Source organism: Salegentibacter sp. T436 (assembly GCF_001932675.1).
Lineage (GTDB): Bacteria > Bacteroidota > Bacteroidia > Flavobacteriales > Flavobacteriaceae > Salegentibacter > Salegentibacter agarivorans.
Genome location: NZ_CP012872.1, coordinates 57672 through 115342, shown reverse-complemented (window position 1 = coordinate 115342; position 57671 = coordinate 57672). Strand labels below are relative to the sequence as shown.

Sequence of the window (57671 nt, the reverse complement as noted above, 5' to 3'; positions counted from 1 at the left end):
AAAATCGTTAGCGTTTTTAAATAGTTCACCATATATTTTTTCTGCTCTTTCTAAATCAGTTTGATCAATTCCCTGTACTAATTCGCTGCCTTGGGGAACAAACTCAACGTAGGGTAACTCTTTTCTGATAGCTGAAAGAAAATTTTCATGGGTTAGGTTTTTATAAGCACTAAGAAATTTTGTTTTTGTTTTCCAGTCTTCAAAAGCTACTTTATTAAAGTGGGGCTGATTAAAATATAAATAAACTAATTGTAACGCAGTTTCCAGGTTTTCTATTGAAACTGACCCTTTTATACCTGACTGGTTAGATTCAATATAAGGACTTACATATCCTTTAAATTTGTTTTTTTCTAAATAGTTTCTTAGTTCAAATTTATCCAATGTTCCTATTCCTGTATTTTCAAGTATTGCTGTTGCATTAAATGCAGAAAAAAGATCTTTTTTTGGATAACAATTTATACCTCTTAAAGTGTAACCATGAAATCTAACGGTACTGGAAATATATTTTGAATTTTCTGATTTTTTCAAAGGTTTTAAGATTATGGAAAGTCCATTTTTCAACTGATATTTTTTTGCTCCCGGTATTTTAATATCCAGTTCTTTAACAGCAGATTTATTTAAACTTGCAATTTCAGCAGAATCTATCAAAACTTTACTTTTCTTATATACTGCGAAAGGTTTTGCATGAGAAGTATCTGCGTGGGAAAGCCATCTTCGGATAGTTTTTTCGGAATGTTTAAGGAAGAGATCTCCAGAATATGCGGCTATGCTAATGTCTTCAGGTTGTCTTTTAATGATATCTTGAATCTTGGAATGAAATCTTGCCCGGGTAAGCTTTTTTAAAAATTCGATTTGCCTTGAAATTTTACTTGACGGTAGTGCATTTCCATAAACAAAATGTTTGACAATTTCATTCTTCCAGTAGTGAACTTGTAATGTGTCGGTGTTTTTTAATGATAAAAGCAAATCATTTTTACGCTCTTCGAATTCCTCTGGTGAAAAACCATACTTTTCAATGTTATTTAGTTCAGTAATAGGTTGTTGTAAAATTTCCTTATTTAAACCATTTTCCGTTACTATATCTAATTTGAGTGCGAAGGGTGGATTTAAAAAACTGGACCGAATAGTATGGAAGGTATTATAATCGCTTAACTTTTGCTGAAACCTTCTATTTAATAGTTCTACAAATAAATTCTTTATTATCTCATCTTTTAGCTGTCGTTGATCCGTTAATCCTCTTTGGTGTTGTTGTCGGAAGTATAAGCTTGTTCTAACGGTATTGCTCTGTGTCTCGTTAGCGTTTCTTTTAATTGATTTCCGAATGAATTGTGGGTCCCTTTGAAGATAAATTGATTTGTTAGATTCAGGATCAATGGACAAGTCTGAATTGGATTTTTTCGAAAATTGCTTCTGTATCTTAAGTTCCAGTTTTGCTGCATTTGGTATATCACCAACTACAACAAGAGCCATCAATTCAGGATGGTACCATTTTTTATAAAAATCGATGATAGCCTCAGGTTTAAAGGTTTTTATATGGGTTATAAAATCGCTTGGGACAGGTTGCCCCCATCCGGTTACCTCTCTTTGTAAATAATGTGATAATTGACCAAGATTGTAATCATTACCATTTGCTTCATCCAGGATGGTTAAACGTTCTAAACCAATATTTTTTTCGGTTATTTCCAGGTTCCATATTATATCCTTATAAAAACTCAGGGTCAAGTCTATTGCTTTACTATTTTTACTCGAGGTATTAACATAATAATCTGTATTATCCAATTTAGTGATACCATTAAACTGTTCCAGTAGGATACCTGCCTCATCCAATAGTTTTCCGCTTTTTTTGAAGGAAATATTCTTACCGGCAACAAATCCTAAATGCTCTAAAAGATGAGCAAACTGATATTCACCGGAAACTTCCTGCCTAAGCCCTGCTTTTACAATCAGTCTCAAGTGGATTTCCGAAGAACCATTCTCAATAGGTTTTATATAATAAGATAGACCATTCTCCAGTTTTCCGTAGGTAATAGAAGTATCTACTAGGGTATCGGAACTTAATATTTGGGCATTGGAAGTACTTAAAAGTAAGCAATAGATAATGCCAATAAAAACTTTATGACAAAAGGAATATTCCATATTTTTTTTATTTAGTAACCTGAATTTTGATCAATATTTGGGTTTTTTATCATTTCCTCTTCCGGGATGGGATATAACACATCGGTATTTTCCCATAGGGGTTTAATTGGGGAGAGGATTTCATTGGCTTGGTTGATACGTTTTAAATCGAACCATCGATGTCCCCATTCGGCAAATAATTCATGCCTTCTTTCTTCAATAATTAAATTCAGAAGTTGGTCTTGAGTAATTTCCGGGAAATTGGTTTCAACTGGATTCAGGTTTGCTCGTTGTCTTAATTTATTAAGATCTTCAATTGCTTCTTCTAATTTATTTTGGTGGGCTCTAGCTTCTGATCTAATAAGGTATTGTTCGGCCAATCGTAAAACCATAGAATACTCCAAAGCCTCACCCGCTGCATTTTTAATCTTATATTTAAATGGGAAATCATAATGATTAGTTTCTGTATCAAAACCTCCAGTCCAGTTATTTTTTCTATAGTCATTCTCACTAAATGAAGCCATTAAATCTTCTGTGAGAGCAACTGTTTCTAGGTTGTCGACCAAAATAAAAAAATCACCTTCTCGAGTATTGGCTCGTACAGATCCACCTTCTAAGGGGGAGATTTGCCAAATGGCTTCTTTGCTATTAGCCAGAAAAACTTCATTGAGATCCACAAGGTTATAAGTGTCACTTGCAGCTATAACTTCAGAGCTCAATTCCTCTGCCAATTCCCAATTTTCTAAATATAGGTGTACCCTAGCCAACAAAGCAATAACAGTAAATTTATTAGCTCGAAAACGCTCTCCATTTTCGTATGTACTATCCAAGCGATCTGTCGATTGCTCTAGATCTTCAACGATTTGAGCATATACATCTTCTATGCTACTTCGATATATTTTTGCGTTTATTTGGTAATCTGTAGTTAGAACTAAAGGAACTTCTCCAAATAAGTTAACAAGATAGAAGTAGGTGAAAGCACGAATAAACTGGGTTTCGCCAATTAATTGAGTTCTAACATCAGGGGAGATTCGTTCATTGTTTTCTAAACCTTGCAATACTGCATTGGTCATGTAAATAATATTATATGCGCTGGACCAAAGGCGTAAATTATGATTGTTATTAATAAAAATCTCATTTTCTTCAAATTCCAGAAGAGTAGCGGTGGATACTGTAGCTCGAAGATTGTCTGCTGACAATTCGGAAAGTACTGTTACTGAGTTTTGTGAGCCACCTGAGAAATCTGCACTGTATAACTGGTTGTAAATACCTTTGACTGCACTAATAGCTGTTTCATCTTTGGCAAAGACAGTTTGGCTAGTTATTCGGTCATTTGGTACATCTACTTCAACAAAGTCATCACAAGAAAGTTGTACCCCAAGTAGTATTAATATTAAAAAGCTTTTATATTTCATAATTCAAATTTTAAAGGTTTACCCGGAGACCGGCTGTAATCGTTCTTAATGGCGGAACAGCTTGACCACCCTGTGGATCTAAGCCGATATAATCAGTAATAGTAAAAAGGTTCTGTCCCTGAAGAAAAAGGTTAAAACTTTGAAAGGCTAAACTGTTTGTAATAGCAGATGGCAAATTATAACTAATAGAAAGAGTTTTTAACCTTAAAAAAGATGCATCACCGATCACCAGATCACTTTCAACCGCATCCAGATAGGAAAAAAGAGAAGGTATACCCTGTGATAATTTTTGAACATGGGGATCATCTCCTTCTTGTCGCCAGGAGTCAAGGATTTCTATTGAATTATTGCCATACCGACCTGGTGCATTGGTCATTTGCGATAAGTATGTGTGGCTGCTTTGATTTATATATTCCAATAGGAAATCGATCTCGAAATTCTTTAATTTCAGATTATTTTGAAGGCCTCCATAAAATTTCCGACCAATACGTTTGATAACTGTTTTATCATTAAAATTTAAACGTCCATCATTATTGATATCAGCAATTTGATAGCGCCCAGTTTCTGGATTAATACCATCAAATTGATAGAGTATGGCTATATCCAATGGTTCTCCAATTTTATAGGTTTGTCGGTAAGGTGTTAGTTCTAAATCATTAAACTTTACCAATTTGTTTTTGGGCACGGTAAAATTCACTGAAGAATTCCAGGTGAAATCCGACTGTTGAAAATTAATGGTATTCAAAGCTATTTCCCAACCGGTATTTTGAATAGTAGCCGGTAGATTTGCCTGGACAGAGCTAAATCCAGTTGTATAAGGAAGTGGATACCCCGTTAATTGGTTAGTGGATCGGTTCCGATACCAATTAACCTCTAAATTTAACCGGTCTTCCAAAAATCCTAATTGTAAAGCAAGTTCTAGTTTTTTATTAATTTCCCAGGAAAAATCTGGATTTAAAAGTTGTGTAGGGTACAACCCTCCAGGTCCCGAAGTAGTTTCATAGGTATCCATATATCCGTAATCAGGAATTTGATCACTTCCTGTAGTGCCGTAACTTCCTCTAAATTTTCCAAAACTTAAAAAAGATAAATTTTTCTGAATGAAAGCTTCATCTGAAAAGATCCAAGCAGTACCTATTGCTCCGAAATTTGCAAACCGATTATTTGTACCAAATCTTGAAGATCCGTCCCTTCTTCCTGTAAAATTGAGATAATACTTTTTATTCCAATTCAATGCAAGTCGTCCAAATAATGCACTGTAGCGGTAATCAATATGTTCATTAGAATTTACACGAATTTCATCTGCAGTACTTAAATTTCCAACTAAATGATCATCCCCATATCCATTTCCTTCCAAAAAAATATAGCTACTTTGGTCTTGTTGCAGTGTTCCTCCGACAAGAATATTTAAATCTAATTTGCCTAAACGCTTATTATATTGAAGTTGGGGTTCGATAATCCAGGAACTCCTTTTTGTATTGGAATGATATGAGCTAAGGCTAATCCGATCCCAGCTATCTGGGTTGTAAGAATTAAGTAAATTTCTTGTTGTTTCTTCATTTTTTAATGTAGAATATCCCAGGTTAGTTTTTAATTTAAGGCCTTCGAATAATTTGTAACTTAAACTTAAACTTGAAAGCAGGTTTTCGGTTTTGATCTGCTGTGGTCGATATAAGCTTGCCAGTGGATTTGTCCAGCTTCCATCCGCCCAGTTCAAACTTCCGTTTTCATTATATAATGCCGGTGCATTTGGAGGTAAGGTAATGGCTAAACGAACAAAATTGGTCCCATAGAACAGTTCATTGTGGTCCACACCGTAATTTGCCGAGAAATCTATAGAAAGTCTTTGGTCTTTCGAGTTATGATGTAAATTAAAGTTGGAAGTTACCTTGTCATATCCAAAATTACCCGGAAATACATCATCCTTATTTTGATAGGATCCCCCCAATAGAAATGATGTGTTTTCGCTCCCCCCGGAAAGGGACATATTTACATTGCTGATAGCTGCTGTTTCGCCCATTAATACTTCCTGCCAGTCTGTAGAACGATCCTGATCCCATAATGTTAAATCGGGAGCATTTATTTCGCTGGGTGTTACCCCGTCATTTTCAAAAGCTTCCCTTCTAACAGATAAATATTGATCAGTATTCATAACCTCCATACGGTTAGAGACATTTGAAACCCCGGAATAAAAGCTAGCTTCAAAAGAAGTATGTTCTTTATTCAGATTCCTAGTTTTTGTAGTAATCAAAACTACCCCGTTGGCACCGCGTGATCCATAAATAGCAGTGGCATCAGCGTCCTTTAAAACCTCAATACTTTCAATATTTGCTAAATTCAATGTATTAAGAGGATCAATACCTGAACCACTGCTAAAAGGACCAGTACTGTTTATTGGACTGGAGTTAACAGGAACTCCATCGATAATAAATAGGGGATAATCTCCTTCCAGCCTCAAACTGTTCCTGCCCCTAATGCGAATTGAAGTAGCTAATCCAGCAATACCACTGGGTTGTTCTATTTCTACCCCGGGAATTCTCCCCTGGAGTGCAGCTAAAGGACTTTCTACGGGTTGCATTTCTATATCTTCGCCAGATACCCTCGAGATACTACCCGTTCTTTCTCTGTCTGTAGTGTTATAATACCCAGCATTAATTTGTACTTCCCCCAGTGCGGCAATGTCTTCTTCTAATTGAATATTTAATTCTTCGTTGTTATCTACTGGGATTTCTACAGTTTTATAACCAATAAAAGAAAAAACCAGAGTACCATTTGCAGGAGCTGTAATATTATATTCCCCGTCTAGGTTGGTTACGGTACCTCGGTTGGTATTTTTTATTGTAATTGTTACTCCTGGAATAGGAAGCCCATTTTGATCTTCCACTTTACCTGTCACCTCTTGCTGTAGCAAGGGTAGAGGAGTAGGGGTTGCTGCAGTTGCAACCATTGACAGGAACATTAGTATCCCACCAAGAATAATTAGCGCCACCCATTTAAGGCGCGAGTAATTATTTTTCATAATTTTACGTGTGTTTTGAATGAAACATTGTTTTATTTAAGCCTAAACCTTCCCCTACCGACGGCAATCTTCGGGGGAAGGATTTTTGGCTTAACACCTTTAAATAAGGCTAATTCACTTTTTCTTTACATTGTGCAATTTTTTTTAGTTTTCTGCCGAAACCTTCGCCTTGAACGGAAGGACGAGTGCATCTAGTTTTTTCAAGAATAGTTAAAGGCTTATTAATTTGCTAAGTTCTTCAGAGGTTGGTATTTTGGTGCTTCAGATTTGTTGGAAACCATGAACAAAATAACTTAGATAGGATTTCTTGGTTTAACTGAAAATAGCCGTTCGGCGGCCGATGGACCGTTGAATAGGGAATCGCCACAATGGGTGGCGGAAATGAGTATTGTGTAAAATAAGAAACCCGTTTTCATATTGATTAGTTGAAAACGAGTCTCGCCAGTATATATAGAACCAAATACTATAGCGGGCCCTATCAACCGTACCGCAAGGTTCCGACGCCTATCAGAAACGGGATTACGATAGAGCCCTTAGTGCTATAGCGGTACGAAGGTACACAAAATATCACCTCGGGCATTAACCTACCGTCTCGTTCTGATTACAAATTGTCGGAATTTGCGGTCGAGACTCTTTGTTAACACCTGTCTTACCGAATTTATTTATGATATAATCTGTTATATATCACAGATAAACTTGATGTTATTACACAATATTAGTTATAAAGTTTCAATAAACCAAATAAATATCACATAAATTCTAATAATTATCATAACTTATGTGATATTTCATTGAGTATCAATATCCTGGTGCCATCTTAGACTGAATTTAAGAAATCATACTACATGGCCAAAAAAGCAGATAAATCAGACAAAAAAAACTCAGCGAAGTCTGAAAAAAGAGTAAACCCGCATACTATGCGCGAAGCTTTAAGAAACCTTAAGTCACGTTTTACTACGGGAGATGTACGTTCAATGAAAGAAATTTCAAGTGCATACTCTACTGGAATGCCATTTGCATTAGGTATGAGTTACGAAACAATGGTGGATCGCTTTAATGATCCAAGGAAGTTAACCCTGGAAAATATTCTTAATACTGCTGACATTACCAGTACGGATTATGAGATAGTACTCAAAGTGGCCATACGTGAAGCTAAACATAAACATACCAAAAGGGATATTTCCAAACTTCTGCCCAAGGAAGGGGAAACTGCTGAATAGCAGAGGGATCCCAGCTAGATCGCGGTCGTATCGCGTTCTAGCTCCTCTAGCTAGTTCCGCAATCGTAACACTAAATTTAGTAGCTTTGTCCTGTATGCAGAAACTATAAGTTCATCAATCCGTTTTTTAGGAAGCCTAATATGAATGTTCCGCATTACAGGATTGAACTAACCGGTTCTGTACTGGTTAGATATGTATAAGAATTAGGTTATTTTTGGAAGGTTAAATTTAGGGAGTAGAATTTTAAAGGATCTTTAGCTGGCTTTTAACTTTATTTATTGAAGGGAATACTTTTTCTGGCAATCTACAGATCAATCCACTTGTCTCTTCAATTAAATGACCTACACTTGCTAAACTTAATTATCATGAGAATTCAACTGAACTTTAAATGTATTAACGCAGACTATTCCCAGGAATTTGCCAATCAATTTCATCTTGGAAAAGAAAGTGAGAACAACAGAAAATACCATTGGGAACACTCCTTTGAGGTTCCTGACGTTATTGAAGTCTCCAAACCTGAAGAGCCTTTTAAGTTAAGAGCAGAATTGGAAGATGGAACACAGCTTCAAAAGGAAATTGATGATGTGTATATTGTAAGACTAAAATTTAAGGATGGCCAGAGCAAAGATTGTGCTGTTTCTAAGACTATTCTTAAAAAGACACATGAAGTCTCCTTGGAAATAGATGGAATAAAACGCTTTTACTTTAACCTAAATGAAGAACCTAAAGCCCTGGAGGTTTTAGATGGGGTTTATCTTACTGAAGAAGATGCCTATGGGGAAGATTTTGTAGTCGTGTAAGAAAAGAAAAAATCTAGCTTACGAATGGATTTTTTAATGATTATTTGAATCTGGATTGAGTATTAAAGCTCCAGGTTAAGAAAACAAGAAATATCTTGCTTAAAGACTTATGGAACCCCCACCAGGGGAGTTCTAACACTAAAGGAAAAAATTAAGAGGCCCTATTAAAAAAATCCAGTATTTCAATACTTTATTCCTTTCAGGGTAAGAAACCAGCTTTTAAATTTACTACCTAAAGATTTCACTAATCCGTTTGGCATTTTTAAACAAATGGGGCAAAATCAAGCGGTTCTATTAAGTTAATTGTAAATTTCTTGATGAAAAATTAGCTAATAATTATGCTTAGAATGTTTAGGTACATTAAAAATAAATTTAAGCAGACTTCATCTTTTCTTCATTTTCATTAACAAAAAGGGGGTTAAACTTAATTATTAATGAAAGTTAAATTTAGTTAATAATTTTAACATTTATAACTTGGTAAGGCCTTAAGATGTACTCTATCTTCGCGGCTTTAACGGAAAACAAATTCTATTTACGCTTTTCCATAATTTTTTTGAATTGTTGGCGTTATTAAGTCCAACAACTATTAAAATTAGTTAATAATATTAGCTGTAGTGAGTGTTCAAAATGGGACTCACTGTGGCGAAGCCGTTTTCAGTTGGCATTGGTGAGTTGCAGTTTCCGGGTTTTTTAACCCACAACTCATAACAGATAACTGAAAAATTCAAATCTATCGTCTACGACTAAAAAACCTACTTTGCAGCTCCCTACAACTGCAGGAAACTTAAAAATTTTTATGGTGTAACTCTCACCCGCACTCCGGCGGAAAAAAATCTAAATTTTTTAGGAATAAAATTAAAACATTTGTGAAGATGTTTAAAGCTACGCTTTTGTTTTAAAGTTACAGATTGATCATAATTATAGAGTAAAATGAACGAGAATATTAAAATTGCAGTTATAGGCCTTGGATGCGTAGGGCTGCCTTTGGCGAGGCTTTTCGCTACTAAATTTCCCGTAGTAGGATTTGATATCAATAAAGCCAGGGTAGCCGAGTTTCAAAAAGGTCACGACAGCACATTAGAGGTGGAAGATGAAGCGCTGCAAAATGTTTTGCTTAAATCAAATCCCGTTTCTGTAAAACAATTAAATAGTAAGGTTCTTGAAACCGCAACAGATTCTAGCATTCGTCATCCTGAACTTGTTTCAGAGCCTGCCCCGAAATTTGCTCGGGGATCTCACATGATTGAAACTGAAACCATTGAAAAAACAGAACGTCATCCTGAACTTGTTTCAGGATCTAACATGAATGAACCTGAAAATGGTTTATATGTTACTTCTGATCTGCAAGACATCACCAACTGCAACCACTATATCATTACCGTTCCAACCCCAATAGATAAAAACAACCGCCCCGATCTTACCCCGCTATACAAAAGCAGCGAAAGCGTTGGGAAAGTTTTGAAGAAAGGAGATATTGTGATCTATGAATCTACGGTATATCCCGGAGTAACCGAAGAGGAATGTGTGCCGGTGCTGGAAAAGAGTAGCGGACTCAAATTCAACGAAGATTTCTTTGTAGGTTATTCTCCGGAACGTATTAACCCGGGTGATAAGGAACATACGGTAGAAAAAATATTAAAAGTAACCGCGGGCTCTACCCCAGCGATTGGGCAACAAGTAGATGCTTTATATAAAGAAGTGATCACTGCCGGAACGCATTTAGCACCGACCATTAAAGTCGCCGAAGCTGCTAAGGTTATTGAAAACTCGCAACGGGATATCAATATTGCCTTTGTAAATGAGCTCGCGAAGATCTTTAATAAGATGGAGATCGATACCAACGATGTTTTGGAAGCAGCCGGTACCAAATGGAACTTTTTACCCTTTAGACCGGGACTGGTTGGCGGGCATTGTATAGGCGTAGATCCTTATTACCTGGCGTAAAAAGCACAGGAGCTGGGATACCATCCCGAGATCATTCTTGCGGGAAGACGTATGAACGATTCTATGGGGAAATATGTGGCCAGTGAAGTGATTAAACTGATGCTACAAAACGAACTTAAAGTAAAAGGTGCCAACATTTTGGTATTGGGAATCACTTTTAAAGAGAATTGCCCAGATGTGCGGAATACCAAAGTGATAGATGTGGTTAAAGAACTACAATCTTATGGCACCAACCTTACAATTTACGATCCCTTGGCAAATCCTGCGGAGGTGGAACATGAATATGGGTTGAAAAGTACCAGTAAATTACCTGAACAAAAGTTTGACGCTGTGGTGTTGACTGTTGCTCATAAGGAGTTTTTGGAAATGGAACTTGACAGTCTTAAAAATGAAAATGCAGTGGTTTATGATGTAAAGGGGGTTCTTATAAAAGCTGATAATATATTATAATTATGTCAAAAGAATATTTTGCACATCCAACAGCGGTAATAGATGATGGTTGTGAAATTGATGAAGGAGTAAAGATCTGGCATTTTTCTCATATCATGCCCAACTGTATAATTGGGGAACGCTGTAATATAGGCCAGAATGTGGTTATCTCTCCAGAGGTTGTTTTAGGCACTAACGTTAAAGTGCAGAACAATGTTTCCATTTATACCGGAGTAATTTGCGAAGACGATGTTTTCCTGGGGCCATCTATGGTTTTTACCAATGTAATTAACCCAAGAAGTGCAGTTAATAGAAAAGCAGAATATGCCAAAACCACGGTTAAAAAAGGAGCTTCTATTGGTGCTAATGCAACAATTGTGTGCGGTAATGACATTGGGAAGTATGCATTCATAGGGGCCGGCGCTGTTGTTACCAAATCTATCCCCGATTATGCTCTGGTTGTAGGTAATCCTGCCAAACAAATAGGTTGGGTAAGTGAATACGGTCATAAACTTCAATTTAATGAGGAAGGACAGGCCATTTGTCCAGAAACAAAACAGGTTTATAAAATAACAAATAACAAGGTCACAAAGATTGATGAATAAAACTACTACTATCGATTTTGCTAATCTTTCATTGGCATACCAGGAACATAAGGCTGATTTTGATGCAGCCATAGGAAAAGTCCTCTCTAATTCCAACTATATTATGGGAGAGCCCATTAGTGTTCTTGAGAGAAAATTAGAAGATTTTACCGGTGCTAAATATGCTATCTCTTGTTCATCGGGAACGGATGCTCTTTTACTTGCGTTAATGGCAATGAATATCCAACCCGGGGATGAAGTTATCACTACTCCTTTCACCTTCATTGCAACCGCAGAAACCATTGCATTTTTAAAGGCAAAATCGGTGTTTGTTGATATTGAAGAAACTTCTTATAACATCAATCCTGCAAAGATTGAAGAAAAAATAACTTCGCGTACTAAAGCTATTATGCCAGTTTCCATCTTTGGCCAAACGGCTGATATGGATACTGTAAATGCAATTGCAGAAAAACATAACCTGATTGTTATTGAAGATGCGGCTCAGAGTTTTGGTGCAACCTACAAAGGAAAAAGAAGTTGTAATCTTAGCACTTTTGCCTGTACGAGTTTTTTTCCGGCAAAACCATTAGGATGTTTTGGAGACGGAGGAGCCATTTTTACCAGTGATGAGAAATTTGCAGAAAAGATAAAGAGTCTTCGCCTTCACGGTCAAACGGAACGCTACCACCACAAGTATATTGGGATGGGGGGCAGGATGGATACCATTCAGGCTGCTGTTCTAAATGTAAAAATGAAGCATTACGAGAAAGATATAGAAAATCGCCAACGGGTAGCAGAAGAATACTCTAAACAGCTTTCAGATTCTGTTATAACTCCAATGCTTCTGGAAACAAATACATCTGTTTGGGCACAGTATTCTATTAGAGTGGGGAATAGAGAAGCCATAGCAAAAAGATTAAAAGAAGCAGGTATTCCTACAGCAATTCATTATCCCAAACCTTTGCATTTGCAGGAATGCTTTGAATATCTGGAATATGCTGAAGGAGATTTTCCGATTGCAGAGCAAGTCTCGAATGAAATCCTGAGTTTACCTATGAATCCTTATTTAAAGGATGAGGAAATAGAATATATATCTAATCAACTAAAAACCGCTTTATAATGAAAAATTTCGCACTTATTGGTGCTTCTGGATATATCGCGCCCAGACACCTAAAAGCTATTAAAGATACGAATAACAATTTGCTTGCCGCGCTAGATCGCTTTGATAGTGTGGGGATTATGGATAGTTATTTTCCGGATGCCGACTTTTTCGTGGAAACAGAAAGATTTGACAGACACATTGAAAAGCTAAGACACGAACAAAATATAACTCCGGATTATTTTAGTATTTGCACTCCAAATTATCTTCATGATTCACATATAAGAATGGCTTTAAGAAGAGGAGCTGATGCTATATGTGAGAAACCACTCGTTTTAAACCCCTGGAACTTAGATGCCCTTCAATACATGGAACAGGAAACCGGGCAAAGGGTATGGAATATTTTGCAATTACGTCTTCACGAAAGCATTATTGAATTGAAGAAAAAAGTAGCGGCTGCTTCAAAGGATAAAATTTTTGATGTAGATCTTACTTATTTAACCTCAAGAGGAAATTGGTATTATACATCCTGGAAAGGAGATAAGGATAAATCTGGTGGAATTGCTACAAATATTGGAGTGCATTTTTATGATATGTTATCCTGGGTTTTTGGTGAGCTAAAAAGAAATGACGTTCATGTGCAAACTCATGATAGAGCTGCGGGTTATTTAGAATTTGAAAGAGCCAGAGTACGATGGTTTTTATCAATTAATTATGATGTTCTTCCAGAAGAAATTAAGTTAAAAGGCCAGAGAACCTATAGATCTATTGCAATAGAGGGAGAAGAGCTTGAGTTTAGCGGAGGATTTACTGATTTACATACCAGAGTATATCAAGGAGTCCTAAATGATGAAGGCTACGGTTTAGAAGATGCAAGAACTGCGATTGAAATAGTACATGATATTAGAAATGCTAAACCTATTGGATTGAAAGGAGATTATCATCCCTTTGCAAAAAAAGAATTAGTAGAACATCCCTTTGAAAAGTTATCGTCATTAAAAAATTAAAGAAAATATTACCGAAGAATTTATTCTTCAGGAATATTATTACTTTGATGATGGGAACAGGATTAGCACAAGCTGTTCCCATTGCAGTGAGTCCAATTTTGACAAGAATCTATTCACCTTCCGATATGGGGCTATTTGCTGTTTATACAACTATGGCAACAATAATCGGTGCAATTGCAAATGGACGATATGAACTTGCAGTAATGCTCCCTAAAAAAAGGACAGAATCTCTCGCTTTAATTAAATTAGGATTCATTATTTCACTAATTATAAGTTTTTTACTTTTACTTGTAACAGTAATTTTTGGGAAAGAGATAGCTAGATTATTGGGTAATGAAGATATTTATTTATGGTTATTTCTACTTCCAATAAGCACACTCTTATTAAGTCTTTATCAAAATCTTTCGTACTGGAATATAAAAAGTAGAGAATTCAAACACATTGCTGGGAGCAGGATTTTTCAAAGTACCGGAACAGGTCTTGGTCAATTGGGGTTAGGTTTAGTAGTTCCTGGAGGTGTAGGCTTAGTGCTAGGAACTTTTATCGGAAACCTTGGTGCAAATCTCTCTCTACTGAAACTTTTCAATACTAAAGATTGGTTCATATTGAAAGGGATAAATAAAAAAAGAATTAAACAAATAGGAAAGAGATTTAGGAAATTTCCAGAAATAGATGTTCCTGCAACTGCTTTAAATTTAGGAGCTACTCATGTTCCAAATATTTTATTTGCCAGTCTTTTTTCTTCAATTTATTCAGGTTTTTACTATCTGACTTTGCGTGTACTACAAGCACCCATTACTTTAATTTCCTCCTCTGTACTAGATGTTTTTAAAGAAGAAGCTGCCAAAGATTATAGGGAAAAAGGGAATGCGAAGAATATATATTTAAAAACATTAAAAATACTTTTCCTAATAGCAATTGTGCCTTCAGTTCTGTTATATTTTTTTATTGAAGATATATTCGGTTTTGTATTCGGAAAAGATTGGATAATTGCTGGAGAATATGCAAAAATTTTGATACCCGCCCTTTTTCTAAGGTTTATGTCTAATCCTTTAAGTTTTATGATCTATATCGCTGAAAAACAATTGTGTAATCTGATTGTAATGATAATTTTGTTTGTCGCAGTTGTTATTACCTTTTTTATATCTTCTAATCATTATGAAGTAGTGTATAAAATTAGTATAATACAATCTGGATATTATATTTTTCATCTTATTCTTTCCGCCAAATTAGCCAAAGTTTTTTAAATCCATTAGTTTATGTTTAAGAGGCTTCTTTATAGAATTATAGTTGGAAAAAATTATCTTTTTTTAAAAGATATTAATTTCTCTTTATTGTTTATTAATAGGATGTTCAAATTAGTAGGTTTGAACAGAGGTTTTAATTTGCCGGTCCATTTTACTTCTTTTATAGGAAATTTTGATAAAATAAAGTATCATATAGATAAAAACACATTAACGTCGTTTTGTGCAAGTAGTAATTGTTACATACAAGCTATTAATGGAATCGAATTTGGTCAAAATATTTTATTTGCATCCGGTTTAAAAATTATCAGTGCTAACCACAATATTAATAATAATGATGTATGGGATATTACAAAGCCTATCCAAATAGGAGATAATGTTTGGTTGGGAATTAATACCATTATTCTGCCAGGAGTTCAAATAGCAGATTCTTGTATAGTTGGAGCTGGTTCTGTTTTAACAAAATCCTTTCTAAATCCAGGAGATATAATAGCAGGTAACCCCGCGAAAGTTATTTCTAATAAATATTTAAAGAGTAATGCAGAAATCTAGATATTTAAAATCTCAACGGAGATTAAGATTCTGTTATTAATATTCAAAATTTAATTTATGAAAATTCTAACTGTAATTGGTGCAAGACCCCAATTTATTAAAGCTTCGGCTGTAAGTTTTACATTTAAAAAATATAAGGTGATTGAGGAAGTTATCATTCACACAGGGCAACATTATGATAAGGATATGTCACATATTTTTTTTCAAGAACTCAAAATTCCTGAGCCAAAGTATAATCTCAATCTCGGAGGGTTGTCTCACGGAGCAATGACAGGTAGGATGATTGAAAAAATTGAGAAAATAATTTTGATAGAGAAGCCTGATATTCTCCTTGTCTATGGAGATACTAATTCAACATTAGCAGGCGCCCTAGCAGCAAAAAAAATACATGTAAGAGTAGCTCATGTGGAAGCCGGTTTGAGAAGTTATAATCAAGAAATGCCTGAAGAAATAAACAGAATTTTAACAGATAAGTTAAGTGATTTTTTGTTTTGTCCAACTCAGACTTCAGTAAAGAATTTAGAAAATGAAGGGTTTCTAAATTCAAATTGTAAAATAGTGAATAGTGGTGATGTAATGTTTGATGCTGTATGTCTATTTGAAAAAAAACATAAAAAGCCGTTAGTAGATTTAGAGGATAATTATATTCTTTCAACCATCCATCGTGCCGAGAATACTGATAATATTGAAAGACTAAGACAAATCATTGAAGCTTTAAATGAAATTTCGGAAACTAGGCAGGTAATTTTACCAATTCACCCTAGAACAAGGCAAAAAATTAATGAAAATCAATTAAAAGTTTCTTCTAAAATTAAAATTACTAGTCCAGTAAGTTATTTTGAAATGTTATTCTTAATTAAGAATTCCGTTTTAGTTATGACCGACTCAGGAGGATTGCAGAAGGAGGCATTTTTCTTAAAAAAGCCATGTTTAACCCTTAGAGATCAAACAGAGTGGATGGAGCTTGTTGACAATGGATATAATATTCTAGTAGGATCCTCTAAAGAAAAAATAATTCATTCCTATTCAAAAATGATAAATAAAGATTTAGATTTTGAAAAGGGATATTACGGTAATGGATATGCGGCAGATTTAATTGCGCAAAACCTAATAAATTTTTAAATGAGAATTGCATATTTTATTAATTTGGACATTGTACAACATACAGGAATAATTAAAAAGGTCTTATCTCAAATTGAAATTTGGAAGCAAAACGGTTTTGAGGTTTGCCTATTTTGTGTTACTTCTAATCACAATAATAAAAAAGATACTTTATTAAGTAATGAAGAAAGTGTAAAATTATATTTTGAAAAGAAAGGAAATCTACCTTTTGAAAAAATAAAAGATTTATTCAATTTAAATTCCGTTTTTCGGGATGTGGAAAATGATATTATACAGTATCAACCTGATGTTATTTATTTTCGAAATGATTTCAATTTTCCTTTTTTTTTAAAACGACTTTCGAAACGTATAAAATTAATTGCTGAAATTAATACCAACCAGGTTGAAGAAGCTCAGTTAAGAGCGAAGGAAAATTTAAAAGGATTTTTAATTTATCTATATTTTAGAGTAATTGATCCAATCTTTCGAAAACATACTACTGGTATGGTAGCTGTTACTAATGAGATTTCAAAATACTTTTTAATGAAAGGACATCAAGTTGCTGTCATTCCCAATTCTATTAATTATAAGAGATTTTCGCAAAATACTTTTCAAACTCCCCCTGAGAATAAACCTCGATTAGTATTTATAGGATCACCGGGAATGCCTTGGCATGGATTAGATATATTAGAAGAATTAAGTGAATCATTACCTAATATACATTTTGATATAATCGGAACTAAAAAAGAAGATAAAGATAATGTCACCTATCATGGTTTCCTTTCATTCGATAAGTATAATTCTATAATAAATAATTCTAGTGCTGGTTGCGGATCTCTAGCCTTGTTCCGAAATCAAATGGATGAGGCTTGCCCCTTAAAAGTAAGGGAATATTTAGCATTTAATAAGCCAATTATTATTGCATATAAAGATACCGCTTTTGAAAAATATGGATATCCTGATTGGGTTTTACAATTACCTAATTCCAAAGAGAGAATTTTAAATAGCGCGTTGGAAATAGAAAACTTCATTAAAAACAGCAGAAGATTTAAACTAACTCATGCCGACACTAATCGCTATGCAGATGCAAATGTTATAGAGTTAGAAAGAATTGGTTTTTTTAAAGATGTAGCTAAAAGTTAATGATCTATTTTTTAAACTCTTTATTACTAAGTATTGTATCATTTACTGATTTGGATAAAAATCATAGGAAAAATGGAAAACTCCTACTATTTTTTCTTTGTGGATTTTTAGTTCTTTTTGCTTCCCTTAGAGATAATGTTGGACTGGATGATATTGGTTATAAAGAATATTTCGAGGCTACGAATTCTTTAGATGAAGTTATCTTTGAGGGAGAAAATTTATCCTCTGATAAAACTAATCTTGTAGAGCCTTTATTTTTATTAATGGCTTCCGTGGGTAAAATAATAACAGAAGAGGTCTTTATTTTATTCTTTATTTGTGCAACCATTGCCCTATTCATTCGATATAAGATATTTTGGAAATATTCTCCATACCCTATTTTAAGCTTATTAATTTATGCCAGTCATGAATTTTATGTTAAAGATTGGACTCAAATTAGAGCAGGCTTAGCAAGCGTAATTATTCTATATGGAATAAAATTTCTTTTCTCTGGCAAGGACAAAAAATTTATTATAACTGTTATAATTGCTGCGGGATTTCATTATATAGCAGTCATAGCTATACCCTTACTCTTTTTAAGAAATTTAAAAAATCCTAAAAAGTTTTATTCTCGAGCTTTGCTATTGGCTGCAGGAATATCTTTACTTATACCTTTTAAGGCTACTTTAATTCAGCTATCTGAATATGGTCTAATACCCTACAGAATCTCTCAATATTTTTATTATCAAAAATATGCTTTTGAGATGGCGATTACTGATATTATTATTATTAAGGGAGTTATCCTTTCCTTGATTAGCATTTATTATTATAACAGATTAGCTTCTAAATATTCTTTTTATTCCATTATCCTATCTTATCAAGTTTTAGCAACTATATACTTATTAGTTTTTCGGGATTTCTCTATTATGGCCGTCCGTGCAAATGGCTTACTATATGTTGTAGAGCCCATTTTGATTATTTTGTTATTAAACCAGATTAAACAAAAGGGTTTTGTTTTTATGGGCGCATTTCTATACAGTTTTTTATGGATTTTTTATGATCAATTTCTTAACCCATTTGGTTTGCCAGTTTATAAAACAATTTTAGAATGAAAATCGCAGTTATTTTACCCAGTTTGGCAAATAGAGGCCCAATTCTCATTGCAAAGTATCTAGTTGATAATTGGATAAAGGAAGGAAAAATTGTTGAAGTTTATTATTTCGATGATTTAACTGAATTAAACTTCGGTTCTTCTATTAAAAAGATAAAATTTAATGAATCTATTGACTTTGGTCGTTATGATATAATCCATTCTCATATGTTAAGACCAGATCTTTATCTGCTTTTTCATAAATTTAGAATACCCTCAGAGACCAAAATTGTAACGACTATTCATCAGGAAACCTATAAGGCCTTAAAACTGCAATACAATTTTCTTGTTGCATTTTTGGCAGAAAAATTTTGGAGCCATTCACTCCGAATCTTTGATAAGGTTATTGTTTTAAATAAAACAATTGCAGAACAAATCAAAAACAAAAATCTTCATATAATCGGGAATGGAATACCAAAACCGAGAATAATGTCGATTGCTCATGCTGATCTCTTAAAAGTCAAATTATTTAAAGATAGGTTTGATACAATTATTGGTTCTTCAACTTTATTGATAAAAAGAAAGGGAATAGATCAGGTTATAAAAGTTTTGCCAGAAAATCCTAATGTGGGGTATATAATTCTGGGTGATGGAGAGGAAAAAGAAGATTTAAAAGAATTGGCTGCTAAATTAGGCGTGACAAATCAATGTTTATTTATGGGACAAAAAATTAATGGTTATCGGTTCTTCCAATTTTTTGACATTTATATGTTGCCATCCCATTCAGAAGGTTTTCCCATTTGTGGTATTGAAGCCGCTATGTTTGGCTTACCAATAGTTTGTTCTAATATCAAAGTCTTAGAGGAAATATTTAAACCTTCAGAAGTCAGTTTTTTCCAATTAGAAGATATTGATTCCTTAAACCAATCTTTGCAAAATGCAATTGACAATAAAGAGCAACTAAAAGAAGCTATAAATGAAAAATATTACTTAGAACTTTCAGACAAAGTAATGGTATCGAAATACAATAATTTATTTAAAGATTTAATTAATGTTCAAAAATAAAACCCTTTTAATTACAGGAGGGACCGGTTCATTTGGGAACGCGGTCTTAGATCGTTTTCTTGATTCAAATCTAAAGGAAATTCGCATCTTTTCCCGAGACGAAAAGAAGCAGGACGATATGCGAAACTTTTATAAAAATGATAAGATCAAGTTTTATATAGGCGATGTAAGAAATTATAGCAGTGTAGATCGCGCTATGCGAGGTGTAGATTATGTTTTTCACGCTGCCGCCTTAAAACAAGTGCCTTCCTGCGAGTTTTTCCCCATGGAAGCTACTAAAACCAACGTAATTGGTTCTTCTAATGTCGTGGAAGCTGCTATAGCAAATAAAGTGAAAAAAGTTATTTGTTTAAGTACCGATAAAGCTGCCTATCCTATTAACGCCATGGGAATGTCTAAAGCGTTAATGGAAAAGACGGTGGTAGCAGCCTCCAGAAATATCCCGGAAGAAGACACTACTATTTGCCTTACCCGTTACGGGAATGTGATGGCATCCAGGGGTTCGGTTATTCCTCTGTTTGCAAACTTGTTAAAGGAAGGAAAACCATTAACGGTAACCGATCCTAATATGACCCGTTTTCTAATGTCTTTGGAAGAAGCGGTGGAGTTGGTGATTTATGCTTTTAAAAATGGGAGACAGGGCGATTTGTTTGTACATAAAGCACCAGCCAGTACCATAGGTGATTTAGCGCAGGGAATGAAAGAATTGTTTGATTCAGAAAGCGATATAAAAATAATTGGTACTCGCCATGGCGAAAAGTTATATGAAACCTTATGCACCAGGGAAGAAATGTTAAAAGCGGAAGATCTTCCAGGGCATTACCGTATTCCTGCTGATAATCGCGACTTAAATTATGCGAAATATTTTGAAGAAGGAGAAGGTTCTATTTCCAGTTTCGAAGATTATAATTCCCATAACACGCAAAGATTAGATTTAAAAGAAGTAAAAGAGGCTTTATTAAGTCTTGAATTTATAAAGAATGAACTGGCAGTAGAAGCATGATAAAAGTAATGACCATTGTGGGTACCAGGCCCGAAATTATAAAGCTAAGCGAAGTTATAAAAGAACTGGATAAATACACCAACCATATTTTGGTGCATTCCGGGCAAAATTATGATTACGAGCTCAATGAAGTTTTCTTCAAAGATCTTGGTCTTAGAAAACCCGATTTCTTTTTGGAAGCTGCTGGTAAGAATGCAGCAGAAACCATTGGGAATGTAATTACCAAGTCTGATAATTTATTCGAACAAGAGAAACCAGATGCAGTATTGCTATATGGAGATACTAATAGTTGTCTTTCGGTGATCTCGGCTAAAAGAAAAAAGATTCCAATTTTTCATATGGAAGCTGGAAACCGTTGTTTTGATCAACGTGTACCGGAAGAGATTAACCGCAAAATTGTAGATCATTTAAGCGATATAAATATGCCCCTTTCTGAACATGCAAGGAAATATTTAGTAGCAGAAGGTTTACCCCCAGAAACGGTTATAAAAACCGGGTCACCTATGCGGGAGGTTCTTAATAAGCAGATGAGTGCGATAGAAGCTTCTAAGATTTTACAAAAGGAAAATCTTGCAAAGCAGGGATATTTTATCGTAAGCATTCACAGGGAAGAAAATGTAGATTCAGAAGAAAATTTTCAGAATCTTATGGAATCCCTGGATTCGATAAGTACCGAATTTGATAAAAAGGTAATTATTTCAACTCACCCTAGAACCCGTAAAAAGCTGGAGGAAATTGGTTTTGTTTCGCAAAACCCCAAATTGGTATTCTCCAAACCTTTTGGGTTTCACGATTATATTCAACTTCAAAAGAATGCTTTTTGTGTAATTTCTGATAGTGGTACCATAACAGAAGAAGCCTCGATAATGAACCTTCCGGCTATTACAATAAGGCAGGCACATGAACGCCCAGAAGGAATGGATGAGGGTACTTTAATTATGAGTGGCTTAAAAAAGGACAGGGCGATTGAAAGTATAAAAGTTGTTACTGAACAATTTCAGGAAAACAATTTAGCAATCAGAATGGTTAAGGACTATGAAATAGATAATGTTTCAAAAAAGGTGCTAAGGATTATTCTTTCTTATACCGATTATATTAACCGTACAGTCTGGAAAAAATAATTTTATGAGAAAAAAAGTAATGATTTTAGGCTCTACAGGAATGTTAGGGCATCAAGTTTATTATAAGCTACAAGAAGATGGGAAATTTGATATTACTGATGTAAGTTTCAGAAATAAATTAACTCCTCAAAGTGTAATTTTAGATCTCCATAACCAGAAAGAACTGGAAACCCTTATTAAAAAAGTTCAACCTGACTTCATAATAAATTGTGTTGGAGTGCTTATAAAGGGTGCCAATGATAATCCAGCGAACGCAATTTATCTGAACTCCTATTTACCTCATTTTCTTGCAAAAGAATGTGATGAAATAGGTGCTAAGCTTATACATATTTCAACCGATTGTGTTTTTTCCGGAGAGAAAGGTGCTTATACTGAAAATGACGAAAAAGACGGAAGGGATATTTATGCAAAAACCAAAGCTCTCGGTGAGGTTGAGAATTCGAATCATTTAACCTTAAGGACCTCTATTATTGGACCTGAGTTAAAGCAGAATGGGGAAGGTTTGTTTCATTGGTTTATGAATCAGGAAAGAGAAACAAATGGGTTTACGAAAGCAATTTGGAGTGGAGTTACGACTACAGAATTGGCAAAAGTAATTGCAATCGCCCTCGAACAAAACCTTGAAGGCTTATATCACGTGACTAATGGTAATCCTATTAATAAATATGATTTACTAAAAATATTTAAAGAAGTAACGGGTAAACAAATTAGCATAAATGCGGTGGAAGGTAAAAGTGTAGACAAATCATTCTTAGATAGCCGAAAAGAATTAAAAAGAGATATACCGTCTTATACCATGATGGTAAAAGATATGGTAACTTTTATGAAGTCGCACCCCGAGCTTTATAAAAATTATAGTGTAGCGCTGGTATGAAAATCTTGTTACTGGTAGATGATTATTTACCGCACAGTACAAAAATAGGAGCAAAGATGATGCATGAATTGGCTATTGCTTTGTTTGAAAATGGCCATCAGGTTGCCGTTGCCACTCCAGATTATAGAGTTAAATCTAAATATGAGCTAGATAAAATTGATGAGATAGATGTTTATAGGTTTCGCTCACCAAATGTAAAAGACGAATCTAAAATCAAACGAGCGATCAATGAAACAGCTTTATCTTTTAATGCTTATAAAAATTTAAAATCTGTTTTTAAGGAGAATCAATTTCAACTTATTGTTTGCTATTCTCCTTCTATATTTTTTGGTCCATTAATTAAAAAGTTGAAAAAGAAATGGAATGCTAAGAGTTATTTAATTCTAAGAGATCTTTTTCCGCAGTGGGTTATAGATCACGGTTTAATTAAAGAAAAGTCGGCTATTGCTTCCTACTTTAGAAAATTTGAGAAAATCAATTATAAAGCAGCTGATAAGATTGGACTGCAATCTCCCAAGAACCTGGAATGGTTTAATGAAAAATATGGATTGATCAATAAATCAGAAGTCCTGTATAACTGGAGTAGTGAAACCCCGATTATTACTGAAGATAAGAAATATAGAAATAAATTGAACCTGGGAGATAAGGTAGTTTTGTTCTATGGCGGCAATATGGGCGAAGCCCAGGATATGATGAACCTGGTGAGATTGGCAGAAAACCTCAAGGAAGAAAACAAAGCACATTTTGTATTTGCTGGATCTGGAAATGAGTTTAATCTCGTGAAGAAGGCCATTGCGGAGAAAGATTTAGAAAATGTATCCTTATTAGAACCTGTAGATCAGGAAGAATATAGGTTAATGTTAAGTGAATTTGATATTGGTCTCTTTACCCTTCATAAACACCATTCTACTCACAATTTTCCCGGTAAACTCTTAGGCTATATGGCTCAAGGCTTACCCATTTTGGGAAGTGTAAATCGCGGTAATGATGTAATTGAGGTAATTAACGATGCGGGAGCCGGTTATGTTTCAGTCAATGGTGAGGATAACAAATTTTCAGAAAATGCCTGGGGTTTAATTGAAAAGAAAATCAAAAGAAAACAAATGGGTGAAAACTCATACTATCTTTTAAAGAATACCTTTTCTGTCGAAGCAGCAATAAGGAAAATTTTGAATTAATTTTAAGATTGTAATTAACTGACTCTGGTTCTCGCCCTTATGCGCCACACGTAACGTATGGCACTTAACTGTATACAATGAACTATATACAACGTGTTATTGTCGGATTCTAAAAATTTTAACTATTAGCCCTCTCCCTACAGATCGGAATTAACGAATAAAAACTACTTATTATGAATATTTTAGACCAGGAGGTCCTATTGGACCTGTTTCATAGGTATTATCTGTTTTTCGCCGGATTTGTGTTTCTATTGGCATTTGTGCTTACCTGGTATTTTACTCCTAAGGTGCTTTGGGTAAGCCGGGAAAAAGACCTGATGAAGGAGGTGAATGCGAGGAGCTCTCATAAAATGGCAATTCCTCCTTTTGGCGGGGTGGCCTTTTTCCTGGTGTTGGTTTTAATAATAAGTCTGCTACAGGCTTTGCGTACATCTCCTACCGGGAATCACCTTATTATAGGACTAACCTTTTTGTTTATGGCTGGATTAAAAGATGACCTGGTGATTTCTTCTGCGCGGTTAAAGTTTATTAGTCAGTTATTCGCTGCGGGTTTTATTATTTTTTCACCAGAATTACAACTAACCAGTCTACACGGCTTTTTGGGTGTTTTTGAGATTCCTATACTTTTAGGTTATGCTTTTAAAGTTTTAATAGTAGTAGCTTTAATTAACGCTTATAACCTTATTGATGGAATTGACGGCCTGGCGGGGATTGTAGGGATAGTGATTTCTCTTACTTATGCCCTGGTTTTTTATAGTACCGGGCATCCTTATTTTGTTTTATTAAGTCTTTGTACAGCAGGAATTTTAAGTGCTTTTCTAAGGTTTAATTTTTCTCGCGGAAGAAAAAAGATATTTATGGGAGACGGGGGAAGCCTGGTGATGGGCTTTATGATTGCTTTTCTAAGTTTAAAACTACTGGTAATGAAACCTTATCAACCCCTGGTTCGTGAGGGTTATACGCCGGAAAATACCCTGCTCTTTGCCTTAGCCGTTTTATTTCTGCCCATTTTTGATACTTTAAGGGTAATTCTTATTCGATTAAAAAATGGGAAAACCCCTTTTGAAGCCGATAGGAACCATATGCACCACGTGCTGCTGGACAATGGTCTAAGTCATAAAAAAGCAAGTTTTGTTTTGGGCGGATTAAACCTGGCGGTAATCGTTTTATTTATTATGTTGAGTCGGGATCTAAAAAGTGGAGGAATGAGCCTGGCGATGTTAGGTGTTTTTGTGATAGTAGCAATTGCTTTTGAAGCCTTAAGAAAGAAGGCGCTGAGAAGAAGTCTTAGAGAAAACCCGAAAGAAGCGAAGCAAAGTAGAAAAGATAAAGTTGCTATGGCAGGGGAGTAGAATTTTAGTGGCCAGTCTCAGTGTGCAGTTGGCAGTACTATTGTCATTGCGAGCAATGCAGGAGCGCGGCAATCTTTTACTTCGGACGAAAACGATATAAATCTCCTTCTCTTATTAAGGAAAATTTAACATAAACTTTTATATTCGCACAAATTTAAAATTAGGGAGCAAGCATAGTGCAGGCCTGCAAAATTAAACGTCATTCTTTCCCGAAGTTTCGGGATGTTTCAGAGCTTGCTCCGCATTTTAATCGGAGATCTAATATAATAAAACTAAGTTCTTAGAATTCCGAAGCAAATTCGGGATGGACATAAAAACTTTTAATTCAAAATTTAAGATTAAATAGAGATAAATGAAATATCCTCATTTTTTAAGATTACCGGCCTTGGGCCTATTTTTTATTTTTTTAGCTACTTCCTGTGTTTCGCGCCAGGAGATTGTTTATTTCCAGGGTTTGGAAAAAGCCGAAGCTAAAATGCAAGAACAAGCTAACAAGAGTTTAAAAATTAAACCAAATGACCTGCTTACCATTAGTGTTGCAGCCGAACAGCAAGATGCTGCTATCCCATTTAATCTTCCCGTCATTGGTGTTCCCGCTGGTGGAGATCAAATTGGGTTAACGGTAAATGGCAGGCAGCAACTGCAAACCTACCTGGTAGGCAAGGATGGCAATATAGATTTTCCTTTCCTGGGAGAAATAAAAGCAGAAGGATATAGCCAGGAAGAATTGGCTAAAAACTTAAAAGGCCAGATAAAAAGATATGTTCAGGATCCTATTGTAAATGTAAGGGTGGTGAATTTCCAGGTAAGTGTATTGGGAGAGGTAACCCGCCCGGGAACATTTGATGTACAGGACGATTATTTTACTTTACCCCAGGCACTGGGAATGGCCGGGGATATGACGATTTACGGGAAACGGGATAATGTACTGGTAATGCGGGAAGAAAATGGTAGAACTACGCACGCCTATCTCAACCTTGGTGATGCCGATGTTATTAATTCACCTTATTATCATTTACAACAAAATGATGTTATTTACGTAGAACCCAACGCCCCACAAAGACAAAGTGCCAGTTATAACCGGAATGCCGGGGTTTATATTTCTATAGCCTCAGTCTTAGTTTCAGTTGCCGTGCTTTTAACCAGATAATTTATTATGTCTCAAAACACACCTACTTCCATTCGCCCGCAAGAAGAAGAAATCGATTTAAGGGAAGAACTTGAAAAATATTTGCGCTATTGGCCCTGGTTTATTCTGGGGGTAATTCTTTGCGTGGTAATTGGCATTTTGTATATAAAATATAGTACCCCGCAATACAATACTACCGCGAGTATTATTATTAAAGATGAAGAAAGTAAAGGTCCTTCTTCAGAAATGGCTGCTTTTGCCGATCTAGGCTTGTTAGGAGGGATGGGAGCCAGCAGTATAGAAAACGAGATGGGGATCCTGCGCTCCAAAACTCTTATGAGCCAGACGATTAAAGCCTTAAATCTTAATATCACTTATTTTGAAGAAGGAGCTGTAAAATCTAAAGAGCTTTATAATAGTAGTCCTTTTAAAGTGGTTGCGCTGCAATTAGATGAAAAGGCACTTGAGAATTCAATTAAGGAAGAAAGAGGAAATGCGTTTTATATAATCCCCAAAACAAATGAAAATTTCCATCTTATAAATACTGAAACTGAGGAGGTTTTTGAAGGAAAATTTGGTAATCCGGTAGCTATAAACTTTGCCACGATTACGGTGGAAGAAACCGGTTTATCTCTAGAAGATGAAGAGAGAGAAATTTCAGTGCGCTTTAGTCCCTTAGAATCTGTGGTGGGCAAATACAGGGAAGCCGTAAATATTAATTTAACCGATAAAAATTCAAGTTTGTTGGAATTGAGCCTGGTAGACCCGGTAAGGGAGAAAGCCCAGGATATTTTAGACCAGTTAATTCTGGAATATAACCAACAGGCCATTGAAGATAAAAACCTGGTAGCCACCAATACGGCAGAATTTATTGATGAAAGGCTTGCTATCATCAACCAGGAACTGGATTCAGTAGAAGTGGGAAAAGAAGAATTTAAAGAGGCAAACCAGCTGACTAATATTGAAGCTGAGTCTGAAATGTTTATTGAGAATGCCAGTGATTATAAAAAACGGCAGCAGGAGATAGGAACCCAACTGGAACTTGCCAATGCGATGATTGCTTACCTGGAGACGGGTAGTAATTCTGATTTATTGCCCGCTAACCTGGGCATTGAAGAATCAGGTGTAAATGATCTTATAGGGGAATATAACACGCTTGTGCTTGAGCGCAACAGGATTTTAAGTGGTTCAACCGAAGAAAACCCGGTAGTATTAAGGCTAAATTCTCAAATTGAACAAATGCGTGCCAATGTTTTACAGAGCTTAGAGCGTATGCGAAACAATTTCCTGATCGCACAAAAGGATTTAGACCGACAGGCGGCGCTTATAGGTTCGCAAATTTCAGCAGTGCCAGCAAAGGAAAGACAATACCGGGGCATTGAAAGACAACAAAATATTAAAGAAGCACTTTATTTATTTTTACTGGAAAAACGGGAAGAAAATTCATTATCCCTGGCGGTTACCGCACCCAAAGCAAAGATCGTAGATAGTGCTTATAGCAATAATACCGCTGTTTCTCCAAAATCGAAGATTATATTACTTGCAGCCCTAATTCTTGGGTTGTTAATTCCTTTTCTTATTATTTATATAAAAACTTTATTAAGTAATAAGGTGAAAAGTAGGGAAGACCTGGAAAAACATGCCAATATTATTCCGGTAGTGGGAGAAATTCCTAGAGTAGAGAAAAAGCAAAATGAAATGATTGTGAAAAACGATAGGAGCATCCTCGCTGAAGCTTTTAGGATTTTACACACCAACTTGCAATACTTAATTGTAAATACCGCCGAAAAGGAAACAGGAAATACCATTTTTGTGACTTCAACCGTAAAAGGAGAAGGGAAAACGCTGGTGTCTTTTAACCTGGCAGTTACTCTTGCAAATACCAATAAAAAAGTTATTATCGTAGGTGCCGATTTAAGGAATCCGCAGCTACAGCGTTTTGAGAAAAAGGCCCGGGAGCATATAGGGGTTAGTGACTACCTGGCTAATGACGATTTAAAACTTAAAGATCTGATAAGAGAGTCTAATACAGACAACCCTAACTTACAGCTTCTACCTTCAGGTACCATTCCGCCAAATCCATCGGAATTATGGAGGAGACAAAAAACCGGCGAAATGTTTAAGGAGTTGGAGCAAATGTATGATTATGTAATTGTAGATACCGCTCCTTCCCTGTTAGTTACAGATACCTTCCTTATCAATAAATGGGCAGATGTTACTTTATACGTAGTAAGAGCCGGGCATACTGAAAAGAAACTTTTACAGTTCGCCGTAGATTCAAAAAGAGATGGTAAATTCCACGATCTAAGCTTTGTACTTAATGATGTGAAATGGTCAAATTTTGGGTACGGTAATAAGTATGGTTATGCCTATGGGGAAGAGAAGAAATCTTTTTTGAAACGACTTTTAAATAAAGCAGCGGTTTATTAGTTAGTTCTCGGTTCTCTGTTTTCGATTCTATAGTTTCTTTCGTCTCGTTTAGTCATTGCTCGTATTTTGTTGTCATTGCGAGCGACGCAGGAGCGCGGCAATCTTTAGTTTGGAATTTTTATTCTGAATTCATAATAAACATGCGTAGTTTTAGAAACAACAGATTGCTCCAATCTTCCGATCTCCCGGGATCCTTCGCAAAGGCGGTAGTTTAACTGCCAACTGAAACTGCTTACCGGAAACTGAACCGTAACGTCATTGCAAGCGACGCAGGAGCGCGCCAATCTTTTGATAGGAGTTTTCCTGTCACCTGAAACTGCTTACAGCCACCTGAAAATAGCCATTATTTTAATTTTAATCTCGTTTCTCTCAAAACCAGACTTAATCAATCAATGAAAAAATTATTTTTTTTAAGCCTTTTTTGTTTTATATCCTTCAGCAGTCATGCGCAATGGGATTTTGAAGGTTCTGTAAATTTAAACGCTTATCTTCACGATGGCGAATTACAGCGATTACCTTTTTGGATGTATAGTAACCAAAGAGGTCGAATTTCAGAAGACACTCATCTTTCCGGGTGGATTTCGGGAAGAACGTTTAATGAATTCCGTAATGGAAATTCTTTAGAGATTGGCGCCGGGATCTTATACCAGGATGGAATAAGTGATGAAATTTTCCTGGATGAGATCTATGCTGCCTATAACAACGATTGGCTTGAAGCCGTAATTGGTCGTAGGCAGGAAAAAGAGTTGTATGAAGGTTTAAGTGCTACTAATGAAAATATGTTATGGTCCTTAAACGCCAGGCCAATGCCGGGAGTATCTTTATCAACAAATCGTACGATTTTCTTTACTCCGGAGTCAGCCTATGGTTTTGAAGCCAGCTGGAGTGAATATTTAATGGGCGATGATCGTTTTGTAAAAGGAGCGAGATTGCATCATAAAAGCATCAATTTTGTATACCAACCTAATCCCGATTTTCAGCTTAAATTAGGCGTGCGGCATTTTGCACAGTGGGCAGGGGATTCCCCCAAGTCAGGACCACAACCCGACGGGTTTTTAGATTATATAAAAGTGATTTCCGGAAGGGAAGGTGGGGAGAATGCTGTGGGAGGTGACCAGGCGAATGTATTGGGCAATCATTTAGGTACCTATGAATTGGAAATTAGCAAAAAGATTAATCGGGAACTTGAATTAAGTTTTATCTACAATCATATGTTTGAGGATGGCTCGGGTAGCCGGTTTGCGAATTTTCCCGATGGGAGATATGGATTTTTTCTGGATTTTGAAGATAACCAAAGACTGGTTAATGGTATTTTATATGAATTTTTCTATACCCGAAACCAAAGTATCAATGCCGGATCTCCTCATGGGGCCGATAATTACCTCAATAATTTCTTAACCTATCATTCCGGTTTTACTTATGAACGTAGAATTATAGGACTTCCCTTTTTTACCTACGATGAAGAATTAGACCAGGTAGTAAATAGTAAGTTTGGTGTACATCACCTGGGAATTTCCGGAAATTTCTCCAATTACTTTGTGAGTTATCCTTGGAAGTTGCTACTGAGTTTTTCTCATAACGAAGGTAGGTACGGTAGGTATTATACCCCTAACCGGGATATTTTGGCGGGATTATTTGATATTAAAGTTTTACAATCTTTTGTGCAGTTGAATGTTCAGCTTGGAGTTGAACTAAGCAATATGGATGAACCTCTTTACGGAGCAGGAATTAATTTGAGAAAAGAATTTTAAGCTGTTGAAATAACTTTTAGAAAGAATAATTTAATAAGAATCCGTGCTAAAAACGATGTGATTTTAAATTATACTTATTACGCGCAATACACTTAAAACCCCTTGAGCAATCAAGGGGTTTTTTTTTTTAGGCTGAAAAGGAAGGTAAGTCATTCAACAATACCTATCTTAAAAAAACAATATGATTCGACTCATAAATTTTGAGTAGATAATTGGGCAAATTTGAACTCTTATAAATTCAATATTTTTCACTGGATTTATAGGAAATATAAAAATAGAAACTATGAAGAAGCCAATTAAGCGACATGAAGCTCTTAAACCTCTTAGCAGGGAACATCATCACGGCTTATTGTTGTGCTGGAAAATAAGACAGGGCGTAAAAAAAGAGGTGGAGGTTGCACGAATAAAAGCTTATACCGAATGGTTTAAAATTCATTATCTCGATCCGCATTTTGAAGCCGAAGAAGAACATATATTTCCTGTATTGGGCAATGAGCATGAACTTGTTAAACGAGCTTTGAAGGAACATCGCCGGTTAAAACGATTGTTTTCGCAGGACACTGAAGTTGAGATTGCTCTAAATAATATTGAAGAAGAACTGGATAGCCATATTAGGTTTGAAGAACGTGTTCTTTTTAATGAAATTCAAGAAGTTGCTTCAGCTGAACAACTGGCATATATTGAAAAGCATCATAATGGAATCCAATTCTCTGATGACGACTGGCAGGATCACTTTTGGGAAAATTAATTCAATTTTAATTATCAAGTTTCAGATTATAACAAGAATCGATTTCCGCAGAAGTGGGCAAAAAAAATATAATGGGTACAAGGCTTAATTCTTCAGCAAAAAAATCTTCAAAGTTAAATCTGGTATTAGAAGAACATCATCATGCATTGCAGGTATGTTCCAGAATTCGGGAAGGTTTGAAGAACGATGTTGAATTGGAACGAATAAGAGCGTATACCAACTGGTTTCAAACACATTACCTGGAGCCCCATTTTGAAATTGAAGAAAAATATATTTTCCCCAGGCTTGGTTATAACTTAAGAGTAAAAAGAGCGCTTGCGAATCACCGGCGCATTAGAAAGTTGTTAAGTTGTGGCTGTGCCGATGAAAAAGTACTCAATTTACTGGAAGAGGAACTGGCTGCACACATACGTTTTGAAGAACGTATTCTGTTCAAAGAGATTAGCGATAAAAAAGAGCTGGCAGAACTCGAAAAGCAGCATCAGAGCTTATCTTTTTCAGAAGAAAACTGGAAAGATCCGTTTTGGGCTTAAGGATTTCCTTTTAAATAAAATATAGTCCGGGGTGGCCGGCAATTAAGGGGTGTAATCCGGTACATAAGCTTTATATTTTTTATTTAACTGCATTCTCTTTATCTCCCTGCGATGAGATAAAAGGAATTCTTGGCGCCAGAAAATATCCCGTTAAACTGGCAAAAAGAATGGGGATAAAATATCCAAATCCGGTTAAAGTTGCGAGTAAAATAGTGGTACTCATTGGGGTTCTGGTTACACAGGCATTTATAGCAGCCATACTGGTAACAACTGCTAAAGAAAGGTTAGTAGATGGGAAAAGCTGGTGAATAATTAATCCCAGGCTTGCACCTACAAAGAATAGGGGGATAATAAATCCGCCTCGCCAACCCGAAGTAACCGTAATCGCAATGGCAAGGATCTTAACCAGAAGTATAGCTACAAGAAACTCTAAATCAAAGTCGGTTAGTAAAAGATTATTTATTTCGTGATGTCCAAAATATCGGGTTATCGGGAAATAAAATGCTATAATTCCGAGAATGATTCCGCCGATTAAAGTTTTATAATATATTGGAAAATTCAGCTTATAAAAAACCGATTTTAGAAACTTTGTACAGAAAATAAAAACCCAACCAAAAAACGTTGCCACTACTGCAAAGAGCACCGCATAAGCAAAATCGAATTTATCTTCCATAATATAGGATGGTAGATCCCAGATTGGTCCTATCCCAAGATGGATAATAAGCGCAAAGATGATATAGCTAAAGCAACTGGCCACAAAAGCGGGCATAATTGCTTTATAATATGCTGCAGCATGTTTGTGATGCAAAATTTCTAATGAAAAAAGACTGCCACCCAGGGGAGCGCCAAAAAGCGCGGTAAAACCAGAAGCCATTCCCGCAATACTTAGAGATCGTAATTCTTCTCCTTTTAGTCTTAACATTTTTCCCAGCCAGCTTCCGGTAGATCCGGTTACCTGTACCAGGGGTGCCTCAGGGCCTAAGCTTCCTCCAGCTCCCACACACAGCAAAGAAGACAGGACCATGGAAAGATTGTTTTTTGGATCCAGTTTTCCTTTATTAAACCTAATATTATTTACAATTAGCTGAATTTCTCCCGGGTCTCCAATAAGATGTATAATTAAACCGGCCAGTAAACCTGCCAAAGCCATAGTTGGTATTACCTGCCAACCTTCGAAAAAAGCCAGTCCGTGCATCACCATTTCCAGGGCAATCCAGTATACGCCAGAAATTAAACCACCCACAACCCCAAGCAGTGCCCATAAGAAGAAATTTCGGCTAAAAACAAATGGATTAAACCTTAAGGGTTTGTCCAGCACATCTAGCGACCTGATTAATTTTCTTTTAGTCTTTATTTTCACTTTTTAATCCGGTTTAAATAGTTTGTCTATCTTTTAATAGGCCTTTTTCAGAATTTTCGGCTAAACTATAATAGTTTTATAAGTATCCTTTTACAAATCTCTGTTTTTTCTAAGCTATTTAAAATTTTTATCTTGGTAGGGAAGAAAGAATTTGGAAAAATTAATTCTTAGAATTTATACTTCTAAAAATGTGAAGAGGCCTGGTGTTGATGATTTTATGTTTTGGAAAGTTTTCAAATTAATGACTATGATCATTTTTTACAGGATGCCAAATTTTGAAGTTTGCACCCAGTAAATTAAAAAATAAAGAATATTCTCTTTTTAAGATTATATAATTGATAAAATAATAATAGGTCTAATAAATATGGGTAAACCTTCTTCTACTTCACATAGAATGCTCTTTTTAAATACCCTGGCATTCACCATTTGTTTCGCAGTTTGGATGTTTAACGGGGTTACCGTAACCTTTCTCGTAGATAATGGCGCTTATGACTGGAGTTCGGTTCAAATTGGATGGCTTCTGGGGATACCGGTACTTACTGGTTCGCTCTTTAGATTGCCCTTAGGAATAATGACCGATAAATTTGGCGGAAAATGGGTTTTTGGTGGCTTATTACTGGTTAGTGCAATTCCTATGTTTTTACTACAATATGTAGATTCTTTCCTAGGATTTGCCTTGTGTAGTTTTGGTTATGGTCTTACAGGGGCTGGTTTTGCCGTTGGTATTGCATATACTTCAGTTTGGTACGAAAAAGACTGGCAGGGCAGAGCGCTTGGTATTTTTGGTGCCGGAAATGCAGGAGCAGCATTAACCACATTATTTGCACCCACAATTCTTCAGAATTTAACCAACAACGGGGCAGATATGGAGCAATGGAGAATTCTTCCCGTGATCTATGCTGCCATTCTGGTTGTTATGGCAATTATTTTTGTGGTCTTTGCCAAAAATAAAAAACCGGAAACTCAGCGAACAATAAAAAAACTTATGCAGCCTCTTAAAAGTATTCGGGTTTGGCGTTTTGGCTTGTATTACTTCCTGGTTTTTGGGTGTTTTGTAGCATTTTCGCAATGGCTGGTGCCTTATTATGTAAACGTCTATTATCTCCCTTTAGTGACAGCCGGGATACTGGCAGCAGCCTTTAGTTTTCCTTCAGGAATTATTAGAGCGCTAGGCGGTTGGATGTCAGATAAATGGGGCGCCCGTAAAGTGATGTACTGGGTTTTAGGAACTTCTCTTGCAATTAGCTTTTTGCTGATTTTTCCCAAAATGGAAATTTACTCACCCGGAAACGGAATAATGGCCAAACAGGCCGGGGAGGTTACTGAAGTTTCGGAATCAAAAATTACCGTGGCCGGAATTAAGTATGATGTAATTCCTAAAAATGAGACAGATTTTGAAGAAGCCGAAGGTGCTTTTGTATTTCCGAAGAAAGAAACCTGGCAGGAGCCGGTGGTAGAAGAAGGGCAACAGGTAAAGAAAAAGGAATTACTGGCCAGCGGAGAAACCAAGATATTCTTTGAAGCCAATGTTTGGGTATTTACTTTCCTTGTTATCATTTTAGGAAGTATCTGGGGTGTAGGAAAAGCAGCAGTTTATAAACATATCCCTGAATATTTTCCAGATGAAGTAGGGGTCGTAGGAGGAATGGTTGGAGTACTGGGTGGTTTAGGTGGATTTGTGTGCCCTATTATCTTCGGATATTTATTAGACGGCTCGGGACTATGGACGAGCGCCTGGATGTTTACCCTTGTACTCTCGGTAATTTGTCTTTGGTGGATGCATAGAACTATTCAAAAAATGATGCATAAAGAACAGCCAAAACTGATGCGCCAAATTGAAGCTAAAAATGATAAAAAATAGACTAAACCCTGAATACTATGAATACTAACCTTGATGAGTGGAATGTTGAAGATCCCGATTTTTGGGAGAAAAAAGGTAAAAAAGTAGCCTATAGAAACCTGTGGCTTTCTATTCCGGCATTATTACTCTCGTTCGCGGTGTGGATGATGTGGAGTATTATTACTACCAAAATGAAAGAATTTAATTTTCATTTTGGAATGATTACTCCAGAAATGTCTGAAGCAATGGTAAAAGAACAACTGGCCGTAATCAATAATCTTTATTACACCTTACCGGCAATAGCCGGTCTCGCCGGCGCAACCCTTAGAATTCCTAATTCTTTTCTTATTGCACTGGGAGGAGGTCGTAACGTGGTGTTTACTACAACAACGCTTTTGTTGATACCTGCTTTTGGAGTGGGATATGCGCTTTCAGATCAAAGTACACCATACCTAACCTTTGCTATACTTGCTCTTTTATCGGGCTTTGGAGGAGGAAATTTTGCCTCTTCTATGAGTAATATTAGTTATTTCTTCCCGAAAAGAATCCAGGGAACTTCTCTTGGACTAAATGCAGGAATAGGAAATCTCGGCGTTGGGATTATGCAAAAAATGATTCCCTTTGTTATAGGAATCTTTCTTTTTTCTGCAGTTGGAAGTGGAGGGGAAGTTGTAGAAGACCAACCTCTTGCCGGTCTCCAAAATGCCGGGTGGATATGGATTCCTATTGTGATTGCTGCCGTAGCCGCATACTTTGGAATGAACAATGTTATTACCGGTACTCCTAAACTTCCCACTACTTTTCAGGGAATTGCAAAAACGCTTTTTATGGTGGGCATTGGCCTGGTGGCTGCCGCGGTAGGTTCTTATTTACTGGTAGGGCTTGAGATTAATATGTGGCTTGTGTTACCTGTGGTGGTAATACTTACACTGCTGCTCATGAAATATCTGAGTCCCGGCGATATTAAGCAGAGCCTTAACAAACAGTTTTCTATTCTTAACGATAAGCATAACTGGATCATGACTATTATATATACCATGACTTTTGGTTCTTTTATAGGATTTTCAGCTGCGTTTCCTAAACTTTGTCAGGATATCTTTGTGTATACAGATCCTGCCAATCCGCAGTATGTAAATCCAAATGCGCCCGATTTCCTTACCTGGGTTTTTATTGGTCCAATGCTGGGAGCAATTGTAAGACCTGTTGGCGGTTGGTTGTCTGATAAAATTAATAGTGGTTCCAGGGTAACAACCTATAGTACTTTGGTAACGGTTATCGCCACTTTGGCTGTAGCATATTTTGTAATTCAGGCCAGGGACAGTGCAACCCCAGAAGCTTACTGGTGGCCTTTTTTTACTTCTTTTATGGTATTATTTGTAACCACGGGAATAGGTAACGGCTCTACTTTTAGAAGTATACCTTACATTTTTAGTAAAGAAAAAGCCGGCCCGGTACTTGGTTGGACTTCAGCCATTGCAGCGTATGGTGCTTTTATAATTCCACAGGTATTTGGAGAACAAATTCAAATGGGAACACCAGAATTTGCTCTTTACGGATTTGGCGTGTATTATGTTATTTGCCTGGTACTTAACTGGTGGTATTATGACAGGGCTGGATCTGGAATTGAATGCTAATCATTTCAAAATTTCCTTAAGATATAAAACCTCTTCGGCCCACAGGTCGGGGAGGTTTTTTCAAATCCTTCAGTTTCAGTTATATCTTTATATGGGCTGGCTCTAAATAAGAAGTTAAAACAAAAACCTGATATATATCATATTTTGCTCTCCCAGTATTCCTCAATTTCGTCTTCCGAAAATCAAATAATTTCTAAAAATTTCACACTTTATTCTTAATAACTGAAAATCAAAATTGTAGAACCTGTAATAATTTAGACTGAGTTTAAATTATTTGGAATTAACGAAATATGCTTGAATAAAGCTTCTCAAAATCTATATATTTATAACACCCTCAATTTTAAGAATTGTTAAAGCCTACATACCTATGTTCAGACTTTTTAAAACCTTAAACCGGCTGGCCTTAATAAAAGCAACTATCGCAGCGGTACTTACCATTGCTTTGGTGCTAATTGGTTCAAGAAATCTTCAAAACTTTGACCCTGCATTAATTGCATATTTAATAGGTACTGTGTTTGCAATTTTTGGAATTGCTTACAGGTATTCAGTTTGGATTCAAAGGCCACCAACAAAACTTTACTGGCGCCGAAGTATGCAGTTTTTGTTTAGCAAATACTTTTTTCCATACTTATGGCGTTCAACAAAATTATTCTTTAGAAATATTCTTTTTCAAAGATTCATCGCCTACAGAAGCAGAACTCGATGGTTTGGGCATTTTATGTTGGCAACGGGTTGCTTATTAGCTTTTGCCATCACAGTTCCTTTAACTTTTGGCTGGATCCATTTTGTACTTAAACCCGGTGATGAAACTACCTATTACGCCTTATTATTCGGATTTGAAGCCGGTTCATTTAGTCTTGGCTCTCCGCTTGCATTTATTGCTTTTCACGGCCTGGTTTGGTGTTCGGTTTTGGTTACCATTGGTGCAATTATGATGATGAAGAGAAGATTTACCGATGGAGGATTAATCGCCACCCAAAGTTTTGAAAATGACTGGTTGCCCTTAATTCTTTTAATCGCTATTTCGGTTACCGGTTTGGGTATTTCTTACGATTATACCTTTTTAGAAGGGAAAACCTATCAATTTATGGCGGTAACCCACGCGATTACCGTTGTACTATTCCTGGTATGGTTGCCTTTCGGTAAATTTTTTCATATCTACCAGCGTTTGGCGCAACTAGGAGCAAATCTTTATAAAACCGAAGGTAAACGGAGAGGTATGGCCACCTGCCCTCATACCGGAAAAGAGTTTGCCACCCAAACTCATATAGACGATCTTAAAAATGTATCTAAAGAGCTTGGTTTTAATTATGACAAGGAAGGTGGAAGAAATCATATGGACCTTAGTCCGGAAGGTAAACGTTCAGCTTTAGCTACAGCGCATTTAAAAGCGAGAAAGGAAGGCGGAAAATTATTCGGTTAAAAAACAGAAAAAGAAAAAGAAAATGGCAAAACTTCCCGTTTCAGTAGATAAAATTATAGAAAAGCACGGCCCGCATAAGGCCTACGCTCCCAAAACAGGATTCCAGGGGAATAAGGAACCAGATAAGTTAGTGAAAACTCATTGCTGTTATTGCGGTATGCAATGCGGAATAAAATTAAAAGTAAAGGACAATAAAATTGCCGGTTTTGAGCCCTGGGAAGAATTTCCTTTTAATGAGGGGCGCTTATGCCCAAAAGGGGTTATGCGTTATATGCAGAACAACCATCCAGACAGGCTTATGGATCCTGTAGAAAGGGTGGAAGGAAAAGGGTTTAAACCTGTAGACTGGGAGCATGCCATGGGCAGAACCGTTAATGAAATAAAAAGAATACAGGAGAAATACGGCAAAGATGCTTTTGCGATGCTCTCTGGGGTGTCGCTTACCAATGAAAAAAGTTATATGATTGGCAAGTTTGCCAGGGTAGCTTTAAAAACAGCCAATCTTGATTATAACGGCCGCCTCTGTATGGTAAGCGCCGGGGGCGGAAACAAGAAAGCTTTTGGACTTGACAGGACTTCCAATAGTTGGGCAGATCTTAAACATGCCGAAGTAATTCTTATTGCCGGGGCAAACGTAAGTGAAACTTTCCCAACCTTAACGCATTATATATGGCAGGCCAGGGATAATGGCGCCAAACTTATTGTGGTAGATCCAAGAATGATTCCGCTTGCAAGAACTGCAGACCTTCATTTACCGGTAAGGCCGGGAGGTGATTCAGCACTTTTTGGAGCTATTTTAAAAATTATGGTAGATAACGACTGGTTAGACCATGACTTTATCGATAACCATACCACCGGTTTCCAGGATACGATTGATGCTGTAAAAGATTATGACCTGGACTGGGCTGAAGAGCACACCGGAATTTCTAAAGATTTAATTTACCAGGCCGCTGAAATGTGGGGAAAAGCAAATACCAGCTTCCTTTTACACGCCCGTGGTATTGAGCACCATACCAAGGGAGTAGAGAATGTTTTAAGCTGTATCAATATAGTATTGGCTTCTGGAAGAATTGGAAGACCATACTGCGGTTACGGAACCATCACCGGCCAGGGTAACGGGCAGGGTGGTAGAGAACACGGGCATAAATGTGATCAATTGCCCGGTAACCGGGACATTACAAATCCCGAACACCGTAAATATATTTCAGAAGTTTGGGGTATAGATGAAAAAGATATGCCGGGTAAAGGTTTATCTGCTTACGAACAAATTGAAGCAATTCATCGTGGAGAAATTAAGGGGATGATCTCTATTTGTTTTAATCCTTTAGTTTCACTTCCAAATAACAATTTTGTACGCGAAGCCCTGGAAAAACTCGAATTCTATGTTTGTATAGATACTTTTCTGAGTGAAACAGCTCGTCACGCCGATATTGTGATGGCTGGATCCCTGCACGAAGAAGAAGAAGGAACAGTAACTACTGCTGAAGGGCGGGTTGTGAAAATTAATGAAGCTATTACTCCGCCTAAAAACACAAGAAGGGACGGGGAAATTATTATGGAATTAGCAGCCCGGCTGGGAGAAAAGGATAAATTCAATTTTGCTACCAGTGAGGATATTTTCAACGAATTAAGAGTGGCTTCAAAAGGGGGTACAGCCGATTATTACGGAATAACTTATCAAAAAGTGGTGGACAATATGGGAATATTCTGGCCTTGTAAAACTTTAGATGACCCGGGAACTCCAAGGTTGTGGGAAGATAAGAAGTTTGCAACCGCAGATCAAAAAGCTCATTTTAATCCTGTAAGTTATCGTCCGGCTTCAGAAATGCCAAATAAAGAATTCCCGGTAGTATTAACTACGGGTAGGGTAGTTTCCCAATATTTAAGCGGTTCTTCTACAAGAAGAATTGGAAAGTTAATAGATCAATACCCTGAACCATTGCTGGAAATACATCCAAAACTTGCTTTTCAGTATGGAATAGAAAATCACGATCTAATCAAAGTGAAAACCAGAAGAGGTGAAGCAGAATTCCCGGCACACGTGGTAGAAACCATTAGAGAAGATACGGTATTTATCCCTTATCACTGGGGAGGAAAACATTCAGCCAACCAACTAACTATAGATAATTTAGACCCGGTTTCTAAGATTCCTGAATTTAAGGTTTGCGCCTGCCAGTTGGAAAAAACCGGGCAAAAAGGATCACAACATCTTACTGATACTGCATACCAAAGTTCATTGTAGGAGAAATAAGAGATAAGAATCAACAGAAAAGAGGAGAGAGTGGAAATTTGAAAATACAGAAGCAGCCGTCCCGGATAGCATTTTATAATGTTCGTGGCTAGTAATTTTAATTCAAATTAGAAAACATAAAACAGAGAAAGAAATTAAAAACTTAACCTTTAAAACAAACAATTATGCCGGAAACAAATTATGATCAGGAAATGGCCTTTTTCGTAGACATGCAACGTTGTATTGGTTGTCATGCCTGTGAAATGGCTTGTGCTGAATGTGAAACGAATGGCCAGGAAAGTATGATTCACGTGAATTATGTAGATAGGGAGAAAAGCCCGCAAACTACCGTACAGGTTTGTATGCATTGTGAAGATCCTACCTGTGCAAATGTTTGTCCGGCAGATGCCATACATCAGGACGAGTTTGGAGTTGTACACTCTGCAAACACTTCAAGATGTATAGGTTGTTCAAACTGCGTTCTTGCCTGCCCGTTTGGAGTTCCAAAGAAAATGGAAGAAGCCGAACTTATGATGAAATGTAATATGTGTTACGACAGGACCAGTGCGGGTAAAAAGCCAATGTGTGCTACCGTATGCCCAAGTCAGGCGCTTTTCTTTGGTACTAAAGAAGAAATAGAAAGAATGAGGCCAGACAGCGAGCCTGTAAATTCTTTCCTTTTTGGACAGCAGGAAGTAAATACAAAAGTAAATGTGATGATGCCTAAGGGTACACATCAGTTAATTATCCCATAACTTAAAATACTATGGCAAAGGAAGATTCAAATTCTGAAAGGGAACCAAGTTGGAAAAGTGATTTCCCTATAGAAACCAGGCGTGGTACGCACGTAAGTAGAAGGGAATTTGCAAAATTTCTCGGTTTATTATCAGGCGCTTTTGCCTTAAGCAATGGTTTTATTGTAATTAAGGCAATGGCTTTTCCGGCAGAAAAGCTGGAAGGGGAACATTTTGTAGTTAATGAAGATGAAGTTGGAGTAGGTGAAATGTTTCAGTTTGAAATTCATGGAGCCAAAAAAATTCCTTATATTCTCATTCACTTAAAAGAAAACGAATGGCGTGCTTTTGAACAAAAATGTACCCACCTTACCTGTGCGGTAAGATATCGTAAAGACGAGAATAAAATAGAATGTCCCTGCCATAACGGTTGGTTTAGTGCAGATACCGGTGAGGTATTGCAAGGGCCACCTCCAAGACCATTACCTCAATTAGAAGTGGTGGTAAAAGAAGGGAAAGTATATGTAAAAGAAGAAAATGAGGATCAAAATATATTGTAATGAGTGATTTTAGAACATCGCAAAACGAAGCACATCCCAATAAGACTAATACCATTATGACCGGTATTATTCTATTGCAAATCCTGTTTGTAAGTATACAAATATGGTTTTTATTTGGTGCGCTTAATAATGCATTAGAAGGTAATTTGTTCTTTGCAATTACTACGTTTGTAGGATCGCTATTAATGGCCTTAGCTTCTTTTTGGGTACTGCGGTATTTACCCGAACCCTTAAAAAAGAAACCAAACAATAAACCCCGAGTGGATGTTAGTAGACAACCATAAAAGAATACATGATTATTTAAGAATTTCGCTTACAGATAGCTGCAATTTTCGTTGCCAGTATTGTATGCCCGATGAGAACATACAATGCTTACCAAATAAACATCTCATGCAGGTTGATGAGATTGAAAAAATTGCAACCAAATTTGTAAACCTGGGAGTTAATAAAATAAGGCTCACAGGAGGAGAACCTCTTGTGCGAAAAGAATTCAGGGAAATTTTATCCCGGCTCTCCAAACTTCCGGTAGAAATAAGCCTTACCACCAACGCTGTACTTGTACATAAGTTTATAGACGACTTTAAAGCTGCCGGAATACGCGCGGTAAATGTTAGCCTTGACACTTTAAATGCCGAAACTTTTAAAAGGATCACTAAGAGAGATCAGTTTGATTTGGTATGGCGAAATATTCAATTATTGCTGAAGGAAGGGTTTAGGGTTAAGATTAATGCGGTCGCGATTGAAGGGGTAATTGAAAAAGAAATCCTGGATTTTGTTGAAATAACCAGGGATTTGCCTTTACACGTTCGCATGATAGAATTTATGCCTTTTGAAGGAAATCACTGGAATAGTAAAAAAGTGATTACAGCAACTCAAATGCTACAATGGGCAGAAGCCGAATATGATATGGTGAAGTTGAAAGACAAACCCCACGCCACAGCTAAAAAGTATAAGGCTATTGGTCACGAAGGTACTTTTGCTTTTATCACTACTATGACCGAGCATTTTTGCGGCGATTGTAACCGTATGCGAATTACAGCCGATGGAAAAATGAAGAATTGCCTCTTTGGTAAAGATGAAATGGATCTATTGGGCACCCTCCGAAAAGGCAAAGATATTGAGCCACTCATTAGGTTATCGGTTTTAAAGAAACATGCAGTGATGGGAGGCCAGTTTAATAAATCGTATAAAGACACCGAGACCACTCAACTGGAGAATCGAAGTATGATTAGAATTGGCGGATGATATCAGTAAAACAGGCTAAAACAATTCTTTCTGAAAATTCAGAAAAAGGACAAATTATAGAAAAAAGCCTTGGTGAATGCCTGGGCTTAATACTTGCTGAAGATATTTACTCTCCCATTGATGTTCCTTCCTTTGATAATTCAGCAATGGACGGCTATGCGATGAATTTTGAGGAAACTAACCGAAACTGGGAAGTTACAAATATAATTCAGGCAGGAGATACTTCAGAAATAAATATTGCACCAGGTAAAGCTGCTCGTATTTTTACGGGTGCAAAAATTCCTAAAGGAACCAATACTGTAATTCCACAGGAATTGATAGAAACAATTGAAGAAGGGAAAATCTCTTATAGTGGAGATAAAATCTCTACCGGTAGCAATGTGAGGCTAAAAGGTTCGCAATCTAAAAAGAACTCTCTAATCCTTGAAAAAGGCCAGGTTATAGGTGCGGGTCAAATAGGCTTACTCGCCTCGGTAGGGGTTGCACAGGTTAAGGTTTTTTCTCCTCCAAAAGTTGGTTTTATTGTTACAGGGAACGAATTGAAAGAACCCGGGACACCTTTAAAAGAAGGAGAAATTTATAATTCTAACGGGCCTATGCTTGAAGCACTTTTAAAAGAAAGTGGTGTAAGGAAAATTAAGAGTTACAAAGCCGAGGATGATAAAGATAGCCTTCAAAAAATTATCGACTTAGCACTTTCTGAAAATGATATTCTTCTTTTAAGTGGCGGGATTTCAGTGGGAGATTACGATTTTGTAAAAGAGTGCTTAAATACCGCTAAGGTTAAAGAACTTTTTTATAAGATAAAACAGCGCCCCGGAAAGCCAATGTTTGCAGGAAAAAAAGATAAAAAATTAATTTTTGCCTTACCGGGAAATCCGGCTTCGGTTCACAGTTGTTTTATTCAATATGTTAGACCGAGCATTAATTTTTGGCTGGGAAAAACCGCCATATGGGAAGCAGATCACAACCTGGAAATTTCTGAAGACATCCCGAAAAAAACTGGATTTACTCACTTTATGAAGGGCAAAAAAAATGGCGACAAAGTAGAACTTTTAAAAGGTCAGCAATCTTTTAATCTGCAAGCTTTTGCTACGGCAGAATGTCTATTAGAATTACCCGCAGAAAATTCGGTAGTGACCGCAGGAACAAAAGTAAAAGTTTACGACCTTTAAGATTATTTATAAGTTTTGATAAATGCAAAGCGAATTTCTACCATATTTGTTTGTGCTGTTACCGGTAGCAGCTTTTTTTTATTCTTCGGTAGGACATGGTGGGGCCAGCAGTTATCTTATGATTCTCGCCCTTGCCGGTTTTGCACCTGAAGAAATTAGGCCAACCGCCCTTTTGCTCAACATGGCAGTTTCCTTTATTGCTTTTATGAACCATCGCAGATCTTGTGAATTTCCTAACAACCTGTTTTTACAGCTTGTAGTTTTTTCAGTCCCTGCCGCTTTCATAGGCGGATTGGTAGTGGTGGAATCCTCGATTTATAAAAATATTCTGGGTGTACTTTTACTGTTTCCGGTATTGAATTTTCTGGGTGTTTTTCCGAAGAATGATAAAACAATTCTGAGAGATAAAATATGGATGCCTCCATTTATTGGGATTCTTATAGGTTTCTTTTCCGGACTTATAGGAATTGGCGGGGGAATTCTCCTTTCGCCACTATTGCTTATGTTGGGATGGACTAATATAAGGCAGACGGCAGCATTAAGTGCCTTATTCATTTTTGTGAATTCGGTGGCCGGTTACCTGGGAACCACAGGCTTTAATCTAATAGATAACAAATCGCTCTGGATCCTTATTCCGCCAGCTGTGCTTGGGGGAATTTTGGGTAGTTATTTTGGCGCTTTAAGATTCAATGTAAAACTGGTAAAACACCTTTTGACATTTGTTCTGGCCGGCGCAGCACTTAAATTAATCTTTTTCTGAAAAATTATTTAAACATAGAAGCATTTGTACTCGCCGGTGGCAAAAGCAGCCGAATGGGCCGGGATAAAGGCCTGGTTTCTCTAAATAAAGAACCAATGATAGCCCACGTGCTACGTGAATTGAAACTTTTGAAAATCCCCACAAAAATAATCGCTAATAATTCGGCTTATAAAAAGTTTAAATTACCGGTTTATAATGATGTTATTGTTGATAAAGGACCAATGGGAGGTTTACTAACAGCGATGGAAAATACCCGGGCAGAAATGGTGTTACTTATTGCCTGTGATATGCCTTTTATAACTGCGGAAGCCATTGAAAAGTTATTAAATAATGCCGAAAAGGAACAGATAATTGCCTCAATATCTAATCAGAAAATAAACCCGTTGTTTAGTGTATATCCCGTAATTTTAAAGGAAAAAATTAAGAAAAGTATCACTGAAGGAGAACTAAAAATGACCGATTTCATTCTGAAAAATCAACACGTTTTGTTACCTTTCGAGGACGAGAAATCGGGTAAGATATTTAATAATATCAATACTGAGACAGAACGAAAAGAAGCAGAAAAGAAATGGAAGGATTAACGGTGAAAGCTTTTGGAATGATTGCTGAAAAGTTGCCTGAGCAGGAATTTGAATTTCCAAAGAAAAAGGATACTGAAGAATTATTGAATAGCCTTTATAATGAATATCCAGACTTGAAAGAACTGGATTTTTCCCTGGCAGTAAATCAGCAGCTTATTCAGCAAAATACTTCGCTTGAAGGAAATGAGGAAATTGCACTTTTACCACCATTTTCTGGAGGATGAGTAGATTTTCGCGCCAAACCATATTACCAGATTTTGGTAAAGAAGGCCAGGAAAAACTCTCCCGGGCCCGCGTTCTTGTAGTTGGAGCCGGTGGCTTAGGGTGTCCTGTTTTATTACATCTGGCGGCGGCCGGAGTTGGAACTATTGGTATCGTAGATGGCGATGTAATAAGTGAGTCTAATCTTAATAGACAAACCCTTTTTGGACATCAGCATACCGGCAAACCTAAAGCAGCTATTGCTGCCGAAATTCTAAAACAAAAATACCCCGATTTAAATTTTGAAGTTTTTTCAGACTTTTTAAACACCAATAATGCCCTGGAAATTATTTCTTCATTTGACGTTATAGTAGACGGGACCGATAATTTTGGAACCCGCTATCTTGTAAACGATGCCTGCGTTTTACTAAATAAACCATTGGTAATGGGCGCTATTTATAAATATGAGGGCCAATTAATGATTTTTAATTTTGGAGATGTTGCTTTAAATTACCGGGATATTTATCCCAATCCGCCCGGTGAAAATCAAATTCCCAACTGTGCTGAAACCGGGGTTTTAGGAGTTCTTCCGGGAATTATTGGCACCTTACAGGCATCAGAAGTAATAAAAATTTTATCGGAAGTGGGAAAAGTACTTTCAGGAAAAATACTTTTTTTTAATCTTAAAAATACTTCATTTTATGAGGTGGCCATTCAGCATAATCCCAAAGGCAGAGAAAATTTACCGAAATCTGAAAAGTATTTTAAGAACAGAAACTATAATATCAACTGCGGAATCGCAGAGGGTATAAACTGGGAAAAAGCCCTGGACTGGACGCGTAATATGAATAATAGTATACTTTTGGATATCAGGGAACCCGGAGAAAAACCATTTTTTGAGAAAGAATATTTAAGTAAAAAACCGATGGGAGAAATAAGGAATAATCCTGAATCGCTATCAGCTTATGAAAATATTCTTTTGTTTTGTGCATCGGGACAACGCAGCTCCCAACTTGCAAAAGAATTAAAACAGCAATTTCCCGAAAAGAAAATATTTTCAGTAGAAGGAGGTATTTTAGACCCTGCTTCACCTTTAAATTCTAATGAATATGACACGTAAACCTAAAAATATTTTTGTAGACGGAGCTATCTCTTCAGAAAAGATAGCTAAGTCTATTCAAAATCACAGTAGCAAAACCAATATTGGCGCACATTCTATTTTTTTGGGGCAGGTACGGGCCGATGAAAAAGATGGCAGTGTAGTGAGAGCTATTGAGTATACTGCTTATGAAGAAATGGCGCTTCAAAAAGCATTTGAAATAAGAGAAGCTATTTTTGAAAAATATAATTTAACCTGTATGCATATTTATCACAGCCTGGGCGAAGTGAAAACAGGCGAAATATGCCTCTTTGTATTTACCTCTTCTAAACATAGAAAAATGGCAATAGATGCTTGCGAAGAATTGGTAGAACGAATTAAAAATGAGTTACCTGTTTGGGGAAAAGAGTTGCTGAAAAACAGCGATGAAAACTGGAAAGTGAATACTTAAATACTGAAAAGGAAAAATGGTAAATATTACTCATAAAAGCAACACCTTACGTAAAGCAATAGCACAAGCGGTAGTTAAGGTAAGTAGCGCTGATACGATTAAAGCCGTAGAAGAAAAAACTGTCCCAAAAGGTGATGTGTTTGAAATGGCAAAAACAGCTGGCCTTTTTGCTGCAAAACGCACCAGCGATATGATTCCCGATTGCCATCCTTTACCGGTTGAGTATACAAATATTACTTACCATATTGAAAACCTTGAGATTTATATTAATGTTGAAGTACATACCATTTATAAAACCGGAGTGGAAGTGGAAGCTATGCACGCAGCTTCTGTGGTAGCCCTTACGATGTACGATATGCTAAAGCCTATTGATAAAGGAATAAGTATTGAAAAAATTAAGCTACTGGAGAAAAAAGGTGGAAAAACAGATTACCGAAAGGTAGTAGAGGAAAATCAGATATCAGCTACGGTTATTGTGTGTTCCGATTCTATATCGGCGGGAGAAAAGCATGATAAGGCCGGCAAGGTGATTATGAAAAAGCTTGAAGCTTACCAGGTTGCTGTAGAAGATTACCAGATTATTCCAGATGAAAAGGAAACAATTCAAAACCTTGTAAGAGAAAAATGCGCGAAAAAAGTGAGCCTGGTGATATTAACCGGCGGCACCGGCCTGTCTCCGCGCGATGTCACCCCGGAAGCTATTCAGCCAATGTTGGAACGTCCTATTCCAGGTATTGAGGAAGCTATAAGAGCCTACGGGCAGGATAGAACACCTTACTCAATGTTATCACGCTCGGTGTCGGGATTAATTGGAAACACCCTTGTGCTTGCCCTTCCGGGGTCCACCAAGGGTGCTGAAGAATCTATGGATGCAGTTTTCCCGGCAATTATGCATATTTTTAGGGTGATGGCTGCTTTTAAACACGATTAGGATTAAATATAAAATCTTATCTCAGTTTAAATATTTCCTTTCATAATTTCCGAAAATATTTCGAAAGATCTTAGCCGGTCTGCATGATCGTAAATATGCGAAACTGCCATAATTTCGTTAACACCGGTTTCTTTTAAAAATGCTTCGGTTTTGGCTTTAATCGTTTTGGCATCACCAATAAAGGCATATTGGAGCATACGCTGAAAGCCTGGATGTGCAAGAATGTCCCTATGCTCATTCGTAAATTCTACCGGAGGTTGCATATAATCAATATTTCCGCTCATTACGCCCAGCATCATTTTTATTAGAGAAGTAGAGATTTTTTCCGCTTTAGCGGTAGTATCAGCAGCAATTATGTTTACGCCGGCAATGGTATAAGGTTTTTCCAAAAATTTGGAAGGCTTAAAATTATTGTGATATATACTAAGTGCCTGGTGCAATTGTGCGGGTGCAAAATGACTGGCGAAAACATAGGGTAAACCTTGCTCTGCGGCCAGGTGGGCACTATCTGTACTGGAACCTAAAATGTAAATTGGCACTTCCACACCTTCAGCTACTGCGGCTCTAACTTGTTCCTTTGCATTTTCTAGCGAAAAATATTTCTGAATTTCTTTTACTTCTTCCGGAAATTTAAAAACCGATTTCATGCGGTCAGACCTAATGGCTTGTGCGGTAACCTGATCGGTGCCCGGAGCTCTTCCCAGTCCCAGGTCTATTCGGTTGGGATAAAGTGTGCCCAGAGTTCCAAATTGCTCGGCCACGATTAACGGCGAATGGTTTGGAAGCATAATTCCGCCAGAACCAACTTTAATTGTTTTTGTTCCGCCAGCAATATGCCCTATTAGCACCGATGTTGCTGAACTGGCAATACTCACCATATTATGATGCTCTGCCAACCAAAACCTGGTGTAGCTCATTTTTTCGGCATTTTTGGCTAAATCAAGACTTTGATCAAAAGTTTCTTTTACGCTGGAATCTTTAGCTACCGTAGCTAATTCAAGAATAGAATAGGGGATATCGCTTATATTTAAAGACATATTGGTTTTTCTTTTTGTGCTTAAAGGTAGCCGAAATGTCGTAAGATTCCTTACAGAATCCACGGGAACAATTGGTATTTAATTGCAAAAAAAATTATAATATTAATAGAAAGTTAAGGTAAAAATGAGGAAATTTTGCAAAACCTTTATAGCGAAAAGGTTTTCGTGTCAACTTTTATGATACTAAACCCTGATAATTTAGATATATTAACAAAATAGAGTTAAACTACCTATAAAAAATTTTCCTACAGGAACATTCCGCATAATTTAGCCATATAAAACTTACAAAAACTAACACCTATGGCATCTTATTTAAATACCAACGAAATTAGAGTTTCACTGCAGCAATTAGTGAAACAATATGTAGAGGAATGCGAAACCTGTCAGGAATTACCAGATGAGTTTATAAGCTTAATTAAACACAATTTCCTGGCTAAATATGTTTATTACAATAAACAGAAAAAACAAATTGAAATTGGGATAGACGAATCTGAATCTCCCGACACTTATCCTGAAATTAAGGTTTATAAAATTCCGGTAAATAAAGCAGGTAAATGGTTAGATAAATCCTTTAGAAATCAGCAAAGCGATTTAGAATTCTACGGAAAACTATTAAACCGAAATGAAATTTTTAACTCATCTGAGGTTGTATTGATGAGTAGGTAAAACGCTTTTATCAAATATAGAATAACCGCCTAAATAGTCTTATTTTCTTCAACCTGAATTAATTTCAGAATGACGGATTAAAAACTATTTAGGCGATTTTTTATTTTTACTGTTATGAATATAGAAATTTCAAGAATTTACGAGAATAAAGAAGCTTCAGATAATATTAGGATTTTGGTAGATAGGCTATGGCCACGCGGAATTTCTAAAGAAGAAGCACATTTGGATTACTGGTATAAACAATGGGCTCCCGGTGATGATTTACGAAAGAAATTTCACGAAAATAAAATTTCCTGGGATGAATTCAGCAAAAACTATAAAAGCGAATTAAAGGAAAATAAGAGTCAGATTTTAAGTGATTTAGAAGAAGTAGACCAAAGAAAAACGCTGGTCCTTTTGTACGGCTCTAAAGATAAATCACAAAATCACGCAATTTTGCTAAAAGAGTTTTTAGAAGATCTTTAGGCTTCAGCTTTTTGTGCCAAATCTTCCATAATCATTTTGGCGTGCACCCTTGAGTTTTCTATAAACCATTTGTGGGTTTCTACACCTCCGCAAATTACCCCGGCTAGATAAATTCCCTTCACGTTGGTCTCCATAGTTTCGTTGTCATACTGCGGAATTTTCCTTCCGTCATTAGACAATTTAATCCCCATTTTTTTTAGAAATTCAAAGTTTGGGCGATATCCTGTGAGCATCAACACAAAATCGTTTTCCAGGGTTTGTTCACCTTCGGGAGTTTCAATAACCACTTCGGTCTCTCGTATTTCTTTTAAATTAGCATTGAAAAGTGCTTTAATGCCTCCTTCTTTAATTCGGTTATCAATATCGGGGCGCACCCAGTATTTCACCCTTCTGCCAATTTCTTCCTTTCTAACAATCATGGTTACTTCTCCGCCTTTTCTATAAATTTCTAAAGCAGCATCTACAGCAGAATTACTGGCACCCACTACAATAGTTTTCTGGGTTGCATAATAATGAGGATCCCCATAATAATGAGCCACTTTTGGTAGGTCTTCCCCGGGGATATTTAGGTAATTCGGGATATCATAAAACCCTGTGGCCACCACTACATTTTTAGCGGTGTAGTTGTTTTTTGTGGTAGTAATATTATGAAAATTGTTTTTAGATTCTACTCCGGTAACTTTTTCAAATAAATTGATGTTAATTTTATTTGAAGTTGCTATCCTTCTATAATATTCCAAAGCTTCAGCTTTTCTGGGCTTGGGATTATTGCTAATAAATGGAATACCATTCAACTCCAGTTTTTCTGAAGTGGAAAAGAAAGTCATATTGGTAGGGTAGTGATACAAAGAATTAACCAGGCAGCCTTTTTCCAGGATGAGGTAGGAAAGGTTTTTCTTTTCGGCTTCCAGGGCGCAGGCAATACCAATTGGGCCACCGCCAATAATTATAACATCGTAAGTATTCTTAGGAGTTTGCAAGTTGTCTTAAGTCTTTTATGGTTTCCAGTTGGTCTTCAGCTTTAAAAACATAGCTCCCGGCAACCAAAACATCGGCACCGGCTTTTATGAGTTGAGAAGCATTTTCATTAGTTACCCCACCATCAATTTCAATTAAAGTAGAAGCATTATGGGTTACAATAAGCTCCTTTAAACGCTGAATTTTATGATAGGTGTTCTCAATAAAGCTTTGCCCGCCAAAACCTGGGTTTACACTCATTATACATACTATGTCGATATCCTGAATCACATCTTTCAATAAATCTACGCTTGTATGCGGATTTATAGCTACTCCCGCTTGCATACCTTCAGCTTTTATGGCCTGTAGCGTTCGGTGTAAATGCGTGCAGGCTTCATAATGTACCGTAAGATTATCGGCTCCCAGTTTCGCAAATTCCTTGATGTACCTATCGGGATCTATAATCATAAGATGAACATCAATAGTTTTTTCGGCGTGCTTGGTAATAGCCTGCAGTACGGGCATTCCGTAAGAAATATTCGGTACAAAAACGCCATCCATAATATCTATATGAAACCAGTCGGCTTCACTTTTATTCACCATTTCAATATCTCGCTGAAGGTTACCAAAATCGGCAGCAAGAATAGATGGGGCAATAAGTTTTGTTGTCATAAGTGTTGTGCTGTAAGTGTGCACACAAAAATAACAAGATTATACTTATTTGATGCCTTCTGTAAATTTATTTAAGATGTACTTTACTGAACTTTGAATAGAAGGATTCAACAAACTAATTTGCGCAAGATAAGTTTCAAAATTTTCGTCGTTATACCTGTCATCTAAAGAAATAAAATCTGCTTCGTAACCATCAAACTGAATATTTGGAATTTCCTTCTGGAAAATTGTTATAACATTATGATGGCGTTCATCAGCTTTTATTCTATCAAACAAATCTTTTAAAAGTTGTTCTTCCCCTTCAAGAACCTGGAAAAAATTTCCCTGTGAATATAAAAGAATACCGGTGATATTGTGATTATTATTCCAGTTTTTACTAAAATCTAAAGCTTCCTGAATTTCAGTTTCTGAAAGTGCCGGGTTAGCGGTACTCACATAACTTATTGCGTAGCGCATAATTATTTAAGAGTTGTTGAACTCAAAAGTAACTGAAATTAAGAAATGTTGAAATTCTATACCGTGAAAATTTATTTAAAAAATTCTAAAACCGGTGTGAATTCAGTAAACTCTAAATTACTGAAAATGATCTTTTTCTACTTTACGGGCTGCGTTATAACCGCACATCCCATGTACGCCACCGCCTGGCGGTGTAGAGGAAGAACAAATATAAATTTTTGGATTAGGAGTGGAGTAAGGCGATATTTTTATAATGGGCCGGGTAAAAAGCTGGGTGATATCCTGTTTTCCACCATTAATATCACCACCAATTATATTAGGATTAAAAGCGTGCAATTGCACCGAATTCATAGTAGATTTTTTTAAAATACAGTTTTTAAACCCAGGGGCGGCCCGCTCTATTTGATCTTCAATTATCTTTGAAAAATCTTCGGTATTACCATTCGGAACGTGGCAATATGCCCAGGCCGTATGTTGACTTTCCGGAGCTCTTGTGCTATCAAAAATACTATGCTGCGCTACCAGTACATAAGGAGTTTGCGTCATGTTTTCCTGATGTATACTTTGCTCTGAATTCTCCATTTCTTCTTCAGAAAATCCTATATGTACCGTTCCCGCCTTCCGGCATTTTTCATTAGTAAATGGAATGGGTTTGCTTAGCGCCCAATCTACTTTAAAAACACCGGCACCATATTTAAAAGAATCCATTCTTTTTCTATAAATACTGGAAAAATCTGTTCCTTTAATTTTTAATAATTGCTTCGGGGTTAAATCGAATAAATAAGTTTTCGATTCCGGAAGTTCATCCAGCTGAGTTATATTCTTTTCAAGGTGTAATTCGCCGCCAATAGAAGTATAGTAACTCAACATACTATTTACAAAGTTTTGCGCCCCGCCTTTTGGAAATGGCCAGTTATATTTATGCGCCATGGTACTTAATACAAGTCCGAATGATGCTGAAGCAAGGCTATTTAGTGGTAAGGTTGAATGTGCAGCAGAACCGTAAAAAAACACCCTTGATTTTCCATTTTTAAAATAATGCCTGGCCAGTAATTTAGCCGAGGGCAGGGCTTTTAAGCCAAATTTTATAAAATCTAATGGATGTTGAGGAATTCCCAAAGGCCCTAAAAGATCGTTCTCTAATTTTCCCCAGTCTTTTACCAGGGGTTCAAATAAGTTAACATATGAAGATTCGTCCTCGCCCAGTTGAGCTGCTGTTTTTTTTATATCGGTGTAAGAGGCGTGGGCAGTGCCATCTGTAAATGGATGAGCGTATGGGATTTCGGGAAATATCCATTCCAGGCCGTGTTCTTCAAGAGGTAAACTTCTTAAAAAGGGAGAGCCAAATCCCATTGGTAATATGGCTGAACCTACATCGTGTTTAAATCCCGGTAAGGTTAATTCCTGGGTTCTTGTGGAGCCACCGGGAGTAGCTGCCTGTTCAAAAATGGCTGTTTTAAGTCCTTTTTGTTGCAAATATATCGCGGCTGAAATTCCATTAGAGCCGCTCCCAATTATAATAGCATCGTAGTTTAAAGACATTAAGTGATTTTTTTAAGGTCGAGATTTCCAAGATACTCCCGAAAGGAAATTTCCCCATTAGATTCCCCAATCATATCGTTAGTAGTAATAAAGGTAAAATAATCCAGTTTATCATTAATTCCTTCACTGAAGATTTTTGGCAAACCCAGGCTGGCACTTATTTTAGCCATAGGTTCGGGGATTTCGATAATTTCTCCGCCAACAATTTCTTTTATCATTTCGGCCATTTCACGCCTGGTATGTACATTTGGGCCGCCTACTTTTGCGATTTTGGGACCATTGGTAATAAACGAAACCACAACTTTAGCGAGATCTTTATGATGAATACTGTTAGTTTTTGCTTCTCCCGAGCCAATTAAAGGAATTACTTTGCGTTTGGCCATTATAGCAAGATCATTTAAGCCCGAATAGAAGCCTACCGGCCTTACAATTGTATAGGCTATCCCCGAACTTTTTAGTTCTTTTTCAAACATTTTATGGGCGCGGGCTATGCTGAAATCTTTAGAAGAATCTGCGCCCATAATAGATACATAAATAAAACGCTTCACCCTGTGTTTAACAGCATCTTTCAGGAGATTTCTATTTGCTCTAAAATCACTTTCCATAAAAGATTCTTCGGAAGGTGTAAATAGACTCACACTTTTTCCAAGTGCAGAAATTACTGTGGTAATATTTTTTGTGATACCTCTAATCCCTTCCTGGTCTTTAGCTGCATCACCTTTCCACACATCATCGGTATACTTTGAAAGTTTTGAAATGCCTTTATCAGAGCGGGTTAATGCCCTAATTTCTTTCCCTTCCTCAGTTAATAAATGTATAATTTCTGTACCCAGAGATCCTGAAGCACCCACAATTAAAATTTTACCTCCTTCTTTCATATCCTCAATCTATTTAAAAGAAAGGATAAGATATTAGAATTTGAAAATGTATTAAAGAGAAGAGTGGGTGATTAACAAAAGATTAGCTTGTGTTATATTTTTTTGGAGATATTGCCTTGGATACTATATTGTAAACCGGATTTTTATTGGCGAAGTTTGATTTCGGTAAGTTCAAAGATTTGTGCACATACATCTTCATTCTCGAAGGTTTCATATAGATAACCGCTAAAAATGACTTCTATATTATTTTCCTGAAACTCTTCCGGCAAATTGCAAATCCATAAATCTAAATAATTTTCTTCTGTTTTAAAATCACCGTCAATTCTGAAAACTGGACAACCCTCTTCTGGGACGAGTATAAAGCCTTCTTTCCTGATATACTCGGCTATAATAGCACGTTCTTCTTCAATATCTATACAATCCATTCTTGGAAGTAACTCATCGGTGCTTTGAAGTTCGTCATCTTTATTACAGGAGGAAAAGACAAAAACCAAAATAAAAACTCTACAAATTAACTTCATAATATTCTTTTTATATATAAGATGGAGTAATGTGTAAAAGGTTGCGTATAAAAACGAAAAAACCCCGGTTCATCACGCCGGGGTCATTCATCAATCAAAAAACGAACAGTTATGTTAGCCGGCCGTCGCCGGCATTAACTGTTGTCATCTTAAATATCTTATCCTAAATAAGTTTTTAGGATCTTGCTTCTAGAAGTATGTTTCAATCTTCTAATCGCTTTTTCTTTAATCTGTCTAACTCTTTCTCTTGTTAGATCAAAAGTTTCACCAATTTCTTCAAGCGTCATTGGATGCTGGTCTCCAAGACCAAAATACAAACGAATAACATCTGCTTCACGCGGAGTTAAGGTTTCTAAAGCACGCTCAATCTCGGTTCTTAGAGATTCGTGTAAAAGTTCTTTATCAGGATTTGGAGATTCCCCGGAACGTAATACATCGTAAAGGTTAGAATCTTCACCTTCTACCAAAGGAGCATCCATAGAGACGTGACGGCCAGAATTCTTCATAGATTCCTTTACATCATTAATCGTCATGTCCAGCTCTTTCGCTATTTCTTCAGCACTTGGAGGGCGCTCGTGAGATTGTTCTAAGAAAGCAAAAGTTTTGTTGATCTTGTTAATAGATCCAATTTTATTCAATGGTAAACGAACAATACGCGACTGCTCGGCCAGTGCCTGAAGAATAGACTGGCGAATCCACCATACAGCATAGGAGATAAATTTAAAACCACGTGTTTCATCAAAACGTTTCGCAGCTTTAATCAATCCTAAGTTTCCTTCGTTAATAAGGTCGGGTAGGGTTAACCCCTGATTTTGATATTGTTTTGCTACCGACACCACAAAACGTAAATTCGCTTTAGTTAATTTTTCTAAAGCGCGGTCATCACCCGCTTTAATTCGTTGTGCTAATTCTACCTCTTCATCGGCAGTAATTAGATCAACTTTACCAATTTCTTGCAAATACTTGTCTAACGAAGCAGTCTCACGGTTTGTTACCTGCTTCGTAATCTTAAGTTGTCTCATCTATCGTCTCCTTGGATTTTAATTATGAATAGCTCTTGTACTAGTTTATACGCAAGGAGTAGTCGAAATGTTACAAAAAACCTTAATTAATTTTATTTGGGCGTTACCCTGCGGGTCGGGCTTTAAGCTGCAAGCCCGCGCTCGTTCCACTCGTTGTGGGCTTTCCGCTACGATCTCTAACGCAGAAAAAATTGTAGAAATATTTAAAATATGAATTTCAAAAATATCCTTTTTCGTCATTCTATTCCGAAGCTTCGGGGTCGTTTCAGAGCTTGCTCCGAAATTTATTCGGAGATCTAACTTAATATCAGGTTAGAAGCTGAAACCAGTTCAGCTTGACGATTAAAAAGACTCCTAATAAACGGCATAAAAAAATCCCCGAAAATTACTTTCCGGGGATTTGAATTTATAAAGCTTAAGACTAATTAATCGTTATTTCTACGATCTTTATTATCTCTGCCTCTGCGATCATCATGGCCACGATTATCTCGAGAACCGCGATTGTCACGACCTCTGTCGTTACGATCGTTATCTCTAGGTGGTCTTGCCTGGTAACCTTCAGGTTTTTCAAGTAAAGCTTTTCTTGAAACTTTCTCCTTACGGGTTTTAGGATCTACACCAAAATATTTCACATCAATTACATCACCAACATTAAGAATATCGGTAACATTATCGGTGCGTTCCCAGGCCAGTTCAGAAATATGAAGTAAAACCTCGTTGCCGGGAGCATCAAGATATTCTACCACAGCTCCAAAATCAAGGACCTTGATTACTTTTACTTCGTAAACGCTTCCTTTTTCAGGTTTGAAAGTGATAGATTCAATTTTAGCAAGAACTTTATCGATTCCTTCCTGTTTAGTTCCAAGAATTTCAACAATACCTTCTTCGGTGACAGGATCTTCGTTGATAACGATTTCAGTTCCTGTAGTTTTCTGAAGTTCCTGAATTACTTTTCCTCCAGGTCCAATAAGTGCACCAATAAATTCGTTAGGAATTCTTCTGGTGATGATTTTTGGAGCGTGAGCTTTTACATTTTCGTTTGGCTCAGCGATAGTATCAGTCAGTTTTTCTAAAATATGAAGTCTACCTGCACGAGCTTGTTTTAGTGCTTTTACTAAAATCTCGTAAGGCAATCCTTTTACTTTAATATCCATTTGGCAAGCGGTAATACCATCAGCCGTTCCGGTTACTTTAAAGTCCATATCACCAAGGTGATCTTCATCCCCAAGAATGTCTGAAAGTACAGCGTGACGCTCACCATCAGAAATTAATCCCATAGCGATACCAGAAACTGGTTTCTTCATTT

Annotated in this window: 53 protein-coding genes (2 of these 53 cut by a window edge); 40 read left to right on the top strand and 13 right to left on the bottom strand. The window is 36.6% G+C overall.

The features are described from left to right. The 3 genes in view from AO058_RS00425 to AO058_RS00415 are tightly spaced (at most 11 nt apart) and all read right to left on the bottom strand, a layout consistent with a single transcriptional unit that may run on beyond the window. On the bottom strand, window positions 1–2136 hold the 5' portion of the coding sequence (locus tag AO058_RS00425; protein WP_075324725.1) for a M16 family metallopeptidase. 702 nt of this gene lie to the left of the window's left edge; only the first 2136 of its 2838 coding nucleotides appear in the window; its start codon is at window positions 2134–2136; its stop codon lies beyond the left edge, outside the window. Window positions 2137–2147: 11 nt separating this feature from the next. Then, window positions 2148–3530 (bottom strand): RagB/SusD family nutrient uptake outer membrane protein, encoded by a 1383-nt coding sequence (locus tag AO058_RS00420; protein WP_075324724.1) that lies wholly within the window; start codon window positions 3528–3530, stop codon window positions 2148–2150. A 10-nt stretch (window positions 3531–3540) separates the two neighbouring features. Then, window positions 3541–6549 (bottom strand): SusC/RagA family TonB-linked outer membrane protein, encoded by a 3009-nt coding sequence (locus tag AO058_RS00415; protein ID WP_075324723.1) that lies wholly within the window; start codon window positions 6547–6549, stop codon window positions 3541–3543. 917 nt (window positions 6550–7466) lie between these two features. Between AO058_RS00415 and AO058_RS00410 the strand changes: the two genes are divergently transcribed. The 23 genes from AO058_RS00410 to AO058_RS00305 all read left to right on the top strand — a co-directional run bounded on the left by AO058_RS00410 (window position 7467) and on the right by AO058_RS00305 (window position 31925). After that, entirely contained in the window at window positions 7467–7769 is a 303-nt protein-coding gene (locus tag AO058_RS00410) for a hypothetical protein (RefSeq protein WP_156858121.1), read from the top strand. 365 nt (window positions 7770–8134) lie between these two features. Continuing rightward, window positions 8135–8569, top strand: a complete 435-nt coding sequence (locus AO058_RS00405; RefSeq protein WP_075324721.1) for a hypothetical protein — start codon at window positions 8135–8137, stop codon at window positions 8567–8569. A 930-nt stretch (window positions 8570–9499) separates the two neighbouring features. Beyond that, window positions 9500–10513: a nucleotide sugar dehydrogenase gene (locus AO058_RS00400; RefSeq protein ID WP_232228872.1), complete on the top strand. Its 1014-nt coding sequence runs from the start codon at window positions 9500–9502 to the stop codon at window positions 10511–10513. A gap of 51 nt (window positions 10514–10564) precedes the next feature. Further along, window positions 10565–10963, top strand: coding sequence for a UDP binding domain-containing protein (locus AO058_RS18605; protein WP_232228871.1), 399 nt, complete (start codon window positions 10565–10567; stop codon window positions 10961–10963). A 2-nt stretch (window positions 10964–10965) separates the two neighbouring features. After that, the gene (locus AO058_RS00395) at window positions 10966–11547 is read left to right on the top strand and encodes an acyltransferase (protein WP_075324720.1); all 582 of its coding nucleotides are present in this window, start codon (window positions 10966–10968) and stop codon (window positions 11545–11547) included. Next, a complete protein-coding gene (locus AO058_RS00390) occupies window positions 11540–12646 on the top strand; it encodes a DegT/DnrJ/EryC1/StrS family aminotransferase (RefSeq protein ID WP_075324719.1) in 1107 nt (368 codons plus the stop codon). Before AO058_RS00395 ends, AO058_RS00390 begins: the two co-directional genes overlap by 8 nt. Next, window positions 12646–13632 carry a Gfo/Idh/MocA family protein gene (locus tag AO058_RS00385; protein ID WP_075324718.1) on the top strand — a complete coding sequence of 329 codons (987 nt, stop codon included), beginning with the start codon at window positions 12646–12648 and terminating at the stop codon, window positions 13630–13632. Before AO058_RS00390 ends, AO058_RS00385 begins: the two co-directional genes overlap by 1 nt. A gap of 47 nt (window positions 13633–13679) precedes the next feature. Further along, entirely contained in the window at window positions 13680–14879 is a 1200-nt protein-coding gene (locus tag AO058_RS00380) for a lipopolysaccharide biosynthesis protein (protein ID WP_075324717.1), read from the top strand. Between the two features lie 12 nt (window positions 14880–14891). Next, the gene (locus tag AO058_RS00375) at window positions 14892–15428 is read left to right on the top strand and encodes an acyltransferase (protein WP_083634103.1); all 537 of its coding nucleotides are present in this window, start codon (window positions 14892–14894) and stop codon (window positions 15426–15428) included. Between the two features lie 57 nt (window positions 15429–15485). Continuing rightward, the gene (wecB, locus tag AO058_RS00370) at window positions 15486–16550 is read left to right on the top strand and encodes a non-hydrolyzing UDP-N-acetylglucosamine 2-epimerase (protein ID WP_075324716.1); all 1065 of its coding nucleotides are present in this window, start codon (window positions 15486–15488) and stop codon (window positions 16548–16550) included. Next, window positions 16551–17672: a hypothetical protein gene (locus AO058_RS00365; RefSeq protein WP_075324715.1), complete on the top strand. Its 1122-nt coding sequence runs from the start codon at window positions 16551–16553 to the stop codon at window positions 17670–17672. Beyond that, on the top strand, window positions 17672–18763 hold the full coding sequence (locus tag AO058_RS00360) for an EpsG family protein (RefSeq protein WP_075324714.1): 1092 nt from the start codon (window positions 17672–17674) through the stop codon (window positions 18761–18763). Before AO058_RS00365 ends, AO058_RS00360 begins: the two co-directional genes overlap by 1 nt. Next, window positions 18760–19806: a glycosyltransferase family 4 protein gene (locus AO058_RS00355; RefSeq protein ID WP_075324713.1), complete on the top strand. Its 1047-nt coding sequence runs from the start codon at window positions 18760–18762 to the stop codon at window positions 19804–19806. The genes AO058_RS00360 and AO058_RS00355 overlap by 4 nt, the downstream gene beginning before the upstream one ends. Next, entirely contained in the window at window positions 19793–20809 is a 1017-nt protein-coding gene (locus tag AO058_RS00350; RefSeq protein WP_075324712.1) for a polysaccharide biosynthesis protein, read from the top strand. The genes AO058_RS00355 and AO058_RS00350 overlap by 14 nt, the downstream gene beginning before the upstream one ends. After that, complete coding sequence (wecB, locus tag AO058_RS00345) at window positions 20806–21930, top strand: non-hydrolyzing UDP-N-acetylglucosamine 2-epimerase (RefSeq protein ID WP_075324711.1); 1125 nt, start codon at window positions 20806–20808, stop codon at window positions 21928–21930. The genes AO058_RS00350 and wecB (AO058_RS00345) overlap by 4 nt, the downstream gene beginning before the upstream one ends. Window positions 21931–21934: 4 nt before the next feature. After that, window positions 21935–22804, top strand: coding sequence for a dTDP-4-dehydrorhamnose reductase family protein (locus AO058_RS00340; RefSeq protein WP_075324710.1), 870 nt, complete (start codon window positions 21935–21937; stop codon window positions 22802–22804). Next, on the top strand, window positions 22801–23982 hold the full coding sequence (locus AO058_RS00335) for a glycosyltransferase family 4 protein (RefSeq protein ID WP_075324709.1): 1182 nt from the start codon (window positions 22801–22803) through the stop codon (window positions 23980–23982). Before AO058_RS00340 ends, AO058_RS00335 begins: the two co-directional genes overlap by 4 nt. 173 nt (window positions 23983–24155) lie before the next feature. Continuing rightward, window positions 24156–25334: a glycosyltransferase family 4 protein gene (locus tag AO058_RS00330; RefSeq protein ID WP_083634102.1), complete on the top strand. Its 1179-nt coding sequence runs from the start codon at window positions 24156–24158 to the stop codon at window positions 25332–25334. Between the two features lie 352 nt (window positions 25335–25686). Further along, window positions 25687–26484, top strand: coding sequence for a polysaccharide biosynthesis/export family protein (locus AO058_RS00325; protein WP_075324708.1), 798 nt, complete (start codon window positions 25687–25689; stop codon window positions 26482–26484). Window positions 26485–26490: 6 nt separating this feature from the next. Beyond that, window positions 26491–28893: a GumC family protein gene (locus tag AO058_RS00320; RefSeq protein WP_075324707.1), complete on the top strand. Its 2403-nt coding sequence runs from the start codon at window positions 26491–26493 to the stop codon at window positions 28891–28893. Between the two features lie 392 nt (window positions 28894–29285). Then, window positions 29286–30644, top strand: coding sequence for a capsule assembly Wzi family protein (locus AO058_RS00315; protein WP_075324706.1), 1359 nt, complete (start codon window positions 29286–29288; stop codon window positions 30642–30644). Window positions 30645–30927: 283 nt separating this feature from the next. Then, the gene (locus AO058_RS00310; RefSeq protein WP_075324705.1) at window positions 30928–31392 is read left to right on the top strand and encodes a hemerythrin domain-containing protein; all 465 of its coding nucleotides are present in this window, start codon (window positions 30928–30930) and stop codon (window positions 31390–31392) included. A gap of 71 nt (window positions 31393–31463) precedes the next feature. Further along, on the top strand, window positions 31464–31925 hold the full coding sequence (locus AO058_RS00305; protein ID WP_075324704.1) for a hemerythrin domain-containing protein: 462 nt from the start codon (window positions 31464–31466) through the stop codon (window positions 31923–31925). Window positions 31926–32004: 79 nt separating this feature from the next. Here the strand turns inward: AO058_RS00305 and AO058_RS00300 are convergent, their stop codons facing one another. Continuing rightward, window positions 32005–33285: a chloride channel protein gene (locus tag AO058_RS00300; protein ID WP_075324703.1), complete on the bottom strand. Its 1281-nt coding sequence runs from the start codon at window positions 33283–33285 to the stop codon at window positions 32005–32007. Window positions 33286–33649: 364 nt separating this feature from the next. Between AO058_RS00300 and AO058_RS00295 the strand changes: the two genes are divergently transcribed. The 15 genes from AO058_RS00295 to moaCB all read left to right on the top strand — a co-directional run bounded on the left by AO058_RS00295 (window position 33650) and on the right by moaCB (window position 48149). After that, window positions 33650–35146 carry an MFS transporter gene (locus AO058_RS00295; RefSeq protein ID WP_075324702.1) on the top strand — a complete coding sequence of 499 codons (1497 nt, stop codon included), beginning with the start codon at window positions 33650–33652 and terminating at the stop codon, window positions 35144–35146. A gap of 17 nt (window positions 35147–35163) precedes the next feature. Further along, window positions 35164–36759 carry a nitrate/nitrite transporter gene (locus tag AO058_RS00290; protein WP_075324701.1) on the top strand — a complete coding sequence of 532 codons (1596 nt, stop codon included), beginning with the start codon at window positions 35164–35166 and terminating at the stop codon, window positions 36757–36759. Window positions 36760–37126: 367 nt separating this feature from the next. Continuing rightward, window positions 37127–38182 carry an MFS transporter gene (locus tag AO058_RS00285; RefSeq protein ID WP_075324700.1) on the top strand — a complete coding sequence of 352 codons (1056 nt, stop codon included), beginning with the start codon at window positions 37127–37129 and terminating at the stop codon, window positions 38180–38182. A 22-nt stretch (window positions 38183–38204) separates the two neighbouring features. Continuing rightward, window positions 38205–40424: a molybdopterin oxidoreductase family protein gene (locus AO058_RS00280; RefSeq protein WP_075324699.1), complete on the top strand. Its 2220-nt coding sequence runs from the start codon at window positions 38205–38207 to the stop codon at window positions 40422–40424. Between the two features lie 173 nt (window positions 40425–40597). Then, window positions 40598–41167 (top strand): 4Fe-4S dicluster domain-containing protein, encoded by a 570-nt coding sequence (locus AO058_RS00275; RefSeq protein WP_075324698.1) that lies wholly within the window; start codon window positions 40598–40600, stop codon window positions 41165–41167. 11 nt (window positions 41168–41178) lie between these two features. Continuing rightward, entirely contained in the window at window positions 41179–41706 is a 528-nt protein-coding gene (locus tag AO058_RS00270) for a QcrA and Rieske domain-containing protein (protein ID WP_075324697.1), read from the top strand. Then, window positions 41706–41990 carry a DUF6755 family protein gene (locus AO058_RS00265; protein ID WP_075324696.1) on the top strand — a complete coding sequence of 95 codons (285 nt, stop codon included), beginning with the start codon at window positions 41706–41708 and terminating at the stop codon, window positions 41988–41990. Before AO058_RS00270 ends, AO058_RS00265 begins: the two co-directional genes overlap by 1 nt. After that, window positions 41971–42951 carry a GTP 3',8-cyclase MoaA gene (gene moaA / locus AO058_RS00260; RefSeq protein WP_075324695.1) on the top strand — a complete coding sequence of 327 codons (981 nt, stop codon included), beginning with the start codon at window positions 41971–41973 and terminating at the stop codon, window positions 42949–42951. Before AO058_RS00265 ends, moaA begins: the two co-directional genes overlap by 20 nt. Next, window positions 42948–44126, top strand: coding sequence for a molybdopterin molybdotransferase MoeA (locus AO058_RS00255; protein ID WP_075324694.1), 1179 nt, complete (start codon window positions 42948–42950; stop codon window positions 44124–44126). The genes moaA and AO058_RS00255 overlap by 4 nt, the downstream gene beginning before the upstream one ends. Window positions 44127–44148: 22 nt before the next feature. Then, window positions 44149–44886, top strand: a complete 738-nt coding sequence (locus AO058_RS00250) for a sulfite exporter TauE/SafE family protein (RefSeq protein WP_075324693.1) — start codon at window positions 44149–44151, stop codon at window positions 44884–44886. Window positions 44887–44939: 53 nt separating this feature from the next. Next, window positions 44940–45467, top strand: a complete 528-nt coding sequence (locus AO058_RS00245) for a molybdenum cofactor guanylyltransferase (protein WP_075324692.1) — start codon at window positions 44940–44942, stop codon at window positions 45465–45467. Continuing rightward, window positions 45455–45691 carry a MoaD/ThiS family protein gene (locus tag AO058_RS00240; RefSeq protein WP_075324691.1) on the top strand — a complete coding sequence of 79 codons (237 nt, stop codon included), beginning with the start codon at window positions 45455–45457 and terminating at the stop codon, window positions 45689–45691. Before AO058_RS00245 ends, AO058_RS00240 begins: the two co-directional genes overlap by 13 nt. Beyond that, complete coding sequence (locus AO058_RS00235; RefSeq protein WP_075324690.1) at window positions 45688–46788, top strand: HesA/MoeB/ThiF family protein; 1101 nt, start codon at window positions 45688–45690, stop codon at window positions 46786–46788. The genes AO058_RS00240 and AO058_RS00235 overlap by 4 nt, the downstream gene beginning before the upstream one ends. Beyond that, complete coding sequence (locus AO058_RS00230; protein WP_075327830.1) at window positions 46778–47218, top strand: molybdenum cofactor biosynthesis protein MoaE; 441 nt, start codon at window positions 46778–46780, stop codon at window positions 47216–47218. Before AO058_RS00235 ends, AO058_RS00230 begins: the two co-directional genes overlap by 11 nt. Window positions 47219–47234: 16 nt before the next feature. Continuing rightward, window positions 47235–48149 carry a bifunctional molybdenum cofactor biosynthesis protein MoaC/MoaB gene (gene moaCB / locus AO058_RS00225; protein WP_075324689.1) on the top strand — a complete coding sequence of 305 codons (915 nt, stop codon included), beginning with the start codon at window positions 47235–47237 and terminating at the stop codon, window positions 48147–48149. Between the two features lie 26 nt (window positions 48150–48175). Here moaCB and AO058_RS00220 read toward each other — a convergent pair whose 3' ends face one another. Then, window positions 48176–49186 (bottom strand): LLM class flavin-dependent oxidoreductase, encoded by a 1011-nt coding sequence (locus AO058_RS00220; RefSeq protein ID WP_075324688.1) that lies wholly within the window; start codon window positions 49184–49186, stop codon window positions 48176–48178. 300 nt (window positions 49187–49486) lie between these two features. On the opposite strand from AO058_RS00220, the gene AO058_RS00215 reads away from it, so the two are divergent. Both AO058_RS00215 and AO058_RS00210 read left to right on the top strand, forming a co-directional pair. Beyond that, a complete protein-coding gene (locus AO058_RS00215; protein WP_075324687.1) occupies window positions 49487–49852 on the top strand; it encodes a hypothetical protein in 366 nt (121 codons plus the stop codon). Window positions 49853–49966: 114 nt separating this feature from the next. Further along, complete coding sequence (locus AO058_RS00210; RefSeq protein WP_075324686.1) at window positions 49967–50317, top strand: DUF488 domain-containing protein; 351 nt, start codon at window positions 49967–49969, stop codon at window positions 50315–50317. Here AO058_RS00210 and AO058_RS00205 read toward each other — a convergent pair. The 8 genes from AO058_RS00205 to AO058_RS00170 form a co-directional block, all read right to left on the bottom strand. After that, entirely contained in the window at window positions 50314–51297 is a 984-nt protein-coding gene (locus tag AO058_RS00205; protein ID WP_075324685.1) for a YpdA family putative bacillithiol disulfide reductase, read from the bottom strand. The genes AO058_RS00210 and AO058_RS00205 overlap by 4 nt on opposite strands. Then, window positions 51284–51946, bottom strand: a complete 663-nt coding sequence (gene rpe / locus AO058_RS00200) for a ribulose-phosphate 3-epimerase (protein ID WP_075324684.1) — start codon at window positions 51944–51946, stop codon at window positions 51284–51286. The genes AO058_RS00205 and rpe overlap by 14 nt, the downstream gene beginning before the upstream one ends. A gap of 45 nt (window positions 51947–51991) precedes the next feature. Further along, window positions 51992–52402 carry a BLUF domain-containing protein gene (locus tag AO058_RS00195; protein WP_075324683.1) on the bottom strand — a complete coding sequence of 137 codons (411 nt, stop codon included), beginning with the start codon at window positions 52400–52402 and terminating at the stop codon, window positions 51992–51994. Window positions 52403–52519: 117 nt separating this feature from the next. Further along, window positions 52520–53944: a phytoene desaturase family protein gene (locus AO058_RS00190; RefSeq protein ID WP_075324682.1), complete on the bottom strand. Its 1425-nt coding sequence runs from the start codon at window positions 53942–53944 to the stop codon at window positions 52520–52522. Further along, window positions 53944–54822 carry an SDR family oxidoreductase gene (locus tag AO058_RS00185; protein WP_075324681.1) on the bottom strand — a complete coding sequence of 293 codons (879 nt, stop codon included), beginning with the start codon at window positions 54820–54822 and terminating at the stop codon, window positions 53944–53946. Before AO058_RS00185 ends, AO058_RS00190 begins: the two co-directional genes overlap by 1 nt. A gap of 143 nt (window positions 54823–54965) precedes the next feature. Continuing rightward, window positions 54966–55343, bottom strand: a complete 378-nt coding sequence (locus AO058_RS00180; RefSeq protein ID WP_075324680.1) for a hypothetical protein — start codon at window positions 55341–55343, stop codon at window positions 54966–54968. Window positions 55344–55501: 158 nt separating this feature from the next. Continuing rightward, on the bottom strand, window positions 55502–56365 hold the full coding sequence (locus tag AO058_RS00175; protein WP_011708302.1) for a sigma-70 family RNA polymerase sigma factor: 864 nt from the start codon (window positions 56363–56365) through the stop codon (window positions 55502–55504). Window positions 56366–56790: 425 nt separating this feature from the next. Further along, window positions 56791–57671 carry the end of a polyribonucleotide nucleotidyltransferase gene (locus tag AO058_RS00170; RefSeq protein ID WP_075324679.1) on the bottom strand. The gene runs 1369 nt beyond the window's last position, so only the last 881 of its 2250 coding nucleotides appear in the window; its start codon lies off the right edge, out of view; the stop codon is at window positions 56791–56793.

Coding starts and splice junctions, on each gene's coding strand:
- AO058_RS00420 (WP_075324724.1), bottom strand. CDS start 3,530: ATGAAATATAAAAGCTTTTTAATATTAATACTACTTGGGGTACAACTT.
- AO058_RS00415 (WP_075324723.1), bottom strand. CDS start 6,549: ATGAAAAATAATTACTCGCGCCTTAAATGGGTGGCGCTAATTATTCTT.
- AO058_RS00410 (WP_156858121.1), top strand. CDS start 7,467: ATGCGCGAAGCTTTAAGAAACCTTAAGTCACGTTTTACTACGGGAGAT.
- AO058_RS00405 (WP_075324721.1), top strand. CDS start 8,135: ATGAGAATTCAACTGAACTTTAAATGTATTAACGCAGACTATTCCCAG.
- AO058_RS00400 (WP_232228872.1), top strand. CDS start 9,500: ATGAACGAGAATATTAAAATTGCAGTTATAGGCCTTGGATGCGTAGGG.
- AO058_RS18605 (WP_232228871.1), top strand. CDS start 10,565: ATGAACGATTCTATGGGGAAATATGTGGCCAGTGAAGTGATTAAACTG.
- AO058_RS00395 (WP_075324720.1), top strand. CDS start 10,966: ATGTCAAAAGAATATTTTGCACATCCAACAGCGGTAATAGATGATGGT.
- AO058_RS00390 (WP_075324719.1), top strand. CDS start 11,540: ATGAATAAAACTACTACTATCGATTTTGCTAATCTTTCATTGGCATAC.
- AO058_RS00385 (WP_075324718.1), top strand. CDS start 12,646: ATGAAAAATTTCGCACTTATTGGTGCTTCTGGATATATCGCGCCCAGA.
- AO058_RS00380 (WP_075324717.1), top strand. CDS start 13,680: ATGATGGGAACAGGATTAGCACAAGCTGTTCCCATTGCAGTGAGTCCA.
- AO058_RS00375 (WP_083634103.1), top strand. CDS start 14,892: ATGTTTAAGAGGCTTCTTTATAGAATTATAGTTGGAAAAAATTATCTT.
- wecB (WP_075324716.1), top strand. CDS start 15,486: ATGAAAATTCTAACTGTAATTGGTGCAAGACCCCAATTTATTAAAGCT.
- AO058_RS00365 (WP_075324715.1), top strand. CDS start 16,551: ATGAGAATTGCATATTTTATTAATTTGGACATTGTACAACATACAGGA.
- AO058_RS00360 (WP_075324714.1), top strand. CDS start 17,672: ATGATCTATTTTTTAAACTCTTTATTACTAAGTATTGTATCATTTACT.
- AO058_RS00355 (WP_075324713.1), top strand. CDS start 18,760: ATGAAAATCGCAGTTATTTTACCCAGTTTGGCAAATAGAGGCCCAATT.
- AO058_RS00350 (WP_075324712.1), top strand. CDS start 19,793: ATGTTCAAAAATAAAACCCTTTTAATTACAGGAGGGACCGGTTCATTT.
- wecB (WP_075324711.1), top strand. CDS start 20,806: ATGATAAAAGTAATGACCATTGTGGGTACCAGGCCCGAAATTATAAAG.
- AO058_RS00340 (WP_075324710.1), top strand. CDS start 21,935: ATGAGAAAAAAAGTAATGATTTTAGGCTCTACAGGAATGTTAGGGCAT.
- AO058_RS00335 (WP_075324709.1), top strand. CDS start 22,801: ATGAAAATCTTGTTACTGGTAGATGATTATTTACCGCACAGTACAAAA.
- AO058_RS00330 (WP_083634102.1), top strand. CDS start 24,156: ATGAATATTTTAGACCAGGAGGTCCTATTGGACCTGTTTCATAGGTAT.
- AO058_RS00325 (WP_075324708.1), top strand. CDS start 25,687: ATGAAATATCCTCATTTTTTAAGATTACCGGCCTTGGGCCTATTTTTT.
- AO058_RS00320 (WP_075324707.1), top strand. CDS start 26,491: ATGTCTCAAAACACACCTACTTCCATTCGCCCGCAAGAAGAAGAAATC.
- AO058_RS00315 (WP_075324706.1), top strand. CDS start 29,286: ATGAAAAAATTATTTTTTTTAAGCCTTTTTTGTTTTATATCCTTCAGC.
- AO058_RS00310 (WP_075324705.1), top strand. CDS start 30,928: ATGAAGAAGCCAATTAAGCGACATGAAGCTCTTAAACCTCTTAGCAGG.
- AO058_RS00305 (WP_075324704.1), top strand. CDS start 31,464: ATGGGTACAAGGCTTAATTCTTCAGCAAAAAAATCTTCAAAGTTAAAT.
- AO058_RS00295 (WP_075324702.1), top strand. CDS start 33,650: ATGGGTAAACCTTCTTCTACTTCACATAGAATGCTCTTTTTAAATACC.
- AO058_RS00290 (WP_075324701.1), top strand. CDS start 35,164: ATGAATACTAACCTTGATGAGTGGAATGTTGAAGATCCCGATTTTTGG.
- AO058_RS00285 (WP_075324700.1), top strand. CDS start 37,127: ATGTTCAGACTTTTTAAAACCTTAAACCGGCTGGCCTTAATAAAAGCA.
- AO058_RS00280 (WP_075324699.1), top strand. CDS start 38,205: ATGGCAAAACTTCCCGTTTCAGTAGATAAAATTATAGAAAAGCACGGC.
- AO058_RS00275 (WP_075324698.1), top strand. CDS start 40,598: ATGCCGGAAACAAATTATGATCAGGAAATGGCCTTTTTCGTAGACATG.
- AO058_RS00270 (WP_075324697.1), top strand. CDS start 41,179: ATGGCAAAGGAAGATTCAAATTCTGAAAGGGAACCAAGTTGGAAAAGT.
- AO058_RS00265 (WP_075324696.1), top strand. CDS start 41,706: ATGAGTGATTTTAGAACATCGCAAAACGAAGCACATCCCAATAAGACT.
- moaA (WP_075324695.1), top strand. CDS start 41,971: ATGTTAGTAGACAACCATAAAAGAATACATGATTATTTAAGAATTTCG.
- AO058_RS00255 (WP_075324694.1), top strand. CDS start 42,948: ATGATATCAGTAAAACAGGCTAAAACAATTCTTTCTGAAAATTCAGAA.
- AO058_RS00250 (WP_075324693.1), top strand. CDS start 44,149: ATGCAAAGCGAATTTCTACCATATTTGTTTGTGCTGTTACCGGTAGCA.
- AO058_RS00245 (WP_075324692.1), top strand. CDS start 44,940: ATGGGCCGGGATAAAGGCCTGGTTTCTCTAAATAAAGAACCAATGATA.
- AO058_RS00240 (WP_075324691.1), top strand. CDS start 45,455: ATGGAAGGATTAACGGTGAAAGCTTTTGGAATGATTGCTGAAAAGTTG.
- AO058_RS00235 (WP_075324690.1), top strand. CDS start 45,688: ATGAGTAGATTTTCGCGCCAAACCATATTACCAGATTTTGGTAAAGAA.
- AO058_RS00230 (WP_075327830.1), top strand. CDS start 46,778: ATGACACGTAAACCTAAAAATATTTTTGTAGACGGAGCTATCTCTTCA.
- moaCB (WP_075324689.1), top strand. CDS start 47,235: ATGGTAAATATTACTCATAAAAGCAACACCTTACGTAAAGCAATAGCA.
- AO058_RS00220 (WP_075324688.1), bottom strand. CDS start 49,186: ATGTCTTTAAATATAAGCGATATCCCCTATTCTATTCTTGAATTAGCT.
- AO058_RS00215 (WP_075324687.1), top strand. CDS start 49,487: ATGGCATCTTATTTAAATACCAACGAAATTAGAGTTTCACTGCAGCAA.
- AO058_RS00210 (WP_075324686.1), top strand. CDS start 49,967: ATGAATATAGAAATTTCAAGAATTTACGAGAATAAAGAAGCTTCAGAT.
- rpe (WP_075324684.1), bottom strand. CDS start 51,946: ATGACAACAAAACTTATTGCCCCATCTATTCTTGCTGCCGATTTTGGT.
- AO058_RS00195 (WP_075324683.1), bottom strand. CDS start 52,402: ATGCGCTACGCAATAAGTTATGTGAGTACCGCTAACCCGGCACTTTCA.
- AO058_RS00190 (WP_075324682.1), bottom strand. CDS start 53,944: ATGTCTTTAAACTACGATGCTATTATAATTGGGAGCGGCTCTAATGGA.
- AO058_RS00185 (WP_075324681.1), bottom strand. CDS start 54,822: ATGAAAGAAGGAGGTAAAATTTTAATTGTGGGTGCTTCAGGATCTCTG.
- AO058_RS00180 (WP_075324680.1), bottom strand. CDS start 55,343: ATGAAGTTAATTTGTAGAGTTTTTATTTTGGTTTTTGTCTTTTCCTCC.
- AO058_RS00175 (WP_011708302.1), bottom strand. CDS start 56,365: ATGAGACAACTTAAGATTACGAAGCAGGTAACAAACCGTGAGACTGCT.